At 55.5% G+C, this 55,558-nt stretch carries 55 protein-coding genes, 2 tRNA genes and 1 pseudogene (1 of these 58 cut by a window edge); 26 read left to right on the top strand and 32 right to left on the bottom strand.

The window, feature by feature from the left end:
- Both GOW09_RS20975 and GOW09_RS20970 read left to right on the top strand, forming a co-directional pair.
- A protein-coding gene (locus tag GOW09_RS20975) for a DUF2254 domain-containing protein (RefSeq protein WP_171120675.1) crosses the window boundary here: on the top strand, positions 1-1,093 show its 3' portion. It extends 173 nt beyond the left edge of the window; 1,093 of the gene's 1,266 nt are visible here — the last part of the coding sequence; the start codon falls outside the window, past its left edge; the stop codon is at positions 1,091-1,093.
- A 279-nt stretch (positions 1,094-1,372) separates the two neighbouring features.
- The gene (locus tag GOW09_RS20970; protein WP_171120673.1) at positions 1,373-2,101 is read left to right on the top strand and encodes an SDR family NAD(P)-dependent oxidoreductase; all 729 of its coding nucleotides are present in this window, start codon (positions 1,373-1,375) and stop codon (positions 2,099-2,101) included.
- A 49-nt stretch (positions 2,102-2,150) separates the two neighbouring features.
- Here GOW09_RS20970 and GOW09_RS20965 read toward each other — a convergent pair whose 3' ends face one another.
- Complete coding sequence (locus GOW09_RS20965; protein WP_171120671.1) at positions 2,151-2,906, bottom strand: N-acyl homoserine lactonase family protein; 756 nt, start codon at positions 2,904-2,906, stop codon at positions 2,151-2,153.
- Positions 2,907-2,947: 41 nt separating this feature from the next.
- On the opposite strand from GOW09_RS20965, the gene GOW09_RS20960 reads away from it, so the two are divergent.
- From GOW09_RS20960 to GOW09_RS20950, 3 genes are all read left to right on the top strand, one after another.
- Positions 2,948-4,072: a pyridoxal phosphate-dependent aminotransferase gene (locus GOW09_RS20960; protein ID WP_171120724.1), complete on the top strand. Its 1,125-nt coding sequence runs from the start codon at positions 2,948-2,950 to the stop codon at positions 4,070-4,072.
- A gap of 183 nt (positions 4,073-4,255) precedes the next feature.
- Positions 4,256-4,729 (top strand): DUF427 domain-containing protein, encoded by a 474-nt coding sequence (locus tag GOW09_RS20955; RefSeq protein WP_171120669.1) that lies wholly within the window; start codon positions 4,256-4,258, stop codon positions 4,727-4,729.
- 6 nt (positions 4,730-4,735) lie between these two features.
- Positions 4,736-6,055, top strand: coding sequence for an AarF/ABC1/UbiB kinase family protein (locus GOW09_RS20950; RefSeq protein ID WP_171120667.1), 1,320 nt, complete (start codon positions 4,736-4,738; stop codon positions 6,053-6,055).
- 174 nt (positions 6,056-6,229) lie between these two features.
- On the opposite strand, the gene GOW09_RS20945 is transcribed toward GOW09_RS20950, so the two are convergent.
- Positions 6,230-6,682: a thiol-disulfide oxidoreductase DCC family protein gene (locus GOW09_RS20945; protein ID WP_171120665.1), complete on the bottom strand. Its 453-nt coding sequence runs from the start codon at positions 6,680-6,682 to the stop codon at positions 6,230-6,232.
- 719 nt (positions 6,683-7,401) lie between these two features.
- Here GOW09_RS20945 and GOW09_RS22725 point away from each other — a divergent pair.
- The 5 genes and pseudogenes from GOW09_RS22725 to GOW09_RS20925 form a co-directional block, all read left to right on the top strand.
- A pseudogene (locus GOW09_RS22725) lies at positions 7,402-7,758 on the top strand (deoxyribodipyrimidine photo-lyase); the annotation flags it as partial.
- 372 nt (positions 7,759-8,130) lie between these two features.
- Positions 8,131-8,943 carry an FAD-binding domain-containing protein gene (locus GOW09_RS22720; RefSeq protein ID WP_253284316.1) on the top strand — a complete coding sequence of 271 codons (813 nt, stop codon included), beginning with the start codon at positions 8,131-8,133 and terminating at the stop codon, positions 8,941-8,943.
- Positions 8,943-9,080 (top strand): DUF2256 domain-containing protein, encoded by a 138-nt coding sequence (locus tag GOW09_RS20935; RefSeq protein ID WP_174829488.1) that lies wholly within the window; start codon positions 8,943-8,945, stop codon positions 9,078-9,080. Before GOW09_RS22720 ends, GOW09_RS20935 begins: the two co-directional genes overlap by 1 nt.
- On the top strand, positions 9,077-10,321 hold the full coding sequence (locus GOW09_RS20930; protein WP_171120663.1) for an FAD-binding domain-containing protein: 1,245 nt from the start codon (positions 9,077-9,079) through the stop codon (positions 10,319-10,321). The genes GOW09_RS20935 and GOW09_RS20930 overlap by 4 nt, the downstream gene beginning before the upstream one ends.
- A gap of 3 nt (positions 10,322-10,324) precedes the next feature.
- Complete coding sequence (locus tag GOW09_RS20925) at positions 10,325-11,818, top strand: cryptochrome/photolyase family protein (protein WP_171120661.1); 1,494 nt, start codon at positions 10,325-10,327, stop codon at positions 11,816-11,818.
- 166 nt (positions 11,819-11,984) lie between these two features.
- On the opposite strand, the gene GOW09_RS20920 is transcribed toward GOW09_RS20925, so the two are convergent.
- Entirely contained in the window at positions 11,985-12,917 is a 933-nt protein-coding gene (locus GOW09_RS20920) for an SdiA-regulated domain-containing protein (protein ID WP_171120659.1), read from the bottom strand.
- Positions 12,918-13,134: 217 nt separating this feature from the next.
- On the opposite strand from GOW09_RS20920, the gene GOW09_RS20915 reads away from it, so the two are divergent.
- Entirely contained in the window at positions 13,135-13,857 is a 723-nt protein-coding gene (locus GOW09_RS20915) for a hypothetical protein (protein WP_171120657.1), read from the top strand.
- On the opposite strand, the gene GOW09_RS20910 is transcribed toward GOW09_RS20915, so the two are convergent.
- From GOW09_RS20910 to GOW09_RS20880, 7 genes are all read right to left on the bottom strand, one after another.
- Positions 13,858-14,799 (bottom strand): metallophosphoesterase, encoded by a 942-nt coding sequence (locus tag GOW09_RS20910; protein WP_171120655.1) that lies wholly within the window; start codon positions 14,797-14,799, stop codon positions 13,858-13,860.
- Positions 14,789-16,222 (bottom strand): hypothetical protein, encoded by a 1,434-nt coding sequence (locus GOW09_RS20905; protein WP_171120654.1) that lies wholly within the window; start codon positions 16,220-16,222, stop codon positions 14,789-14,791. The genes GOW09_RS20910 and GOW09_RS20905 overlap by 11 nt, the downstream gene beginning before the upstream one ends.
- 781 nt (positions 16,223-17,003) lie before the next feature.
- The gene (locus GOW09_RS20900; protein WP_170755412.1) at positions 17,004-17,177 is read right to left on the bottom strand and encodes a hypothetical protein; all 174 of its coding nucleotides are present in this window, start codon (positions 17,175-17,177) and stop codon (positions 17,004-17,006) included.
- A gap of 41 nt (positions 17,178-17,218) precedes the next feature.
- Complete coding sequence (locus tag GOW09_RS20895) at positions 17,219-17,524, bottom strand: hypothetical protein (RefSeq protein WP_152456654.1); 306 nt, start codon at positions 17,522-17,524, stop codon at positions 17,219-17,221.
- A gap of 53 nt (positions 17,525-17,577) precedes the next feature.
- Positions 17,578-18,159 carry a hypothetical protein gene (locus GOW09_RS20890; protein ID WP_217360299.1) on the bottom strand — a complete coding sequence of 194 codons (582 nt, stop codon included), beginning with the start codon at positions 18,157-18,159 and terminating at the stop codon, positions 17,578-17,580.
- Positions 18,160-18,247: 88 nt separating this feature from the next.
- Positions 18,248-18,547, bottom strand: coding sequence for a hypothetical protein (locus tag GOW09_RS20885; RefSeq protein ID WP_171120650.1), 300 nt, complete (start codon positions 18,545-18,547; stop codon positions 18,248-18,250).
- Between the two features lie 364 nt (positions 18,548-18,911).
- A complete protein-coding gene (locus GOW09_RS20880) occupies positions 18,912-19,211 on the bottom strand; it encodes a hypothetical protein (RefSeq protein WP_171120648.1) in 300 nt (99 codons plus the stop codon).
- Positions 19,212-19,767: 556 nt separating this feature from the next.
- Between GOW09_RS20880 and GOW09_RS20875 the strand changes: the two genes are divergently transcribed.
- From GOW09_RS20875 to GOW09_RS20865, 3 genes are all read left to right on the top strand, one after another.
- Positions 19,768-20,283 carry a DUF805 domain-containing protein gene (locus tag GOW09_RS20875; protein ID WP_171120647.1) on the top strand — a complete coding sequence of 172 codons (516 nt, stop codon included), beginning with the start codon at positions 19,768-19,770 and terminating at the stop codon, positions 20,281-20,283.
- Positions 20,284-20,358: 75 nt separating this feature from the next.
- Positions 20,359-21,129 carry a hypothetical protein gene (locus GOW09_RS20870; protein ID WP_171120645.1) on the top strand — a complete coding sequence of 257 codons (771 nt, stop codon included), beginning with the start codon at positions 20,359-20,361 and terminating at the stop codon, positions 21,127-21,129.
- Positions 21,113-21,649 (top strand): hypothetical protein, encoded by a 537-nt coding sequence (locus GOW09_RS20865; protein ID WP_171120643.1) that lies wholly within the window; start codon positions 21,113-21,115, stop codon positions 21,647-21,649. The genes GOW09_RS20870 and GOW09_RS20865 overlap by 17 nt, the downstream gene beginning before the upstream one ends.
- Positions 21,650-22,452: 803 nt before the next feature.
- Here GOW09_RS20865 and GOW09_RS20860 read toward each other — a convergent pair.
- From GOW09_RS20860 to GOW09_RS20840, 5 genes are all read right to left on the bottom strand, one after another.
- Entirely contained in the window at positions 22,453-23,412 is a 960-nt protein-coding gene (locus GOW09_RS20860; RefSeq protein ID WP_171120642.1) for an ion transporter, read from the bottom strand.
- Entirely contained in the window at positions 23,405-24,595 is a 1,191-nt protein-coding gene (locus GOW09_RS20855) for a low temperature requirement protein A (protein ID WP_171120640.1), read from the bottom strand. The genes GOW09_RS20860 and GOW09_RS20855 overlap by 8 nt, the downstream gene beginning before the upstream one ends.
- A 198-nt stretch (positions 24,596-24,793) precedes the next feature.
- Positions 24,794-25,372, bottom strand: a complete 579-nt coding sequence (locus GOW09_RS20850; protein ID WP_174829487.1) for a DsbA family oxidoreductase — start codon at positions 25,370-25,372, stop codon at positions 24,794-24,796.
- Positions 25,373-25,619: 247 nt separating this feature from the next.
- Positions 25,620-25,994: a DUF6538 domain-containing protein gene (locus GOW09_RS22715; protein ID WP_253282595.1), complete on the bottom strand. Its 375-nt coding sequence runs from the start codon at positions 25,992-25,994 to the stop codon at positions 25,620-25,622.
- A gap of 61 nt (positions 25,995-26,055) precedes the next feature.
- Positions 26,056-26,131: transfer RNA gene (locus tag GOW09_RS20840), tRNA-Thr, on the bottom strand.
- Between the two features lie 146 nt (positions 26,132-26,277).
- On the opposite strand from GOW09_RS20840, the gene GOW09_RS20835 reads away from it, so the two are divergent.
- On the top strand, positions 26,278-27,183 hold the full coding sequence (locus tag GOW09_RS20835) for a hypothetical protein (RefSeq protein WP_171120638.1): 906 nt from the start codon (positions 26,278-26,280) through the stop codon (positions 27,181-27,183).
- A 268-nt stretch (positions 27,184-27,451) separates the two neighbouring features.
- Here the strand turns inward: GOW09_RS20835 and GOW09_RS20830 are convergent, their stop codons facing one another.
- The 4 genes from GOW09_RS20830 to GOW09_RS20815 all read right to left on the bottom strand — a co-directional run bounded on the left by GOW09_RS20830 (position 27,452) and on the right by GOW09_RS20815 (position 31,794).
- Positions 27,452-28,171, bottom strand: coding sequence for an alpha/beta fold hydrolase (locus GOW09_RS20830; protein WP_171120636.1), 720 nt, complete (start codon positions 28,169-28,171; stop codon positions 27,452-27,454).
- Positions 28,168-29,709: a proline/glycine betaine ABC transporter permease gene (locus tag GOW09_RS20825; RefSeq protein WP_171120634.1), complete on the bottom strand. Its 1,542-nt coding sequence runs from the start codon at positions 29,707-29,709 to the stop codon at positions 28,168-28,170. The genes GOW09_RS20830 and GOW09_RS20825 overlap by 4 nt, the downstream gene beginning before the upstream one ends.
- Positions 29,706-30,761: a glycine betaine/L-proline ABC transporter ATP-binding protein gene (locus GOW09_RS20820; protein ID WP_171120632.1), complete on the bottom strand. Its 1,056-nt coding sequence runs from the start codon at positions 30,759-30,761 to the stop codon at positions 29,706-29,708. The genes GOW09_RS20825 and GOW09_RS20820 overlap by 4 nt, the downstream gene beginning before the upstream one ends.
- Before the next feature lie 67 nt (positions 30,762-30,828).
- Positions 30,829-31,794, bottom strand: coding sequence for a glycine betaine ABC transporter substrate-binding protein (locus tag GOW09_RS20815; protein ID WP_152456675.1), 966 nt, complete (start codon positions 31,792-31,794; stop codon positions 30,829-30,831).
- Positions 31,795-32,035: 241 nt separating this feature from the next.
- Here GOW09_RS20815 and GOW09_RS20810 point away from each other — a divergent pair, with 241 nt between their 5' ends.
- Positions 32,036-32,947: a LysR family transcriptional regulator gene (locus GOW09_RS20810; RefSeq protein WP_254442769.1), complete on the top strand. Its 912-nt coding sequence runs from the start codon at positions 32,036-32,038 to the stop codon at positions 32,945-32,947.
- 53 nt (positions 32,948-33,000) lie between these two features.
- On the opposite strand, the gene GOW09_RS20805 is transcribed toward GOW09_RS20810, so the two are convergent.
- Complete coding sequence (locus GOW09_RS20805) at positions 33,001-33,708, bottom strand: aspartate/glutamate racemase family protein (RefSeq protein WP_171120627.1); 708 nt, start codon at positions 33,706-33,708, stop codon at positions 33,001-33,003.
- A gap of 3 nt (positions 33,709-33,711) precedes the next feature.
- Positions 33,712-34,725 (bottom strand): D-cysteine desulfhydrase, encoded by a 1,014-nt coding sequence (locus tag GOW09_RS20800; protein WP_171120625.1) that lies wholly within the window; start codon positions 34,723-34,725, stop codon positions 33,712-33,714.
- Positions 34,726-34,847: 122 nt separating this feature from the next.
- Here GOW09_RS20800 and GOW09_RS20795 point away from each other — a divergent pair, with 122 nt between their 5' ends.
- The 3 genes from GOW09_RS20795 to GOW09_RS20785 all read left to right on the top strand — a co-directional run bounded on the left by GOW09_RS20795 (position 34,848) and on the right by GOW09_RS20785 (position 40,211).
- Positions 34,848-35,771, top strand: coding sequence for a LysR family transcriptional regulator (locus GOW09_RS20795; protein WP_171120622.1), 924 nt, complete (start codon positions 34,848-34,850; stop codon positions 35,769-35,771).
- Positions 35,772-35,898: 127 nt separating this feature from the next.
- Entirely contained in the window at positions 35,899-37,236 is a 1,338-nt protein-coding gene (locus GOW09_RS20790; RefSeq protein WP_171120620.1) for a serine hydrolase, read from the top strand.
- Between the two features lie 182 nt (positions 37,237-37,418).
- On the top strand, positions 37,419-40,211 hold the full coding sequence (locus tag GOW09_RS20785) for a bifunctional aconitate hydratase 2/2-methylisocitrate dehydratase (protein ID WP_171120618.1): 2,793 nt from the start codon (positions 37,419-37,421) through the stop codon (positions 40,209-40,211).
- A 193-nt stretch (positions 40,212-40,404) separates the two neighbouring features.
- Here the strand turns inward: GOW09_RS20785 and GOW09_RS20780 are convergent, their stop codons facing one another.
- The 6 genes from GOW09_RS20780 to GOW09_RS20755 form a co-directional block, all read right to left on the bottom strand.
- Positions 40,405-40,926, bottom strand: a complete 522-nt coding sequence (locus tag GOW09_RS20780) for a GNAT family N-acetyltransferase (RefSeq protein WP_171120616.1) — start codon at positions 40,924-40,926, stop codon at positions 40,405-40,407.
- Positions 40,923-41,477 (bottom strand): helix-turn-helix domain-containing protein, encoded by a 555-nt coding sequence (locus GOW09_RS20775; RefSeq protein WP_171120615.1) that lies wholly within the window; start codon positions 41,475-41,477, stop codon positions 40,923-40,925. The genes GOW09_RS20780 and GOW09_RS20775 overlap by 4 nt, the downstream gene beginning before the upstream one ends.
- Positions 41,478-41,595: 118 nt before the next feature.
- A complete protein-coding gene (locus GOW09_RS20770; RefSeq protein WP_171120613.1) occupies positions 41,596-42,612 on the bottom strand; it encodes a Fe(3+) ABC transporter substrate-binding protein in 1,017 nt (338 codons plus the stop codon).
- Positions 42,613-42,808: 196 nt separating this feature from the next.
- A complete protein-coding gene (locus GOW09_RS20765) occupies positions 42,809-43,969 on the bottom strand; it encodes a sialidase family protein (protein WP_171120612.1) in 1,161 nt (386 codons plus the stop codon).
- A 114-nt stretch (positions 43,970-44,083) separates the two neighbouring features.
- The gene (gene ykgO / locus GOW09_RS20760) at positions 44,084-44,209 is read right to left on the bottom strand and encodes a type B 50S ribosomal protein L36 (RefSeq protein ID WP_008755722.1); all 126 of its coding nucleotides are present in this window, start codon (positions 44,207-44,209) and stop codon (positions 44,084-44,086) included.
- Between the two features lie 90 nt (positions 44,210-44,299).
- Positions 44,300-44,374: transfer RNA gene (locus GOW09_RS20755), tRNA-Val, on the bottom strand.
- 148 nt (positions 44,375-44,522) lie between these two features.
- Between GOW09_RS20755 and GOW09_RS20750 the strand changes: the two genes are divergently transcribed.
- Positions 44,523-45,383: an N-formylglutamate amidohydrolase gene (locus GOW09_RS20750; protein WP_171120611.1), complete on the top strand. Its 861-nt coding sequence runs from the start codon at positions 44,523-44,525 to the stop codon at positions 45,381-45,383.
- Between the two features lie 2 nt (positions 45,384-45,385).
- Here the strand turns inward: GOW09_RS20750 and GOW09_RS20745 are convergent, their stop codons facing one another.
- Together GOW09_RS20745 and pyrF are read right to left on the bottom strand one after the other, a co-directional pair.
- Positions 45,386-46,639: a DNA polymerase IV gene (locus GOW09_RS20745; RefSeq protein ID WP_171120609.1), complete on the bottom strand. Its 1,254-nt coding sequence runs from the start codon at positions 46,637-46,639 to the stop codon at positions 45,386-45,388.
- Between the two features lie 336 nt (positions 46,640-46,975).
- The gene (pyrF, locus tag GOW09_RS20740; protein ID WP_171120607.1) at positions 46,976-47,689 is read right to left on the bottom strand and encodes an orotidine-5'-phosphate decarboxylase; all 714 of its coding nucleotides are present in this window, start codon (positions 47,687-47,689) and stop codon (positions 46,976-46,978) included.
- A gap of 100 nt (positions 47,690-47,789) precedes the next feature.
- Between pyrF and GOW09_RS22900 the strand changes: the two genes are divergently transcribed.
- The 4 genes from GOW09_RS22900 (at position 47,790) to clpB (ending at position 51,931) form a co-directional block, all read left to right on the top strand.
- The gene (locus GOW09_RS22900; RefSeq protein WP_171120605.1) at positions 47,790-48,305 is read left to right on the top strand and encodes a tetratricopeptide repeat protein; all 516 of its coding nucleotides are present in this window, start codon (positions 47,790-47,792) and stop codon (positions 48,303-48,305) included.
- Positions 48,220-48,771: a tetratricopeptide repeat protein gene (locus GOW09_RS20730; protein ID WP_217360298.1), complete on the top strand. Its 552-nt coding sequence runs from the start codon at positions 48,220-48,222 to the stop codon at positions 48,769-48,771. The genes GOW09_RS22900 and GOW09_RS20730 overlap by 86 nt, the downstream gene beginning before the upstream one ends.
- 100 nt (positions 48,772-48,871) lie before the next feature.
- Positions 48,872-49,186, top strand: a complete 315-nt coding sequence (locus GOW09_RS20725; protein WP_171120601.1) for a hypothetical protein — start codon at positions 48,872-48,874, stop codon at positions 49,184-49,186.
- A 126-nt stretch (positions 49,187-49,312) separates the two neighbouring features.
- Complete coding sequence (clpB, locus tag GOW09_RS20720) at positions 49,313-51,931, top strand: ATP-dependent chaperone ClpB (protein WP_171120599.1); 2,619 nt, start codon at positions 49,313-49,315, stop codon at positions 51,929-51,931.
- A gap of 46 nt (positions 51,932-51,977) precedes the next feature.
- On the opposite strand, the gene GOW09_RS20715 is transcribed toward clpB, so the two are convergent.
- Both GOW09_RS20715 and GOW09_RS20710 read right to left on the bottom strand, forming a co-directional pair.
- Positions 51,978-52,463, bottom strand: coding sequence for a hypothetical protein (locus GOW09_RS20715; protein WP_171120596.1), 486 nt, complete (start codon positions 52,461-52,463; stop codon positions 51,978-51,980).
- Between the two features lie 170 nt (positions 52,464-52,633).
- Positions 52,634-53,449 carry a cyclase family protein gene (locus GOW09_RS20710; protein WP_171120595.1) on the bottom strand — a complete coding sequence of 272 codons (816 nt, stop codon included), beginning with the start codon at positions 53,447-53,449 and terminating at the stop codon, positions 52,634-52,636.
- Between the two features lie 331 nt (positions 53,450-53,780).
- Between GOW09_RS20710 and msrP the strand changes: the two genes are divergently transcribed.
- Both msrP and msrQ read left to right on the top strand, forming a co-directional pair.
- Positions 53,781-54,683 carry a protein-methionine-sulfoxide reductase catalytic subunit MsrP gene (gene msrP, locus GOW09_RS20705; protein WP_171120718.1) on the top strand — a complete coding sequence of 301 codons (903 nt, stop codon included), beginning with the start codon at positions 53,781-53,783 and terminating at the stop codon, positions 54,681-54,683.
- A 4-nt stretch (positions 54,684-54,687) separates the two neighbouring features.
- Positions 54,688-55,302 (top strand): protein-methionine-sulfoxide reductase heme-binding subunit MsrQ, encoded by a 615-nt coding sequence (msrQ, locus tag GOW09_RS20700; protein ID WP_171120593.1) that lies wholly within the window; start codon positions 54,688-54,690, stop codon positions 55,300-55,302.
- Between the two features lie 64 nt (positions 55,303-55,366).
- Here the strand turns inward: msrQ and GOW09_RS22435 are convergent.
- Positions 55,367-55,558 (bottom strand): hypothetical protein (locus GOW09_RS22435; RefSeq protein ID WP_216603871.1); only part of this gene is annotated, 192 nt, incomplete at its 5' end.

The raw sequence follows: 55,558 nt of genomic DNA, 5'->3' as shown, positions 1-55,558 counted from the left end.
CGATGTACTGAGCGCAATCTCGGCAGCATCCATGTCCGCATTGGTTATGGTCTATTCCATTGTTCTTCTGGTCTACACCTTGGCAGCTGGATCTATTGGCCCCAGGCTCTTGCAACGCTTTGGCGAAGACAGGGTAAATCAGATTGCAGTTGGTTCACTTGGAGCAACGTTTTTATACAGCTTGATGATCTTGTGGTTGGTGCGCGATGACACATCAGTGAACCTAGCCGTGGTGGTTGGCATAATCTATTCAATCGTCTCGGTTCTGTTGCTGCTGCTCTTCGTCCATACAGTATCGACGCGCGTAACCATTGATCAGGAGGCGGCGCGGATTTCTGAAGCTTTGGATGGTCAAGTGAGCACCGTAATCGAAAACAGTGCAGATATTCCATCTTCAGAGGCAATCCCCGAGGAGGGAGACAAGCGCCAAATCTCGGCTTCGGGCACCGGATATGTGAACTCGATCAACACCAAAGAACTGGTGCATGCGGCCAAACAAGCAGGAGCAGTCGTCGTTTTTGATGTGCAGCCTGGTGACTTTATGGTTCCATCGGACATTTTGGCCAATGTTTATGGTGATATTGATGAGAGCCTCAATGATCTGGTGCCGGCGGCAGCTCCGTTGATCCCCGCGCGAGACCCTAACGGAGATATCCGTTTTTCTGTCCATCTTCTCGTTGAAATCGCACTTCGGGCATTGTCGCCGGGTGTCAACGACACGTTCACCGCAATTGTCTGCATCGACCGTCTATCGGCCTCTCTGGCCCGTGCGTGGTCGTCCAAGCTCTGCACGGGTGTGTATCGAGATGACGACGGAGCCGTGCGGGTGGTTTACCCATCCATCACGGCAGAGTCATTGTTTCACGACTCGATGCCAGCTCTAAGACGCGCCGCTCGGGGCAATGGCCTCGTGACGGCCGCCCTTATTCGAGCTTTGGTGCGCATTGCTGAAGCGGCTCCAGAAAAGGAAGCGCGGGCTGTTGTAGATGAACTAACCGCAGTCAGAGATGAGACCCGAGAAAGCGACATGCTGGAGCGCGATATTGATAAGTTTTGTGGTCAAATCGAAACTGCAATGCGAGGGCTTAGTTAAACTTGCCTAACGCGCGTAGTCCCGTTCTGCGGGGGAGAAGTGCGTGGGCCATCCGCAGTGTTATCGAGAAGTACTTGAGTGCCGGGCTTGCCTTCAAGTTAAAAAAAGACGGCAAGCAGATGATGAAAGCAGACAGCAGGGAATGATCGCATAAAGCCCAAAACGGGCGGGCACTGAATTCAAGCAGAATTGACTTTCGCAGCTTTCAGATAAAAGGGTTGTGAGTTTCCTTCTTTAATTCGAAGTACCCCAATTCATGCCAAGGTGGGAGGAGTTGCTATGAAAACAGCGGTTGTGACTGGCGCCGCGGGAGGAATGGGTAAGGCCATCTGCCGCCAATTTCGGGCAGATGGGTTCCACGTCGTTGGACTGGACCTTAATGAAGAGGGTCTGGACGAACTGGCTACAGAATTAGGCCCAGATTTCACGCCGATCTCCGTCGACCTAACGGATTCCATGGCTATCGCTCAGACGTTTGATGGCATTAAGTCAGCGCACGGTGGTCTGGATGCTTTGGTAAACAACGCGGGCACCTGCTTCATGTCCGACTTCCCGCACATTCCGCCCGAGGAACTCGAAAAACAGATGGCAATCAACTTTAACTCTGCGTTCCATTGTTGCCAGCAGGCGGTTCAGTTGATGTTGGAACGCGAAGGCATCAAAAAGATTGTAAATATCTCTTCGAACGGAGCTTACAATTTCGATGTTTTCGACCCTCCGCACTACCGGGCGTCAAAGGCTGCTATGGATACCCTTACGAAAGACCTTGCCCGTCGATACGCAAACGAAAAAATCTGTGTGAATTCGCTGGCACCTGCCATGACCGAGACACCCTTGTTCAATGTCTTGACCGAGGAAGTCTTGGAGAAAGCCGTTAGTGCCATGCCGCATGGTCGCGCGATGCTACCCGAGCAAATCGCCTCTTGGGTCAGTTTTCTCATTTCGCCGGCCGGCGATGTTTCCAGCGGGAACGTGATTATTCTGAATCAAGGGCGCGACGTCAGATAACTGGCAGGCGCGACATCACTTTTCGGGAAAAGTGAGCCACAGGTTGGGATCAACGGTAGACTTCTGGTGCTTTCTTCAGAACGGGCCACTGCTTTGGGCAATGCCCATAGATTACAAAGGCATCTCGCTCGGATGCTAGACGCATCAACCTGTCTGCGCTGGCTATTGCGGCATCTTCGTCCCACGAACCTGCAAACTTCTCGTCGATTTCTGCCGGCCGGGATATTGCATCACTCGTTAATAAAATTGCACCCGAAGGAAGATCTACCATCACGGCGATCTGACCTGGCGCATGACCGGGTGAAGCCAAAACGAAGATGCCCGGTCCAATCTCTGCGTCGCCATCAACCAAGAGATAATCCTGATCGGGCCATTCCAAAGGCCGTATATCGCCCCAATACAATGGGCGAGGCAAGGCTCTCTCCGCGGAAGAGATAAGAATTGGACTGCTTTGAAAGTCGCCCAATGCGCCGATATGGTCGATATGAGTGTGCGTACAAATCTGCAATGTGATGTCTGACGGAGTCAGTCCGAGTTTTGCCAGTTGTGCGCGTGGCAGATTGTCTGGTTCACACTTCAGGACCTCGCCGAACTCGTCCAATCGATCTTCTTTGACTGCGGCGTCGGTATCGGTCGCGTATTTTTCAGGAAACCCAGTGTCGATGAGTATTGCTTCTCCTAAGTCCGTACGGATCAGAAACCCGCAGATCCCAATAATGCGGCCGGTGGAATGGACCTTGAACAGCCCGTAGTCCAAAACTGCCAAGTCACTCGGTCGCCCTTTGACAAATCCTTCTGCTTGCACAGACTCTCTCCCTGATTGACTACAAGGATTTTGAGTTGAGCATGAAAGTCAAGATACACACACTCTTTCAGTACCTGCTGGATACCACCGAAGCGGATCCAGAAGCTTTCGTTGGGTTTTCCTTGTCTGCGTCGCCGTGTTTGGGTGAGTTTATGGATGCGCTGGACCTAGCTCTGCCATTGGATTGGAACCAAAAAAGCTTTCGGGGCCTGCCTGCTTTACGACGACATGTCTTGGACCGCGCAGGCTTGTCTGATGTTTGCAAACCAGACGATGTTCTGATCACCGCAGGCGCTGCGGAAGCCAATTATCTTGCATTCATGCAATTGGTCCAACCGGGCGACGAAGTCGTAACAGAACGCCCAGGCTGGCCGCAAGTGGGCGTCTTGGCAGAGGCTGTTGGCGCGACTCTCAAAGTTGTCGACCGAGAAGAGAGCGCTGGTTGGTTATTGCCGCTGGACGAAGTTGAAGCCGCAGTAACAGCGCGCACGCGGCTCATCTTTGTCACCAACCCCAATAACCCAACGGGCAGCCTGATGACCCGGGCAGAGCTGGAAAGGCTTGTACAAATTGCAGACCGTGTCGGCGCATGGCTGGTTGTTGATGAAGTTTACGCGGGATTGGAATGGGACGGGTCCCGTGCCCCTTCGATTGCCGGTTTGTATCCGAGGGGTATCACGACGGGCAGCGTTTCCAAAGCATTGGGGCTCCAGGGGCTGCGCACCGGCTGGATGATTTGCCGTGATCCCGATCTGATTTGGGATGCCATAATTCTGCGAGAAAACTCTAGCGAGATTATGAATATACTCGGCGAAGTCATTGCCGAAATCGCTTTAAGGCCTGACCGATACAATCAGTCAATGAAAACTGCGCGCGCAGATGGGATGAAAACACTGGAGCGCCTTGATCGGTTTGTTGCCGAACAACCCCGCCTCGATTGGGTCAAACCTCAGGCTGGGTTGATTGGTTTGGCACGGCTTGACGGGATTGATGGCGATGTTTTCGCCAAACGCTTGCTCGCCGATCCGTACCGAACATTTCTTTTACCGGGCTCGTCTTACGGGATGCAGAACCACGTCCGACTAGGCGTCGGAGGAGGTGCTGCTGCCAATCTCAACCTTGGCCTAGAGCGCATGGGCGAACTGTTGGCGAACTGGCAGACTTAAGACACTTATTTTGACGGTTCTGGCTGCAAAGTCGGTCTAACAGTGCAGCCCGATCAAAGCTGATACTAAGCCCAATTGTGGTTCAAGTTCGCCTACCTTGTGTTGAAAGTTCTTTCGCTAGAATAACGCTGTCGGCGCGCTATCTCGCAGAAGGAACAGCCGAATACACAATCCAGTCCGACAATGACAGCTTTGACAATTGAAGACGTGCAAGACTATCCACGGCCACCTGCGCTGCGAGAGGTGCCCCATAACGTACGGATAGAGTTTGGCGGCCGAACAATCGTAGAAACCGATCAGGCGTTTCAGGTTCTCGAAACCCACCACGCCCCAACTTACTACATCCCACCGCATAACATTGATGCCGTTCTGACAAAAACCTCGGTCAGGTCATACTGCGAATGGAAGGGCGTTGCGAGTTACTGGGACGTTCAGAGCGGGGCGGCCAAGGCCACAAAAGCCGCATGGAGTTACGAGGAACCAACCACCAGGTTTGAACAGATAAAGGGCTATGTCGCCTTTTTCGCCGGGCTTATGGGCGGTTGTTTCGTTGGCAAGCATCGCGTGATCCCGCAACCCGGGGACTTTTATGGAGGTTGGGTCACCGAGAATTTGAAAGGTCGCATCAAAGGCTCTCCGGGCACGGAATTTTGGTGAGGATGTATGACTGACCCTAAATCCTCACCAACCTCTTTGGCAGTTCCTACAAGCCGTTTGGTCCGTGTTGCCGGTTTAAGCAGCATGACGGCAGGCATTGCAGGAAACGTGGCAGTACGCGCCCTTCGAGAGATCGGTCGCGGTGCGCGACCCGATATGCGTGGTTTGTTGATGTCCCCAGGTAACGTGACACGGATCGCGGATCAGCTTTCGCGCATGCGAGGGGCAGCGATGAAGGTGGGTCAGCTGATTTCGATGGATGCAGGCGAGGTCTTGCCACCTGAGCTGGCTGACATCATGGCAAGTTTGCGGGATCAGGCGCATTTCATGCCACCGAAGCAATTGCGTGAAGTCCTGAACCGAACCTGGGGTACAGATTGGCGCAAATCCTTCAAAACTTTCAATGTAAGGCCCATTGCGGCGGCGAGTATCGGGCAAGTACATCGTGCAACTTTGAAAGACGGGCGCGATGTGGCGATCAAAGTGCAATATCCCGGTATCGCTCGCAGTATTGACAGCGATATTGCCAATGTGGCCGCGTTGGTTCGAACGTCCGGTCTACTTCCCAAAAGCTTTGATCTGGGGCCGTATATCCAAGAGGCGCGCAGTCAATTACGTGAAGAAACGGATTATGAACGCGAGGGGCGGCACATGCGCCACTTTGCTGACCTCTTGCAGGGTGATGAAGCCTTCGAAATTCCGGAGTTCTTTCCGGATTGGAGCACTCCCGAAGTTCTAACGATGTCCTTTCTGGAAGGTCGCCCTATCGAGACCGTGAGTGATGCGACCAGAGAGGAACGCAATCGAGTCTCAGAAGCCTTGGTCGATCTCACGCTGCGCGAGGTTTTCGAGTTCGGTATCATGCAAAGTGATCCAAATTTTGCCAATTACCGATACAACCCGGCAAATGAGAAGATCAGCCTCTTGGATTTTGGTGCGGCCCGAGCACTGCAACCATCGGCAATTGATGGGTATATGCATCTGCTGCGTGCAGGCCTGCGGGAAGATGACGAACAGCTTCGTAACGCTGCCATCCAATTGAAGCTTGTTGAAGGTGATGGCCCGTTCGACGACCGGATCCTCGGAATGATCCGCATTGTTTTCGACGCAATCCTATCCGCGAATGAATTTGATTTTTCTGACCGAACGCTCTCTAACCACCTGAACAAGGAAGTCATGGCCTTGGCCCGGGCCGGGTATGTCCCGACCCCAATGCCAATGGATATTCTTTACCTTCAGCGAAAGATTGGGGGGATATTCTTGTTGGTCACGCGATTGAGTGCCTCGCTGCCTGTAAAGGCGCTTCTTGCAAAGTATGTCATCTGAACGACCTCCATCCTTCCTAACCCAGCAAACCGAGCAATAGCAGAACCCGCGGCACCGATATGCGTGACCAACCCAAAACAAAGCGCGAGTATAATGCGAGTGTTGCCAAGTGCGGGTTCGAGCCCCCGTTTTACGAGCCAAACCAGCCATTGAAATGACCATCGTCCAGATTGATCATGTCGACGAACCTGTCTCGTTAGCCGACTTCGCTCCGACCCAAGACGCGATCCTCGAAAGCATCGGTCTTAGTGGCAGGAAGCACCGATATGCAAGCTCTAGCAAAGGCGTTATCCCCGGCAAGCTTGCCACCCGTGCCAGCCAACGCCATTTAGGTAAAGTGCCCCACAGTTCCGTAAACGCGCGTGCACCGGATACTAGTTCTCCATCTGGTCGACGCACAGTGAAACGATCCATAGCTTCTTGCCGCGTTAGATCTTCATCAATTCGAACATTGGGTTTTGAAACGTCGACAAACCTCAAGCGTTCAGCGCCCTCGCAGGAGGCATAGTGCTCGATCTCAACGGAGCAAAGCGGGCAAGATCCGTCGTAATAAACCGTAGCAAACGAATGATGGGGTGCGGCGTCATCAGATGTGAGCGCTACCTCAGCTTTGTCCGTTTTGTCCATTTTGTTTGACCTCGTCTTGCGGGCTTCATCCGCCCCGTTGCAAGACTTAGCGCAGATACCGAAGAAACGAGGGTTCAGCCGTGACATACAGATGCGTTATGAGGCCGCAACTTGTGATGATGCTAGCAAAATTTTAGCGATTGCGTCGCCCGAATTGCAGGCGTGCGGGCAATTTTATCTAATAGGGTGAGGGGTTTGTAGGTACCTCGCTGTTTTCCGAAAGGCACTGAAAAGTTGCCCTACCAGAAGATGACTACGGCAATCTCACAAGCTCAGCGGTTGGCGCAGCTCATGATCCACGGGGTTTTATACCGCATAAGTCAAGCTTACTGTCTTCGATGCGCAAACAAGATGGTCCCGTTTGATTACCTCTCTCTCCCGTTTACAGAGCTTTCGGGGTGGATGCTCTGAGGTCCGTTGCAAACCGTGCCTTGTAGCGTTCAAATCGACGGGCTGGTCTCTTTATCCTTTACTCAGAAATCAGAAATTCAAGTAAGACAGAGATGGGCTAACCCGCTCCTTTTTTGGTGGTTTAGGGCCCAGAGCGATCACTTACCAATGTCACCTTTGTCGGGGTCTTTTTCTTCTGGCCACGTGCTTTCGGTGGGTTCGCGAACGCTTCCGACATTCATGTACCGAAGGCCAACGGCTTCTCTGCAAAAAACCAAGTCCTAGCGGAATGTGAGGAAGGCTGGAACATAGATCCATTTCTAGTGGCCATGCGTACAATCCTTGAAAACGGAGGTATCGTGCAGGTCGTCTGGTTCAAACGGGATTTACGGGTAAATGATCATCCGGCACTGGCGCAAGCGTCTGAGGTCGGGCCAGTTCTGCCACTCTATGTGGTTGAACCTGAGCTTTGGCAGCAACCTGACGCGTCAACACGGCAGTGGAACTTTGTTGCTGAGACAATCGCTGAGTTGCGTGATGACCTTGGGAAACTGGGACAACCACTCATTTTGCGCAAGGGACAAATTGTGGCGGTCCTTTCCGAGTTAAAAGATCGTGGTCTGATAGACGTACTTTGGTCACATGAAGAAACAGGAAACAATTGGACGTATCAGCGGGACCGTCAGGTTGCTGCATGGTGCAGGGACCACGGCGTGCGGTGGCACGAAGTACAAAACCATGGCGTTCTTCGCAGGCTCAGGTCTCGCGATGGCTGGGCGGAACGTTGGGATCGGTTTATGGCTTTGCCCGTTGCTTCACCAGTTGCGCTTAAGCATATCGACGTAGAACCAGGCTATATTCCCACGGGGCGCGACCTTGGCTTGCGGGATGATACATGTGTTGGTCGTCAAGCCGGTGGACGAGCTGCGGGTTTGGAACGTCTGAGCAGTTTTCTGACCCACCGTGGCAAAAGGTACCAACGCGAAATGTCCAGCCCCTTGGAGGGGGCCGTTGCGTGTTCGCGGCTGTCGCCCTATCTGGCTTGGGGTGCGCTTTCGATGCGCGAGGTGTCCCAAGCTACTGAAAATCAGAGACGCCGGTTGCCGCCGCAGGCAAAAGATTGGCGTAAGTCGCTTCGCTCGTTTTCGGGCCGTTTGCATTGGCATTGCCATTTTATTCAGAAACTTGAGGATGAACCCCGGATTGAATTTGAAAATCTGCATCGGCTCTACGATGGTCTTCGGCCGAAAGCGCCTGATGCCCAGCTCTTGACCGCATGGTCCAACGGCGAAACGGGATATCCATTTCTGGACGCATGCATGCGGTCATTGCGGGCAACGGGCTGGCTTAACTTTCGGATGCGCGCAATGGTGATGGCCACTGCGAGTTATCATCTTTGGCTGGATTGGCGGGCCCCGGGTGAGCATTTGGCGCGCATGTTTACCGACTATGAGCCGGGCATTCACTGGAGTCAGGTGCAGATGCAATCAGGCACCACTGGCATCAATACCGTGCGCATCTATAATCCGGTTAAGCAGGGCTATGATCAGGATCCAGAAGGGTTGTTCATTCGGACATGGTTGCCGGAATTGTCCCAAATTGCGGATCAGCATATCCATGAACCCTGGAAAGCTCACAACGCGAAAGACATCCTTGGAACGCTTTATCCAGAGCGTGTTTTTGACCATCTAGCGGCAGCCAAGGCCGCGCGCGAGCGGGTTTGGGGAGTCCGCCGAAGTGCGGAGTTTCGTTCCGAAGCACACGCCATCGTGACAAAACACGCCAGCCGAAAGAATCGGCGGAATCCTCGCAAAGTCGCGCGGGCGTCTCAAAATCAAAAGCAACTCAGCCTGCCTCTGGAGGATCAGTGATGAAGATGCGCAAGAAAGCCGACTTACCCCAGAAGGTTTGCCCGGTCTGCCAGCGCCCGTTCACGTGGCGGAAGAAATGGGGAAACGTTTGGGATGAGGTGAAATACTGCTCAAAAAAATGCAGATCGGCTGCATGATCGAGATGTTTTCAGAACTTGATGAAGCGAAAGAGACGTTCGATTTCAAACCCACACGGACTAGCGGTCTTATAAGGCTGAAGCAGTTCGCGGGACGCACCGGGCGCCATTACGCAAGTACGCGAAACTACGATTTTGGGACTGAGCGTCGCAGCAATGTATCGGGTTTGTCACCTTGGCTGCGCCACCGTTTGATAACAGAGAAAGAAGTACTGGCAACGGTTTTAGCGTCGCATAATTTCAACGCGGCGGAGAAATTCGTGCAAGAAGTGTTTTGGCGCACGTACTTCAAGGGTTGGCTGGAACAAAGGCCCAGCGTCTGGTCACTGTATCAGCGGGATTTGCTGAGCGCTTGTGAGCGATTAAGGGATGATGAGGGCCTAAAGACCCGTTTCAATGATGCAGTGAACGGCAATACCGGCATCGACTGTTTCGACCATTGGGCGCGGGAACTGGTGGCGACAGGCTACCTTCATAACCATGCGCGCATGTGGTTTGCATCAATCTGGATTTTTACACTTCGCTTACCCTGGCAGCTTGGTGCAGATTTCTTTTTGCGACATTTGCTGGATGGCGATCCCGCATCGAACACGCTGAGCTGGCGCTGGGTTGGCGGATTGCACACGAAAGGCAAGACTTACCTCGCGCGCCCTGACAACATCGCCAAATACACTGAAGGACGGTTTCAACCTAAAGGCCTGGCCAAATTTGCAGAACCGCTGACCGAGCCGGTAGAACACCCGCTCGTTCCCCTTTCAAGTCCGCACATGCCCTCAGGCACCTCTTATCTGTTGCTGTTGACAGAGGATGATCTGTCAGCTCATCAATTGATGCCGACACCGCCCGTTGCCGCGATTGGACTTTTGGCGACACGTGGTCGGTCTCCAAACCCGTTGGGAGACGTTGTACAGGATTTTGCCAAGGGCGCGATGAGCAACGCTTTGGAACCCCACGGAAAACTCGGGCAATCGACCGAGGACTGGTGTGGTACGTTGATCGAGGCAGCACGGAATGCAGGTGTTGCGACCATTGCAACAGCCTATGCGCCTGTCGGTCCCACTCAGTCACGGCTGGATCGTGCGGAACCTGTATTGAGAGACGCAGGCCTTTCTTTGAACAGGATAATGCGGCCGTACGACGCTATAACATGGCCTCATGCGAAGGCCGGGTTCTTCGGCCTTCGAAAGAAGATCCCGTCGCTCTTAGGCCAATTGAACTTGGCCACCCAACAAAGACCATAGCCCATGTCCACTGCCGCCCTTTTACTTCCCAACCAATTGTTTGCCCAACACCCGGGCCTGGCCGCCCGGCCCGATACTGTTGTACTTTTCGAAGACCCGCTGTTCTTTGGCGACGCGTATTATTCCGCCACGATGCACAAGCAAAAGCTTTGGCTGCACCGCGCCTCAATGGCGCGCTATCGCGATGGCTTGGTCGCCAAGGGCTTTGATGCTGCGATCTGGCCCTTTGAGCGGCAGCCGGGTGCATGTCTGCGGCTTTTTCAGAACCTGCGTGATCGTGGTGTCAGCCGAGTGATCATGGCTGATCCAGTAGACTTCATTGCAGAAAGACGTTTTCGGGCAGCGGCTGGCAATACCGACATCACGCTCGATATCCAGCCATCGCCCGGCTTTTTGAATACGCGGGCCGACAATCTGGAATGGTCTGCCGGTCGAAAACGCTGGTTCATGGCAGAGTTCTACAAGGGCCAACGCCGCCGTTTGAACGTGTTGATGGACAGCGGCCAACCGGCCGGGGGACAATGGAGTTTTGACGAGGAAAACCGCAAAAAAGTGCCCAAGGCGCTGTTGGGCAGCCTGCCTTGGATCGACTGGCCTGCCCATGACGCAGTTGACGAACCGGCAAAAGCGAGCGTTATCGCTGATTTTCCAGATGCATTGGGCAGCCTGGAAAAGTTGTTTTATCCGACGTCACACAAAGCTGCATCCGACTGGCTGGCGCAGTTTCTGGAACGGCGGTTCGAACATTTTGGCGACTATGAAGATGCCATTGTCGAGGGGGAAAACTGGCTGTGGCATGCCGTTCTTACGCCTACTTTGAACATTGGCTTGTTGACGCCGAAGCAAGTTTTGGACGCTGCCCTGGCGCATGCTGATCGCAAGGGAATTCCCCTGAACTCGGTAGAAGGATTCATCCGCCAGATCATTGGCTGGCGCGAGTTTATGCGTGCTACCTATGAGAACCTTGGTGTGCAGATGCGCACTACAAACCATTGGGGCCATCATCGCCCTATGCATCGCTCTTTCTACAACGGAACCACTGGTATTGATCCGCTGGACGACACGATCAAAAGGGTGCTCGAAACCGGGTATTGCCACCACATTGAACGCCTTATGGTACTGGGAGGATTTATGTTTCTGTGTGAGATTGATCCAGACCATGTCTATCGCTGGTTCATGGAAATGTTCGTCGACAGCTATGATTGGGTGATGGTGCCCAATGCCTACGCGATGAGCCAGCATGCCGATGGCGGGTTGATCACCACCAAACCGTATTTTTCCGGCTCAAACTACATTCGAAAAATGAGCCATTGGGGCAAAGGGCCCTGGGCAGATATCTGGGACGGGCTTTATTGGCGCTTTATCCTGAAACACACCGATAGACTTGCTGGCAATCCCCGTTGGGCGATGATGTGCCGTACGGCTGGGCGCATGTCGCCAGAGGTCAAAAACAAGCATGTCACGACGGCTGAAGCCTTTTTGCGACGTATGACGTGAGCATGAAATTTACCCGCGCAATGTCCTGCGCTGGATTAAGGTCGCCTAGTCCCAGCCACACTACAACGGAGGTTCTGATTGAGGCGGACAAAGGTAGATGCGTACAAAGCAAGCTGCAACAACTTGCGGAAGCCATTATGGCGGTGTGAGCTTCGTTTTCTAGCTATCAAAATTCGGGAATATCAAAAACATACAGTCGCGATTTCTCGGCATCATCTGTCAGGATGTAGAGTAGTCCATTGGGCTCATCCAGGGCGATCCCTTCTGGATGCTTTACAACCTTACGGTCGCCGTCTTTCATATAAGTTAGTTCTATTGTCTCTGCCGTTCTCGTCTCGGGATTGTACAAAAAGATCTGGCGCCCTTTGTCGCTCAGAATCCACAGTACACCTGAGGACGCAGACCAAGCCAATCCGCTTACATCCAGCTCATCGTCATTTACGCGATCAGACTTAAAACCAGATTCGCGATCCAAGGGGGTGATTTCCTCAATCTCCGTCAGCTCTGGTGACAATACCAGCAACAACCGCGGTTTCCCTTCGATGACCACGAATACTCGCCCAGTGTCCGGATCGACTGTGATGCCCTCAGGCCCTTTGTTCAATGGATTGCCGACGAGCATTTTAGCTGCATCCGAATAACCCTTGAGAGTAGCAAGTGGAACCGTTGTCAGTTGAATGGGGTCGGTTGGGTGAACGACTAGAATTGACCGGTCAGTTTCCTGAAGCACCAAAACAGATCCATCTTTTCGCGAAGCGACACCCTCAAGGTCTGATCCCTTCAGTGATGGCAACTTGAAAGAGTTTCCCAATGCCCCGTCGATTCCAAGGAGATGCAGTTTAGGTTCGGCATCGCTGACAGACCACAAGAAGCCTTCAGCGCTGGAAAGCGACAGACCTGAAGGCTCTGAAAACCCTTCTGATTTGTCTGCGACCTTGAACCTATCGACCAGAACCAGATCAGCACTTTCGGCGCAGGCAAGACCAGCCCATGGCAGGAACGCCGCCGCCAATAGTCCGGGCGCAAAAGCGAGCCGTCTAAGTATAAAGAAGCTCCGTGAAATTTCAGGTTTTGACGGAAACACTTTGTTTTCTGCCATTCAGTTTTCTCGCCCGTGGAACACATCCCTTTATCGCGTTCTTATCACAACTCAGATGCGATGTCGGAAGAATGCTCATTGAACTCTTTACCTGATCCCGCTTGTTGCGATTGAATTGAATGGGGCACGATGTGCCTGTGGTGAAGCCTAAGCCCTTGGCCTGAGCAGGAAGGAAGAAAAGCTGAATACGACATTCCCGTTAAAAACCGTGTTGTTGATGCTGCTGTTGCCAGGCGCTGCGGTGTCGCAAATCGATCCTGCAACGATGCTGGCCGGATCTTCGGAGTCAGAAATTCTGATCGAACGCCAATGGACTCAGTTTCGCGGCAAACAGGAACTGTATTTCTTTACTCTCGATGTGGTGGTCACGATCATTCTGGCTGGCTTGATCGTCTATCATCCGGTGAGACGCAAAGCCCGTAGAAGCATCGGCGACTTGGTCATGCCGAGGCTGTTCTTCCTTTATGCTCTTATTGGCATGGCTGTTGGATTCCTGGTGGTTCAGCACGGATCAATGATTGGTTTTGTCATATTTGGCATCGGAGCTTTGCTCAGGTTTCGCTCCAATCTGGATGATCCGGTAGACACCGTCGAAATGATAGTCGTAACTGTTCTTGGTCTTGCGGTCGGTTTGGGCTTGCCGCTGATGGCCACGCTGGTGGCAGTTGTTTGTTGGTGTTTCATTTGGCTTGGAGGGCGAAACAAGGGTGTTGAGATTTCTCTCAAAGCTTCAGACGAAGAGCACTCATTGAACGTCAGCGGCGCCATTGAAGCCATGGCCGCAGACGCCGGCTGGAAGCTGGTCAGAAAACACCACGTCCCCGGCAAGTCTCGCGTTTCATTGCTTTTCATTACTTCGGGTGGACTTTCAGAAGCCCGGATCGAAGAGATGATAAACGATCTGGTCCCCGAAAAAGTTGAGTTGAAACTCAACCTCTAGTTATTTCACAAGGTCCAATCGTTTCAACACCGCATTCGGGGATCTGATCTCTTTCGGGAGCGACTTGAAGTTTACCGACCTTTCGAAATCGGGCCCTCGATATACTGCTATCCCAAACTCTCCGTTCGGCTGGAACGTAACATGAGTGAAGCTGTGAGGTGATCTGGCATTATCACCAATCAGCCGTCGTGGACCACCGCCCAAACAAGCTTGGGAAACATAAGCCACACCGTCTTTCCAGCCTGGGTAGAAGGCATGATGGTGGCCGGACAGATGCAGAACGACCCCGCTTTGCAGGTAGATTTTCTCAAGTGCCGGGTCACCGATGATTTCGCGTTCGCGCTGGATCGCGAAGGGCCAAAGCGGCAGGTGACTGAAAGTGACAATCGGGTTTCCATTCGCCCCCAGTTCCTCAAGTTGGTCCTGCTGATCGCCGGATAGCGGCCCAAGGGTCGTGGCATCCAAAGACGCAAACGTGACGCCTTGCATCTCAAACGCGTAGAAGAACGGATAGTCCTTCGAAACCAGGAAAGCGACGTCTGGTTTTCTCGGTGCCCATTCCTCGGCGTATATTTTTCTTTCACGTTCGAACCCGCGATAGGCAGAGGCATCATGGTTTCCCGGCGTGACCGCAAATGGAATTCCGGCAGCCTCCAGCGGGTCTGACACTGCCTTGTGAAACGCCTTCCACATCTCTCTGACCTGTTTGTCTGACAAGTTGGGAATGCGCTGACCCGCAACCATATCTCCGGTCGAAACCACCAGATCGGGATCAATCTCGATTATCCGTTCAATTGCTTTGTCGACACGGGCATCGTATTTTATCGAGCCATAGCTTCCGTTCAGATCCGATATGACGATTACATCCAAAGCCGCCGCTTTGCAGGCAAGCAGAGCGGACCAAATCAACACCGCCGCGGTGACGGAGCGCTTACGGGTCATTACAGTCCACAGCCTTTACCTCGGTGTCGTTTTTCAGAAAGAATGCGACGGGGTCCAAGTCGAACATCAAAACACCTTTTGAACAATTGCTCTGGAGAATGGACGTTGCCAGCGCTGTATTTTTAACGGCTTGCGCAATCTGCCTATCTGACAGGCCAAAGCTTTGCGACAACCAGTCATAAATCGGGCCTTGCGTTTGAAGGTCGTTATTCAAAGCAAACAAGCGCTGGTAAGTGCTTGGAGAAAAGTGTCGCATTTTCTCCAGCATCTGAGTGGATTTCGCAAAGTTGGCATATTCGACACGCCCACCAGCATCGTTGTCGTTTAGATTGCTGCGACGGATCAATAATGCGTCGGCTGGAACATCTCCATCGTTTGGCTTATGGTGCTTGGCCTTCTTGTGCTTCAGGTCTCCGTCTTCGACCCAATACCAATAGGGTGTGAAGTCTATGTTTCCTACGCGGTCCTGCTGGCTAAAGATGAAGTCGAGCAGAACAATCTCGGTAAGTTCTTGCATCCAAAATGCCATCTGTTGGTCGCTGACATCGGGGCCGAGATCCTTGTTGATCTGCCGATCCTTTCGACCTTCCCTGACACCCTCTACAATGGCCTCGGGCAAGGGTTTTGAAGACCGCAAGGCCAAGAAGGCGGGTGTTTCCTGAAAATCGCGGTTTTGGCCTTTGCCCCAACCGGATTTACGGGTGCCGTTGATTTCCGAGCCGTAGCGATGACCGGGGCTGTCAAGCAGGACACCGTATATCTGCGTTCGATCCGCGGTGAACAGATCATCGGTTGGCTGGTACGAGTTCGGACCGGCATCCGCAGCCAAGAATACCCGCCAGCCTTCATGGTTCATGCGCCCGCCATGAGAGCCACCAGAAATCGCAAGGCCGGGCTCTGCGACCTCGGTGAGATGCGCCTGAGCGTCCATGCTACGCCAGACCGCCACCGGAACGTTCACCGTCGCGTCGAAATACCTGGAGAAATGGTAGTAGAGCAGCGAAGAGGTTGAAAACGTTCCGCTTGTACCCTTCTGGTTCATGGTGGATTTGAATTTAGCCACCCTGTCCCTTGCCAGATCTTTTGCCGCCTTCCCCTCTTTGCAAGCGTTTCTCTCAAATTCAGAACGGTTCCCGGCGTAGGGTCCTTCGGAAATGTCGTAGATCGCCATTCCTGGGCTGGTGCTCCAGGTTTTTGGGCAAACAGCAATTTCGGAGGCATAGAAATCAATCTCGCAATAGGTTGTTTCTTCCTCAAGATCGCTTTTCTTATACGCGCCCGTTGGTATTTTCTCGATCCGAATACAGCGCTCAGTAAATCCGTTAGGGCTATCAAAAGTCGTGGCTTCACCCAGAACATCGTCGCTCGCCCACAAGATGGTGGGTGCAATGAAAGCAAGAGACCCCAGAAGATGGAACTTCATTTGAATAGTCCTCCGGATATCATCTAGGGCAAATCGCAGCCCGTTTTTCGGCGGAAATCTTCAGATTGGGGTCGACACTGAACTTGGAGAATTTTGAGTCAATCCACTGGTCACACCCGCCTGAACAAGGCGCCCCGTTTCGGGCATCATTCCAATAATCCTTGGCCCTTTCTTCCGTCCAACCGCAAAACTGAACAAGCGCCATTGCCGACAGTGCGCCAGAGGAATGAACGCCCCACATGCAGTGCACCAGAACAGGACCCTTACCCGGGTTTTCAATTACTTCGTGTATGGATGCCATGACGACACCGGGACGGGAGGATCTGGCGCTCTGATAGTCAAAGGATCCGTTCCCACAACTGGTGCGGCCGTACTGAGTGTTTTTGCCGAAGTCGGCATAAAACCCGGTTGAAAACCCTTTTTCGCACAAGGTTTCGCGTTGAACGTCACTCAGACCCGTTCGATCTTTGTCGCCGCCCTTGAAACCGGATCGATACAACACACCGCTTAAGACTGGGCGGAAGAAAGCGACGCCATCGACCCCTCCGTCGCCACTTTTTGAAAGCATTTGGCTGTTGCTAGGGCCACCGTTTCGGCTGGTGACGTCAGAAGTCGCAGCGGTTGCCAGAACACCAATGAATATGAGTGACGTCAAAAACCGCATGCGTGTTCCTTTCTGTGTTCAGCCCGTGATGCTCACACTTTTCCAGCCGGTAATCTCTCGGAGAGACACATTCACCGTAAACATCTTTGGTGGCGGTTAGCGTCCCGCCGCGAAGCTTCAAATTGGCCACACCAGATTGATGATAACGACGACCACGAAGTAGGCCAGAACAACTTTCCAATTCCACTGGTGTTTGTTTTCTTCGTTGATCACGCCGGCCGATTTCAATGCCAGGTTTGTGATAATCAAAGCGACAACGATGACCGCCGCATGTGCCAGATCGAAATGCAAACTAGAGCTCCTTTTTTCAGATTTGGGATTGTTGAAAATTGTCAGCAGTCGCCTGATGGCAGCATAGTTACATCTGAATACCTTCCTTCAGATGTCGTGATCCGCGCACATGCGCCGGTATCTTTGTTAAACCAGTAAGAGGTCAGCCCTTCGCTTCGGATAAGTTCAAACCCAAGACTTTGGATGCCCATTTCAGCCTGACCCGCTCTGGCCCCTTCAAATGACGAAAGATCGCTAGAGCTGCCCACAGTTGGTGCACTCGCATCCACTGACCCGCCACTCTCGTCGCATGCTGAGAGTACAGAAATACACACTGTACCGATCACCAAAAAGACTTTGGATTTCATCTGTTTTTTCCTAGCTGATTTGAGTTGCCGTTCCAGGGTTTTCCGTCGATCACCTATTCAATTCCGAAAATTACGTTGTAGCCGACGGAAGAGTTGCCGCGGTTGATGACCTCGACAACATGATCACCGGATTGCCACAGCTGCCCTCGATACTCCTTGTCCGCCGACATCAATCCCAACAGTTCAGAACCATCGGGGTTTCGAATAACGTAGTCCAAGGTGCCATTTCGCGGAGCAACGCGAACGTAAAGGAACTGTTCGTTTTTGGCGCCAAGGACGTATTGCTGGGACGCTCCGGGCGCGAGTTGGCCAACGAGTTCGGCGCCAGTTGAACCAGCATCAAATTTGACGCGTCGGCTTTCAGTAGATCCTTCGGCACCGGCCATAGCTCCACCACCATCATCCATCGCCTCGACAACCGACATCTCTCCGATGCTTCCATCCTTGTACGCGATGCATCGCCAAAGTGTCCCACCTACGTCACGTAGCATGACCAGCGTGCCAGCTTCGGAAAACTCTGAGCTTTCAATCGTACCGGATTGACCGTCTGGCCCACCAACTTGCCGTAAATGATCGATACACGCGTCATCGGCTTCCGACATTGCAAGAGCAGCTGTGCCCGAAATTGCAAACATGGGTGTGAGGAGATTCAGTAAACGGAGTTTCATCAGATTGCCCCCTGTTGGCTAATCCTTACAGTGTTCTTCTGTACAAAGCGGAACTTCATTTCGCTTCCCGCAACTTGGACAGAAACTCATCGCATGCCTGTGCGCTGCCGACGATCTCGTCCGTCGTTTCAATTCCTTGCAGTGATGCCATCTCGGAATTCACGCGATTGAGGATCTGATCCGCTTGCTCGGCGGTGATCAGATTCTCGGCTTGTGCGGCTTTCAATGTAGAGCAGACACCGGCGGACAAGCCTGTCGCAACGCCGACACCCACCGCGGCACCTCCACCCAAGGTCATCGCCCCAACCACGCCGAGGACGAGCCCGATCACGATACCCAAGATCACTTTTCCCATGTTTTCCTCCCTTTTGGTGAGAATGCGTTCGGCGTTCACTGCTGCCGCAAACTGCGTGTCCATCTGCAAATCAAGACCAGCGCTAGAAGATTGAAAACCGGTGCGAGCGCCGCGAACCACGGTTTGGTCGACTCCGAGAGCAAGTCCGCTAGAAGTATCCAGGGCAACCCCAACGGCAAAAGGAACACCCCGGACAAAGGGTCTTTTTCTTGCCCCAACCAGCCAAATGTACCCGTCAAGAACGCAACCAACGCCAACAGGTAAAGGATCGCGAATATGATAGTGGCTATTCTACAAACCAAGTCGAGCATTCCGATGAGCGAGCCAGTGCTGCGCGGCCGTGTTCAGCCACGCACCAAACAGGTCACAATGCGCCTTCGTCGCCCAGGAACTCGATACCGGCTGTGGCGCCATCACTGTAAGCAATACAGTTCCATGGGGCACGATCCTCGCCAACGCCGACGGTGACCTGGGTTCCCGCCTCGCTGAACGCAGACGACAGAACAACGACTTGCGAATTGTTCGTTGTGTTGGCCACGTCTCGCAAACACGCTTGCTGAGCGGGCGTGAGCTCGGCAGACGCGCTTGATGTACCCGCATCGTCGCAGGCCGCAAGCAGTGCGACACATGTCGTGCCTGCAACCATCACCATCTTGTTGGTCATTTTCTTCTCCCTCTGGGTTCTTTGATCTCAATTGAATTGGTGGCGACGTTTTGAAGCTCCAGCGTCTATGCGGCCAATAGTACAGACCTCGAACTGGTGACTGCCGTTCTCAAAAGACTCGCCATTCAAGGTTTGGCCGGCAGAACAATATTGCGTTGATCGCATGCACTGCCAACAACGCGTGACCGCACTGGAAAAAACTGGAGCGAATGTTGGAAGAAGAGCTAGTATTTTGAGTCTTGGCATCGCGTTCTCCCAACGCTCGATCATTGAAAACGCCTTCCGACTGCCAGCACTCACTCCGACAGTCGGAAGGGCCCGGTAAAACGGGCGACAGCGACAACAACGGAGGTAAAATAAAGTTGCGTCGAATTCTCATATTTGAATCTAATTTTTCATAAATCAATATTTTTTCCGCGCGTAAATTTCTCTAGGCTTTCGTGCGAAAGGCTTTTGCTTTCAAACAAAAAGAATGTGGGGATTTTCAGAAAAGCGAGTGTTCCCTACCCGGCCAAGCGTTTTTGACGCCGCCAAGAAACGACGAAGGGACAAAAACATGGGATTCGTTGAAGCAGTAAAAACGTGTTTTTCGAAATACTTCCAGTTCTCGGGTCGGGCTTTACGATCAGAATACTGGTGGTTCTTCTTGTTTGTGGTTCTCGTGAGTGCCGTATTAGCTGTGCTGGATACGATCATATTCGGGACCAATCCCGAAACAGGGCAGGGTTCTCGGGTTCTGTCCTCTGTTTTCCAACTGGCTGTTCTCATACCCATGCTGGCCGCCGGTTGGCGGAGGCTGCATGATACAGGACGACCTGGCTGGTATTTGCTGCTGCCGATGGCGCTTAGCATTACAACGCTTTTTGTTATGCTGGGCGGGGTGGCGTTCTTTTCGGTATTGGAGCAAGGAACGGAAAACCCCGATACATTACGTGGACCCGCGGCAGTTTTGGGCGCAACCGGCATTGTTGTTTTCTCAATTCTTCAATTGGTTCTGTCCATCCTGATGATCTGGTGGCTGACACGACCTTCCCAAGAAGGCGCAAACGAATACGGCGAACCTGTTTCCTGATCTGGCTGTCCGGGCGGTGGGCCCGACGCTCTGCTGCAAGAAAGAGCCAAATGCAACGCCGTGGAGAGAGAAAGAATGAATTTCAAGCCGATTTCCGTTGGAGCGCTGATGATGGCAATGGCAACCACAGCATCGGCGGAGTGGTCGTTCAGTTCCGGGCCTAGTCCCAATGCATTTATTCAGACCGGAAACATGACGCTGGAACTTCAGTGTAACCGTATCCGCTTTGCTCCGGCTGGATATGAGGACAGCCAGGACATTGTGCAGAAGCAGGGGCTTTCCATTCGATTTTTGAAGAACGGCACCACCGAAGTTGGGGCATTTCAGGTTGGCGCAGAAAACGCTGCCGTGCAGATCGTCGACAACTATCCCGTCGAAGTCAGTTTCAATAGTCAAGAGGACTATGGTTTTGTACTGGACCAGCTTGCGGCCAATGCATCGGTTAATCTGTCCATGATTGATCAAGATATCAGCTATGGAATCTTTGACTTGAAAGGTTCCAGCGCGGCAATTCAGTCCCTTCGTTCCGCCTGCGATTCAGGTGCTCGCCAGGGGGCCTCCGACGAAGCGCCCGAAGGCATCGCCTATTGTGGTGGCGGAGCGGTAGAGCGCGTGATCGAACCGGTAATTTTCGACACTCCGGACGGGGAGTGGGACGCGCGAGTATCGGTCAATGGCGAGTTGATCAGAGCCATGACCGCCTATAGTTATTTTGGAAACTCTAAGCCGCCGGCCGGATTTGTCGTCGCCCTGCTTGGGGAAGACAGGTCCGAGTTTCTGATTTTTAACGAAGGTGCGGAAAACTGGCTGGAATACGGGGACTTCAGATATGATCAATGCAATTGACGCCGCCTTCCAATCAGTTTCCCCAATAGAGCACCAGCTGAAGTATTTGGTTTCCGGGATCGTACTTGTTTCGGGACTAGTTTGGACCTCACCAGCTGTCGCGGCTGATGTATCGCAACTTCCGCCCGGTTTGCAGGCGAAGGTTGATCTGGCGGCACGAGCCTGCGCGGAGTTCAACGACGGTCAGTTTGACATAGCCTGGGGCGCGGTTGAAAGGGTCGATCTCGACGGAGATCTACGACGCGACTGGGTTCTGAATGAGTCTGGTTTTGCGTGTTCGAGCGCCGCATCCCTTTACTGTGGTACCGGCGGATGCATGTCGCACTTTTGGATTAGCGAAGAGGTGCACTCCTTGCTCAACCAAGGCTGGACGGTCGTTGATTTTGGGAGCCAACGCATTGTCATCGCGGACGTGCATGGATCCGATTGCGAGGGAATCAATCCGACGCCATGCGTCAGCGCCAGTATTTGGGATGCCGAAGCCAAGACTTGGCGCTCGACTTCTGGAAGCTGGGAGTAAACTGTTTTTTGTGTTTAGCAACTGTGCCAGAGGACCCTGTTTGTTCCTGGGGTTCTCTGTGGCATGCAAATCTGTGGGATAGCTGTACAAAACTGTGACCGAATACCGCGCAGATTTATGGGTAAGGTTCTGCGGTTTTTTTAAGTCACGGCGCGGCCTATACCCTTCAACCGCAGGTAAATCCCCACGACCTCAGACAAAAGAACAGATGACGAGGAGGCAACAGCGGCAGATCAGAGTGGTCGGCTCCTGCTGCATTTTGAAGCCTCGGCATGTGCTTCACCGCAAGTTCTTCGTCACGACACCTCAGGTGGTACCAGTATTAATCGAGCTGATCGGCAGCTCTTCTGGCTTTCATTTCAGCGATCATGGGCGACTTTGTGCGAAGGGAAGGCACGCGAGCAGCAACCAGACCACAGCCATTGGCACATTGCCGATTTTTGGGAAGGACGGGAATGGATGTAGGCTCCACAATGTTCAAAAACCAAGTTCCCGTTTTCGCAACACGTTGCGCCCCTGGAACAAGGGACGGCTTTTGGTAAAGAAGCGGCCGTTGCAGCCAAAGCAGGCTAGGGCCATTCACCCCCGGCTTGAACTCGCAAGAACCTGAGAAAGCTTGCTATGTTCCATCGTGCAATCGACAGCAAGTTGTGTGGATGCTGTCGACAACACAGATCGCGTAGGACAGCGGCGAAACACCCAAGCACGCGAAATACTCTATTCGAAATCCCACATTTTCACAGATCTGCTGTGATCCAGTTGGGAGCTCGGCACCTGATCAGTGGCAGGCCAATTACGCACGCTTAGGGCTTGGCCTTTTGCACAGTTTGCCCGCAGGTAGGGCAGTGATCGGCCTGTGACATGGTCTCAGCGTGTACGCGGTTTCGGATATGATCGGCAGCGCGACGCGAGAGACCCAATTGCTTGCGAACGGCTTCTATAACGGCTTCGTCCGCGTCGCAGATATCGCCGTCTTCCAAGGCCTTTCGAAATTCACGTTCCAGGCTGGCCCGTCGGCGGTGCAACTGGTCGTTCAGGCCGCTGGCAATGATCCCTGCGGGCAATGCGGCCATCCCAATGCCAATCACCGTAATCGCAGCGCCGAAGATCTTACCGGCAACTGTCACGGGCGTTACGTCGCCATAACCAACGGTCGTAAGCGTTGCCATCGCCCACCACATCGCCGCTGGGATCGATCCGAATGCCTCCGGTTGCGCCTCGTGCTCTGCCAGCCATGCACCGCTGGCAGCAAAGATCAGCATCACCATCAGGATAAAAAAACCTGCAAAAAAGGCGCCGGCCTCTTCCTCAAACACAGCGAGCAGCATTCCGAGTGCGGGCGAGTACCGAGTGAGTTTGAGGAGCCGCAACATACGGAAGGTCCGCAACAGACGCAGATCAACCGGGAAGATCAAATAGAGCAGCGCAGGTAAAATCGCTAGTAAATCGATGATGGCGATCGGGGAGACGGCCCAGGCAGCCCGCGTTTTGTAACTTGGATTTTCGGTGGCGACCCACAGCCTTGCCGCGTATTCGACTACGAATACGAACAGAGAAAAACCCTCAAAGAGGTTCAGCGCCAGGCCCCAACGGGTATATATGGAGTCGACCGTCTCCAGGATAACGGCGGCCACGTTCAGTGTGATGAGGACAATTAGAGCTATTTCAAGCAACCATGGACCGGTGGCCGCCCGGTCCGGGCGCTCGAGCCACCAATAGACTTTCCTTTTTAGATAGCCCGAATTTGTAACTGCCTCACTCATGTCGAAACTGCGTCCAGGCGCGCGTCAGGGGGATCGCGATTTGCGATAGCAAGGCTGTGCCCCAGATCAGATTGCCAACCAAAGAGGGAACATGGGGGACGATAAAGAAACAGGCAATAGCCAGAACGATCCCAAATACCCGCACATCCCAGCGCCCAAAGTCCGATGCAAGACGGTGTTCAATAACGTTCTGGAGCACCCAAAGCATGGCGATATATCCTGCAAGGCCGAAACAGCCAATGGCGGCATATTCGGTCGGGTATGGCTCCCAAAAACCGACTTTGACCTCGGCAGCTAAGGCCACGCCTACCATGACGCCGCATAACATCAAGATCAGATGCGCAAGCCACCAGATGACCAATGTCGACACCTTCTTGTCGTTGGGCTTGGCGTTGCCGACAAAGTCAAAATAAATCCAGCACATGACGAACATCGAAACGCCACCGATGACGAAATTAACAAGCACATCAAGTGAGACTTTGTAGATGCCTTTCTCGGACAAAGTTACGACGAGTTTGAAGAACCCTTCGCCCAGAACGATCAGTGTAAGCAGAGCAAACCGTTCCGCCATATGGCCAAGGCGCGGGACGAAACGTTCGAAGCGCAATACAGTGAGGCCTGGGATCATGTACATCGCCTGCGTGGCCACCATTGCGGCAGCAAACACCCAATAGGCCAAGGGTGTTGGCAGAAATGCCGTGATGGCAAAGATCACCGCAAAAACCGAAAAATTCCGGATCTGGGCCGTCGACATTGACTCGCCAGATGAATTGGCCCGCCGGGCGCGATAGTACAACGCCGCGAGCATGGCCCTGTTCGCTGCAAATCCTAACGCGAAGAAAACCCAACCCTTGCCGTCAATAGCCGGGATCGCCGCTGCCATGAACATCACCGTGCAGATCATCACGGCCATAATCAGCCGGTGCCAGAAATCGGTGCTGACGAAGATCGAGTTGAATATGCTGAGTTCGCCCCACGCGTACCAGAGCGTGATGAAGACCCCGGCGAACACAAGAAACCCATGCAGATCGAGATGATGCGACAAGTAATTGCCCAGCAGAAAGATCGTCACGACATGGATCAGGTCGTAGAACAGCTCGGCCCAGTGGACATGATCATGTGCATGGTCAAGGTCCTGGTGATGTTGGGGCTTTCGCCACATGGGGTGGTCATGCAATGCCATAAATTGGGAACTCTTCAAGGTTGGAAGGCTGTTGTGGCCGACAAGCGGCCACCCAGATTGAGTTTCACTATAAGATGAAGGTTGTCGCGGAGACTTTCGTCATGCAACCCCCACAATTGTTGTTAAGCGAGGGCATGCCGGGCAACACCCGCCCGATCGTGGGTTTATTGCGCTGGCAGTGCCCGGTATTCACGGATGTCACGCGGCCCTGTCGTCTCGTAGATGCAGAAGGATACGGGCGTAGTTTTCCTCGCCCTGCGCGCCGGTCACAAGGTGACGTTTGTCGAACGCCATTGCGGGCACACCCTGAATTCCTCGGCTGATCCAGAATTGCTCTTTCTGTCGCACGTGATTGGCCCGATCTTGGCTTTGCAACATGTCCAACGCATCCGCGCGGTTCAGCCCGATGCCAGCAGCCGCATTTGCCAGAACCTGTATGTCCGAGACGTTTTCGCGGCGTGTAAAGAACGCCGAAAAAAGGGCCTGCTTCATTTCATGGCCCTTGCCTTGTTCGGCGGTCCAGTCAATCAATTGATGCGCACGGAAGGTGTTATACATCCGCATGTCATCGGCGTAATTGAACGTGAACCCCAGTGCCGCGCCCATCTCGGTCAGGCGGGCTCGTGCCTTGATCGACCCTTCCAGCGTCGTCCCGTATTTCGATGCCAAGTTGTCGCGCAGGTTCTCACCACCCTCGGCCATCTGCGGATTCAACTCGAATGGATGCCAATGGATATCCAGTTCGGTCTGAGTGTCGCGCGCGGCTTCCCGTACCAAACAGATGAAAAAGCACTCACATCCTCACGTGTGAAGACCGCCCATTCCAACAGACGGTGCTGCAACTCGTTGAGCCTCTGTGGGTCTGCGTTATCCCCGACCGGTGTGTCCTCATAGTAGGGCTTGAACGCGTTGAAGATGTCTTCCTCTTCATTGGCGAAATCGAGGACAAAGGTTCGTGACTTACCCGGTGCCATGCGGTTTAGCCTGGAGAGGGTCTGAACAGCCTGAACTCCTGCCAACCGTTTCACGACATACATGGTTTGCAGCAGGGGCTGGTCGAAACCTGTCTGATACTCTCAGCGGCTAGCAAGACCCGGAACTGATCGCCATCAAAAGTCTCGGGTAACTCGGCTTCCGGTAGACCATTGTTCATCCCCACTTCGGTAAATGAGCTTTCTGGTAGCTTTGCATCACGACAACGCAGGTGATACCAGTACTCGTCCAGCTGATCGGCTGCTCTTCTGGCTCTTGCTTCAGCGATCTTGGGCGATTTTGTCCGTAGCGAATACGTGATCCGAGGCAACGTGTAGTGGTTTCTCAACTCTTTCGGGATACGGCGGCTGAAGTAGAAAACACCATCTTTGATGAAGGTGAATGGGCGCGAAATGGTCTCCGACATGGTCTACGGCTCCTAGCAGTGGCTAAAAGCTGAAGCGATACCAATGTGTTAGCTGAGGAGATGGTGCCCCCACACGGACTCGAACCGCGGACCTACTGATTACAAATCAGTTGCTCTACCAGCTGAGCTATAGGGGCACTGGCTGTCGATTACTTCCTCTGGCAGTAGACTGCAAGCCTGAATTTTAGCCCAAACTTAGACATTGCCCGATTTCCTGAGAACGTGCAAAAAAACGCTGAATTCATCCGTTGCAAATATCTCGCGAGTGGTAACAGACGCGGTTATGCAGAAAAGCCAAGGGGTAAAGGAAAAAATGCAGGTTGCCATCCACGCCGGTGTTGCCTTTTCGGATGAAGGGCTGGTGATGTCCTCGCTTGGCGCGAACAGGAGCGTACTTGCCAAATACCGAACTGCGGTTCTGGGGCCGCGTCGGTCCCGGCTATTCGTCAAAGTGATGTCTGACTCGATTCTGCAGGGTGTATCTGATGCAGACGCACGGAACAGATTGTCCGAGCTTGTTGCCGGAAACCAGAATCTGGACCGCGTGGTTGTGTCGAGTGACAAGTTCTTTGGCCCCAGGCGCACCGCGCTGCAAGACGGCCAGATCTATCCGTTTGCGGGGAATAGAACAGCCCATACGGACACTCTGCTGGACGGCGTGCAGGTTCAAGTGTTTGCAGGGCTGGTGAACCCCGGGGTTTTTATCCCAAAGATTCTGGCCTCGATCCATGAAGACCATCGGCGGGACATTCTGGCCAGCACCGATTTAAGCTGCCTCAGCTGGCTTGGCATGATCGAAGACCTGCGGGATCTTGCGCCTCAGGTTCAGCTCACCTTGTGGGAACACGAGAATTCCCCGCTTATCTGGGGCGATATCATCCGCGCCATAGCGGGACTGCCTGACGAGGCCGTGCTTCATGAAGAGTTTGCATTCCTGTCCTCCCTTTTGACAGAAGCCGGACAACGTCATGTATTGGACATCGTGAGAAAAGGGGACGCCATCGATCACGGCCGCCGACGTGAAGAGATGGCGAATATTCTGGACGAATACGCCCGGCCGGAGCAAATCGAAGAAGAGCTCGATTTACCGGGCTGGAATTCCGACATAGTTGAAGCGTTCACAGAGCTTTACGAGCAGGATCTGGCCACGATCCGGTCCATGCCGGACGTTCATGTTCTGCAAATCTGATTGGTTTGCGCAGTGCCGTTGGATTGGGTGCACAGATGGTGCGAAGGTAGCTTTTTTCGCGAATCCAGCGTGATGGCAGGAACGCATGGGTATTTGGGGCCCTGCTGAACATCAGGCCACGAACTGGTGGTCTTGCGGCGACGTGTTGACACGGAAACCCTGCCGATCAACGGATTAATATGACGGACCATGGCGTTCGACCAAATTGATCATCCGGTTTTCCGCAGAATGGCTTCAACTGACCGGTTCATTTGTTTGGCACAATTCATCAGGCAACTAAGTAATCTCGCAATATCCCGTTGAACAGTTCAGCTTTTTCCAGATGCGTCGCATGTGCAGAGTTTGGTATCACCGCTAGGTTTGCATTCGGGATGGATTGCCACAGCTGTTCCGTCTGACTCCATGGGTAGGTGCGATCACGATCCCCCCAGACAATCAGCGTCTTCGTCCTGATTGCCGGCAGGTTTTCAGCGCCGCTCCAGGAATGCATCGCATCCAAACCAGACAGCATGGCCTTCAGGTTGCTTTTCTGGGCTATCGTAGCGCAAAGTTCATATTCCAAAGCATTTTCGCGTTCGAGAAACCAGGTTGCCGCAATCCGCCGCGCCGTCACTTTCGGCCCGTCTGCACAAGCACGGGTTTTCGAGGTGTCGATGGTCTCAAACCGCCCGGGCAGCACACCTACGGACCCGGTGCCATAAAGAACCAAACGGTCAACACGCTCGGGCGCACGGGCAACCATTTCCTGCACGACCATTCCACCCATCGAGTGACCAACCAGGTGGAATGTCTCGATGTCGCGCGCCTTCAGCTCATTCAGCGCCCAGTCCGCAAATCCCGAGATGCTGCAAAACGCGTCACGTTGCGCATTTTCGCCAAAACCAGGCAGATCCAGCGTGATGACATCGTAACCTTTCAGGGCCTCGACCTGCCGCTGCCATTGCCGACTGCCGCCCAGGAACCCGTGAACAAACACGATGGGTGTCATTTCCGGCCGCCCTGCACAATCCGATCGAGGATCATGGCACAGAACAGGATTGAGAACCCTGCAAGAATACCCTGGCCCACATTCGCGTATTGCAACGCTTCAAGAACATCCTCGCCCAGCCCCTTGGCACCGATCAGAGACGCAACAACAACCATTGCCAGTGACAACATGATTGTCTGATTGATCCCCGCCCGGATCGACGGGCTTGCCAGCGGCAAGTCGACTTTGGTGAGCAGGTACCATTTGTTGGCGCCGAAACTGATCGCCGCCTCGCGCACGCTTTCGGGCACGCCACGCAAGCCGAGAACGGTCAGGCGCACCACGGGCGTACCACCGAAAATCATCGTGACCACGACTGCCGCCGGCTTGCCGACACCAAAAAACGCGATCACGGGGACCATGAAAACAAAGGCGGGCATGGTTTGCATGAAATCCATGATCGGCTGGATGAAAGCGTAGAACCGAGGGCGACGCGCCGCGAACATGCCCAGTGGAATTCCGATGACAATCGACAGGCACGCCGCTGTCCCCAACAAGGCCAGCGTGGTCATTGCGCCCTCCCAAAAGCCCAACAGCCCCATATAGGCCAGAAACGCGCCCGAATAGATTGCCGTGCTGACGCCCGCAGTCAGCCATGTCAGCAGAATGATGAGACTGGCGATCACGATCCATGGCGTCTGCACCAAGATGACCTCAAGCGCGTCCAGCAGGGTGCGGATACCGAATGTCAGCCCGTCAAAGAACGCTTCGCTGTTGCGCACGCACCAGGCGATGAAGTCTTCCACCCAGGTGATGCTGGTCAGGCGGATATTGGGGTCTGTCGGGAAATGGCTGAGCAACGAGAAACGCCCCGGAAAGCTGTAATGCATCATCGCCGCAGCAACGATCAGCACCATGAAGATCGCGCTGAACACGATCTGCGATACCGGCATTGCAGATCGGATTGAACGATCTGACAGCCATTCCGAGAAACGCGCCTCGAGCGCCCAGTTTGCCACCTGTGACTGAACAAGCTTGACGATGATCAGAATGATCAGGCCGGTCAGAACGATGTATGGCCCTTCAGCGGCCATTGCTTCGGCTTCGGCGCGGATGCCGCCTATGTTTTCCTCGAGCGAGTCCACCGTCCGCTGATAGACGTCGATCTTGTCCGAGTTGTTTTCGATGGCAGCGGCCAACTGCTGTCGGCGCAGCTCAAGCGTCCCTTCAATTGACGCGATGCGTTCCATTGCCTCAGCCGCCAAGTCGCCGAACATCCCGCGCGCGATCTGCACATAGGCTATTGTTTCGAGGATCAAAAATGGCAGCGCCCATGACCACAACCCCCGTGCACCGAACCAGACCGGGCCAAACAACCCGGCCATCAGATTGAAAGTCGGCGTAAATCGGGACGAAGCGCCGATCTTGTCGAAGTTGCGGATGTAATAGTCGGGGCTGGTGCGAACGAAGGCACGGATGTTTTCGCGCCGCTCTTCGGCATATGCCAAAGCGGCCTCGTTCTCGGTATCTTCCAGCGGGTTCACATCTGAAGAACTCATGACACTTCGGTTCCTTCGATCACGGTGCGCAACAGATCGGCACGGGTTATGACGCCAACATCCACGCCGCCGTCCTCCACAAGGATCGCGCTGTCGGTGTCGATTGCCAGATTGATCAGCGTGCTCAGGTTTTCGCCTTCATTCACACGCGGGGCGTCCGAGGGCAGAGGACCATGGGTAGCGACATGTTCCGGTATGGGCCGCATGACCGCGTGGGCACGCACCACCTTGAGCCTTGAGATACCCGCCACGAAATCGGCGACATAGTCATCGGCGGGGTTCATGACGATGTCTTCGGCCGTCCCGATCTGCACCACCTTGCCGTCGCGCATGATTGCGATCCGGTTCCCGATACGGACGGCTTCATCCAAATCATGGGTGATGAAGATCGTCGTCTTTTTCAGGATTTTGCTCAGTCGAATGAACTCATCCTGCAATTGCCGCCGGATCAACGGGTCCAACGCCGAGAACGGTTCGTCCATCAACAACACATCCGGGTTCGCTGCCAGTGCCCGGGCAAGGCCCACACGTTGCTGCATACCCCCGGACAGCTCGTGTGCGAATTTCGATCCCCAGGCTCCGAGTTCGACGATATCCAGAATAGCAGCGGCCTGACGCATGCGTTCATTCTTGCTGACCTGCCGGATCTCCAGCGGCATTGCGACATTGTCCAGCACAGACCGATGCGGCATCAGCGCAAAGTTCTGAAAGACCATGCCAATCTTGTTGTTGCGAAACTGCTGAAGCTCTTTCGGGCCCAGGGCCATCACGTCCGTGCCCTCGATTTCGATCTTGCCTGCGGTGGGTTCCAACAGCCGGTTGAAATGGCGGACCAGAGTGGACTTCCCGCTGCCTGACAGGCCCATGATGCAGAATATCTCGCCCCGGTTGACCGAAAGACTGACATCCGCGACGCCGACAACACAGTTGTATTCCGCCAGCACCTGGGCCTTGTCCAATCCACGGTCGCGGATTGCCTGCAGCGCTACATCGGGCCTGCCCCCGAAAATCTTCCAGACATTCGAGATTTCAATAACGGTATCGTCGCTCATAAGTCCCCCAGAGGTCTGCTTTTGGGTGGCGCCAACAGATGCCGCCACCCTGTTTCTGGAAGCTCGATCAGAGGCCCAGCCAAGCGTCGACACGATCCGGGTTCGCCTCGACCCACTCGCGTGCAACCTCTGCCGGATCACGGCCCTTGCCGCTGATCTCATAGGCGAACCCGCTGACATCATCCGCCGTCAATGCGAAATTCGCCAAGAAATCGGCAATCGCCGGAGAACGCTCTGGCAGCGTGTTGGACCACGCAATCTGCACGTTCTTGAGGGCGTCCTTGGTCGCGACATTGGATTTGTTGTACCAGTCCGGGTCATCAGACGGTTGGACCATCACGTATTTTGCCGGGTCGAATTGTGGCTCGGTCAACATCTGGACGTCGAACATGTACCAGACGGCATGCGGCTTGTAGCAATAAAAGGCGTAGCCTTCGCCCTTGGCGATGCTGTCCTTGATCCGCGCGGTTTTCACGCTTTCCTCGGCACGTATCGGCTCAATGAAATCAAGTAAACCATAGTCGCGGGTTTTGACTTCGTTCACGTTGGCCGAAGCCCAACCCGGCGCGCCAATCCACATTTCACCTTTGCCATTGCCGTCACTGTCCATCAATGCGGCCACATCCGGGCGGCCCAGATCGGCGATGTCGGTGATGTTGTTGGCTTCACCAAAGTCTTTGCTGACGCAGAAACCCTGATTGCCCTCGTAGGGGTTCGATGACAGGGTGACGGTGCCCGCTTCGTCCACATATTTCTTGGTGAAGCTTTCCTGGTTGGGCAGCCAAACGTCGGGATGAACGTCGATGTCGCCCTTGCCCTGATCCATCGCCTGAAAGATCGTGGCGTTGTTGCCGGGCACATATTCCACTTTGCCCCCGATGCGCATTTCCACGACCGCGCCCAGAACATGGGCAATCGCTTGTGCTCCGGTCCAGGATGGCACGCCGATTTTCACTTCTTCGGCTGCGAATGCCGGCACAGCGCAGACGCTGAGCGCAGCAGCCATCCCCAGCTTTTTCAGGTTGGTTCTCATGGTCTTCTCCTCTGTTGAAATGCGCCGTGGTTCGGCGTCGTTCTTTCCGTCGTTCGATTTTCCCGTCGCGCAATAGGGGCGCGCCAACTTGCCTTTGGCGACACATTCGGACGGAAGGCTGAAACAAGACCAACCGCCAGACCCTGCCCGGAAGTCTAGAACAGGAGCTTTTCCGAGAGCCAATTCGAACATTTCATCAAACTATTCTGTTTCTGCATAGTTTTCTGTATCGTTGCTGAAGATGCTCTTTCACAAGCGGGGATACGCATTGGATCTGAATTGGCTACGCGATTTTGAATGCCTCGCTCGGACCTTGAACTTCACCCGTGCGTCTGATGAACGCAACATCACGCAATCCGCATTCAGCCGCAGAATCAAAGCCTTGGAAAGCTGGGTGGGGTTGCCTTTGGTCAATCGGGCAACCTATCCGGTTCAATTGACCGAGGCCGGCAAACAATTCCTGCCTGTTGCGCAGGCGGCAATTTCACAGCTGTCTGAATCCCGCCAATCCCTGCGGGACGCCGACCGGGGCGACAGTCGGTTCATCCGGTTTTCGGTTCTGCACACCATTGCGGTCAATTTTTTGGCAACCCGCATAGAAGAGTTGCAAAAGCAGATCCCAGATTTGCGCACACGTGTCCTGTCCGATTCTCTGAGCACCTGTTGTGATCTTTTGGTCGAAGGCGCGGTGGATATCCTGCTGTGCTACTATCACCATTCTGTCTCGCCCATGATCGACGAAACCGCGTTCGAGCGTAAGGATCTGTTGAAGGATCGGCTGATACCGGTGGCTGCCGCACAGCCGGTGCGGACACTGGGTTGGGATTTGTCCCGGCAGGATGGCCCGCCGATCCCCTATCTGGCCTATGACCGATCGTCCTTCTTGGGCATGGTCGTTGAAAACACCGTTGACCGGAAACCCCAGAATACCGAAACGATATATGTCGATAGCCTGGTCGAAACGATCAAGCGAAGATTGATGACCGGCAGCGGATTTGCCTGGATGCCCGAAACGTCGATCTCGGCGGAGTTGGATCAGGGGTTGCTGGTGCCGATCGGTGACGATGCATGGTGTGCAACGTTGACGATTTCAGCCTTTTCCAATCCGGCCAGTTTGGATCAGATCGCGCACCAGCTTTGGCAGCGTTTGTGACCGGACGGAATCGTTTTGGCGCACCGACCGGCGATTGAACGGAAAATGCGCCTTTACCTCCTATGCCGGCCCGTCTGAGAAAAATTGACGATCGCGCGGACCAGCAGATCGATCGTATCCACTGCATTGGCGTCATCCGCGACGCTGTCGGCAATGAGGGAGAATTCAGAGCAAGCGACAAACTGCAAGTCCGCCCCCGCCTTGACCAAGGCCCTTGAGGACGCTCGCAGCGTTTCGCGCGCCTTGTCGCTTTGACCGTTGACTTTGATCGCGCGGATCGCCGCCAGCATCGCGTCGTCATCCGTTGGCCAAACGGTCGACAGCCCGCGCGCGTGCAGGGCTGTTTCGAAAAGACAAATACGGCGCACCGCCGGAGAAGCGAGCACACCAACGCACCCACCCTTCCCGAGTGTCCCGACGGCGTGATCCGCAGCCAGCTCAACCATGTTCAACAGCGGAACGGTCACGGCTTCGGTGATCGCCTTGGCATAGTGATGCGCCGTGTTGCAGGGCATTGCCAGCGCCACGGCGCCGGCATCCTGAAGACGTCGTGCCATCGCCGCCAGTGTCGGCCCCGGATCTTCACCCGCCCCGTCGATCAGATGCGCGATCCGTGACGGGACCTGAGTGTTCATGTCGATCAAAAGCGGAATGTGGTCCCGGTCGTCGCTCACCGGCACAGCCTCGACCAGCTTGCGCTGGAGGAGGATCGTTGCCTCGGGGCCCATGCCGCCAATAATGCCGATGGGGTGCTGCGTCATTGCTCAGATATTCACCCAGCGGTCTTTGTGATCGAAGGCAAAGTCATACCCCGCCAAAGCCGCCGCGCCGCCCGTATGAAGGAAAACGACCCGCTGGTCTTTGAATTCGCCTTTGCGCGCCAGATCGATCAGGCCCGCCGCACCCTTGGCCGAGTAGCAGGGATCCAGAAGGATACCTTCCAATTCGGCAAACATCTGGATCGCTTCGATGCCGCTTTCATTGGGCAGGCCATAGCCTTCGCCGACATAGTCGGTATTGGCCACGACATCTTCGCGCTTTACCACGCCCGCGCACCCCAGCTTTTCGGCCGTCTTACAGGCGAGGTCGTACACCATCTGTTCCTGCTTTGGCCGAGGTGCCCTTGTCCCGATGCCAAGCACCGGCACCTGCGTATTCATGGCGCACATTCCCGTCACCAAACCTGCCTGCGTACCGGACGACCCGGTTGCATGTACCAGCCGGTCAATCCGCAATCCGCTGTCATTGGCCTGACCCAACAGTTCAAAGGCCGCGTTTACATAGCCCAGCGCCCCGGTCGGGTTCGAGCCGCCGCCGGGAATGACATAGACAGAGCGGCCTTCTGCCCGTTTCTTCGCGGCCGCCTTTTCCATTTCGCCCGGCATATCGTGACCCCCGGGAAACTTCTGGGTGGTCGCGCCGTGCAAATGATCCAGCAGGACATTGCCGTTTGTATTGTAGTTGCCATCTTGATAGCCGGTGCGATCTTCCAGAAGAATATGGCAATCAAGGCCCAGCTTGGCGGCAAACGCTGCGGTTTGTCGACCGTGGTTGGTTTGGGTGGCACCTTGCGTCATCACCATGTCGGCGCCCTGCGCTTCTGCTTCGGCCATCAGGAATTCCAGCTTGCGGGTCTTGTTGCCGCCAGTTGACATGCCGGTGCAATCGTCGCGCTTGATCCAGATTTCCACCCCCAGTTCTTTGGAAAGCCGCTTCATCGGTTCAAGCGGTGTCGGAAGATGGGCGAGGTGAAGGCGGGGAAAGCGCGCAAGATGCATGTCACAATTCCTAATATTGATTTTCGTCAATTTACGCTGTATGTTGCCGCTCTGCTAATTCGAAATTCAGTGAGTATGTTGCAAAAATTGCATATTAGTAAGGTCTGGGCTATCTGGTTCACATGCGTTTGGAATGGATCGACGACATATTGGCCGTGCTGGACAGCGGATCGCTGACGCGCGCCGCGGAAAAACGGCTGCTGACCCAATCTGCCTTTACCCGTCGGGTGCGGCTCATCGAAGGCAGTATCGGTGCGACCCTGTTTGATCGTCGTCGCAAACCCGTATCCCTGATGCCGGGCGTTCAGGCGTTGGAACCTGAACTGCGCGAGCTGAGCGCGCGTCTGCACAAACTGCGTCACAGTTTGAAAACAGAAAGCGATCAGGCCAGCCAGTCTTTGTCGCTCGTGTGCCAGCATGCGTTGACGACAACCGTCTCGCCGAAGGTGGTCCGGATGTTGACCGAAAACAGCGATATCTCGGTTCAGGTGCGATCGGGGAACCAGGACGAATGCCTGTTGCAACTGATCTCGAAAGAAGTCGATTTCGCGATCATGTACGCGGCATCGGACGGCGGGGTGCAGAACCTCGAAAGTGCGTTTGAGGCAAAGACGCTTGGTGCCGACACATTGATCCCGGTATGCGCACCTGCAATGCGCGGGGAATTGGATGGCAAGACCATTCCTGCGATTGTCTACCCGCCTGATGTTTTTCTTGGGCAAGTGTTTTCCCAATTGATTGCACTGCGGTTGCCCGACGAAACCAGACTCGTGGCCAAGGCCGAGACGGCCCTGACGCTGGCGATGCTGCATTATGCCGTGAAGGAAATCGGTGTTGCCTGGTTGCCCTATTCTTTGGTCGCCACGCCGCTTGCTCAGGGACAGCTTGTAAGCGTTGAAGACGCCCTGCCTGCGCAGGCGCTGACAATAAGAATGGTCCGTTTGGCCGAAGCGAAGCCAGAGTTCAGTGAATTGATTTGGCAACGTCTTGCCGGGCAATCGCAAAGCTTTTGGTTGTCGCAGGATCAAAACGACGAGGCGACCTGAGCCGTTCACCGAGAAAGGTGCCGGGTCTGCCGATCAGCGTCGGAAGAATACGCAACGGAATAGTGGCAAAACCGAGCAGGATGTATCTAACCTGTGCTGAAATGACAGCAACAGGGCAGGTCAGCGGATGTTCGGGAAGGTATTGAAAACGGGTATAGGTGTCGCGGTTCTGGGCATCGTGGGGCTGCTTGGTTATCTGCTGATCGCCCCGCCCGATTTGTTGAAAGTGGGCACGAACTACTCGGCCAAGATTGTCTGTTCAAACGTTTTCATTGCCGGACGTGATCCGGAAGAGGTCCTTGCGGTGGATGTGCAGGCCCCGGGGCATCCGCTGCTCAAACATGTTTCGATTGAGGTCGATCGAGAGGCGCAGACTGTTCATGCGCAACTCTTTCGGTTCTTCGCGCCCGCCACGTCGCAGTTCCGGCAGGGGCTTGGCTGCACCAACGTGCATGCTACATCCCTGAGTGCGCAGCGACTTGAGGCCGCCAAGCCCGCGCCGACAGGTCTTTGGCCAACAGGAAACGACGTTGCGCAGTCTCAAGATCCCAAAATTCAGGCCGTCTTGTCGGATGATACGCTGCTTGGCGAAGGGTACCGCGCCGTAGTGGTGGTTCAAGGCGGGCGCATCGTGGCCGAACGCTATGCGGAAGGGTTCGACGCCGACACACCGTTGCTGGGCTGGTCCATGACCAAGACGGTCACGGCCGGGCTGATCGGAACGTTGATCAACGCGGGTCAGATGAATGTATCGGACACCCTTGTCGACAGCTTTCCCGAATGGGCAGAAGACGCAAGGCGAGACATTACTGTTGCGGACATGCTGGCGATGACAAGCGGTCTGCAATGGAATGAAGAATACGGAGACGTGTCAGACGTGACCAGGATGCTGTATCTCAGCAATGACATGGCCGTTTTCGCTGCCGACCGTGCACTGGAAGCCGGCATTGGAACCGACTTCAACTATTCCTCCGGCACGTCCACCGTGTTGTCCCGGGTGTGGCAGGACAAGCTGGCCGATGGAGGTTTGAGCTATCCTCGGGATGCGCTTTTTGAACCGCTTGGCATGGCTTCGGCGATCATCGAGACAGATGTCGCCGATACATTCATCGGATCCAGCTATATGTACGCCACGGCCCGAGACTGGGCGAAGTATGGCCAGTTTCTGCTGCAAAAAGGGGTTTGGGACGGCGCACAGATTTTGCCCACAGGTTTTGTGGACTGGATGTTCGAACCCGTTGCGGCGTCTGGCGGGGAATATGCCAAAGGTCATCTTTGGTTGAAATCGCCGGGCGACCTGCCACCGTTTGAAGACGCGGTTTGGTTGCAAGGGCATGACGGTCAGTCCATCGGAATTTTCCCGTCGCGTGACATGGTCGTCGTGCGGATGGGGCTTACACCTTCACGGGTGGGCTATTCTTCTTTGCCCTTGGCGAAAGCGTTTATTGCGGCTTTCGGGGGGTAGGGGATCGAACATTCCCGTCGACCCACCGCCCGACATTGCGGCGGGCATCGCCCGTAGGGCAGGACACTGGGTCGCAGATCGGTATCTTGCACGCCGGCACAGTTTGGTATACCGCCGCATACAAATTCAAGGTGCCGGGCTTTCACATGGCCCGGTGCATCAGCTAAATGGTCGGAACCGTCATGAGCCTTTACACAGAATACCTGAACGAAATTGAGACGCGCAAAGAACAGGGTCTGCACCCCAAACCCATCGAAGACGGTGCTCTTTTGCAGGAAATCATCGGGCAGATCAAAGATACGGGTCACGCTCATCGTGCCGGTTCACTGAACTACTTCATCTACAACACGCTTCCGGGCACAACCAGCGCCGCAGGTGAAAAGGCGCGCTTTCTGAAAGAGATCATCCTGGGTGAAACGACGGTCGAAGAAATCTCGCAGGATTTCGCGTTTGAATTGCTGTCGCATATGAAGGGCGGCCCATCGGTAGAGGTTCTGCTTGATCTGGCGCTGGGCGATGACGCAGAGATTGCGCAGAAAGCGGCGGCAGTTCTGAAAACCCAGGTGTTCCTGTACGACGCAGATACCAACCGTCTGAAAAAAGCCTTTGAGGCCGGGAACGCCGTTGCCAGGGACATTCTGGAAAGCTATGCCAAGGCCGAGTTCTTTACCCGGCTTCCCGACATCGAAGAAGAAATCAAGGTTGTGACCTATGTGGCGGCCGAAGGGGATATTTCGACCGATCTTCTGTCGCCCGGCAATCAGGCGCATTCGCGGTCGGACCGCGAATTGCACGGAAAGTGCATGATCTCACCCGAAGCACAGGCCGAGATTCAGGACTTGCAAAAACAGCACCCGGACAAGCGCGTCATGCTGGTTGCTGAAAAAGGGACGATGGGCGTTGGATCGTCGCGCATGTCCGGTGTCAACAACGTTGCATTGTGGACCGGAAAGCAAGCTAGCCCCTATGTTCCATTCGTGAACATCGCGCCGGTTGTTGCCGGTACAAACGGGATTTCACCGATCTTTCTGACCACCGTCGGCGTCACCGGCGGGATCGGCATCGATCTCAAGAACTGGGTCAAGAAAGTGGATGCCGACGGCAATCCGATCCTGAACAATGACGGCAATCCTATCCTCGAGCAGAAATATTCCGTCGAGACCGGAACGGTACTGACCATCAACACCAAGGACAAAAAGCTGTACAATGACGCAGGCGACAAAGAGCTGGTCGATCTGTCATCATCCTTCACGCCGCAAAAGACCGAGTTCATAAAGGCCGGAGGATCTTATGCCATTGTCTTTGGCAAAAAGCTTCAGACATTCGCGGCCGAGACGCTCGGTCTCGAGGTGAAATCCGCTTTCGCGCCGTCCAAGGAGATTTCGCATGAAGGGCAGGGCCTGACGGCGGTTGAAAAGATATTCAACAAAAACGCGGTTGGCGTGGCCGAAAGCAAAGTTCTGCATGCGGGCTCGGACGTTCGGGTGAAGGTCAACATCGTCGGTTCGCAGGACACCACCGGCCTGATGACGGCGCAGGAACTGGAAGCCATGGCGGCGACAGTGATATCGCCCACCGTTGACGGTGCCTATCAGTCTGGCTGTCATACTGCTTCGGTTTGGGATTCCAAGGCGCAGGCAAATATCCCAAAACTGATGAAATTCATGAACAACTTTGGCCTGATCACCGCGCGTGACCCCAAAGGTGTTTATCACTCGATGACAGACGTCATCCACAAGGTTCTGAACGACATCACCGTGGATGACTGGGCGATCATCATCGGTGGCGACTCGCATACACGTATGTCCAAAGGCGTCGCGTTTGGTGCAGACTCGGGTACTGTTGCACTGGCGCTGGCCACTGGCGAAGCTACCATGCCGATCCCGGAATCCGTCAAGGTGACGTTCAAGGGCCAGATGGCGGATCACATGGATTTCCGCGATGTGGTTCACGCCACCCAGGCGCAGATGCTGAAGAAATTCGGCGACAACGTGTTCCAGGGGCGGATCATCGAAGTTCACATCGGCACATTGCTGGCGGATCAGGCATTCACCTTTACTGACTGGACGGCCGAGATGAAGGCCAAGGCGTCGATCTGCATCTCAGCGGATGACACGTTGATCGAATCTCTGGAAATCGCGAAAAGCCGTATTCAGATCATGATCGACAAGGGAATGGATAACGAAGCCCGGACACTGCAAGGTCTGATCGACAAGGCCAACGCTCGGATCGCGGAAATCAAGTCGGGTGAAAAGCCGGCCCTGAAACCGGATGAAAACGCCAAGTATTTTGCCGAGTTGGTGGTTGACCTGGGTGAAATCAGCGAACCCATGATCGCCGACCCGGATGTCAATAACGCCGATGTATCAAAACGTTACACCCACGATACGATCCGGCCGGTTTCCCACTACAAAGGGGAAAAGAAGGTCGATCTGGGATTTGTTGGATCGTGCATGGTGCACAAGGGCGATCTGGTCATCGTCTCGCAGATGCTGAAAAACATCGAGCAGGAGAAGGGCACAGTAGAATTCAAGGCCCCGCTGGTCGTTGCTGCGCCCACCTACAACATCATCGATGAGCTGAAAGAAGAAGGCGAGTGGAGCATTCTTCAGAAGTATTCAGGCTTTGAATTCGACGATCTGTTCCCAAAAAGCAAAGCACGGACGGAATACGAGAACATCCTGTATCTGGAGCGTCCGGGATGTAACCTCTGCATGGGCAACCAGGAGAAAGCGGCAAAGGGTGACACTGTGCTGGCCACGTCCACACGACTGTTCCAAGGCCGTGTTGTTGAGGACGCGGCGGACAAGAAAGGCGAATCCCTGCTGGCATCGACCCCGGTGGTCGTGCTGTCGGCTGTTTTGGGCCGAATGCCGACCGCCGAGGAATACAAATCGGCCGTGAAAGGTATCGACCTGACCAAATTTGCGCCTCCGATGGGAAAGCCCGCAGGCACGAAGTCAGCGCATTTCTAAACGCAAGGCACAAAGTTGATTGCCCGGGCATCCCTTCAGGTGGCCGGGCGATTGAGTTCCGCTGTGTTCAGGCCTGGTTGCAGCGCACGCCGCGAAAAAGCGCGGCATGGGAATGCCCCGGACCTTTCGCACGACTTCGCGTGGACTACTGGGGAAAATCCATGATCCACGGTCATGCGGTCGCTGTTTGGCGTCAGGCTGACAGCTCTTTATACATGTAAGTCGTGGGTTCCAGTCTGGTTTCGAACGGGTTCCGGCAATAGTTCGGAATTTCCCCGGCGATCTGAAACCCCAGGTCCAGATAAAGCAATCGAGAAGGATCGGTGCTGCGGGTATCAAGAACCAGCATCGTGCGCTCCAACTCTGTCGCTCGTTGAAAGAGGGCTTCCATCAAGGCGCGGCCAAAACCGCGCCGTCTGGCGTTCGGGTGCACCAGAAGTTTCGCAACATCAGCGCGGTGCGGTTGATTGGGCATGGTCGCGGGGATCAGTTGCACCGTGCCCTGAATGCGCCCGTTGTCGTGGAGGGCAAACAGCTCCAACGCACCGGATTTCAGCTCAGGCGGAACATTTTGCAGCCAGTAATTTCGTGCGTCACTCTCGGTAAACGGAAGGACAAAGCCGATGCTGGCCCCGTCATGCACACAGGCGTGGAGGATTTCCGCCAGATCATCCACTGCCGCGCTGAAATCGAGATCGGTCAGACGCGAGATCATATCAGCACCAAGAGATAACGCGCACCGCGAGATTCCCCGGTTTCGAACCGGGTTGGGCCCGACAGGTGATAGCGCAGGCAATCTCCGGCGCTCAGCGCATGGGGGGTTCCGTCAACTGTCAGTGTCAGGGCGCCGTCGATCAGGATCAGATGGTGTTCCTGCCCGGACTTGGGCGGCGCCTCGTAAGTGATGACCGTATCGCGCGGCAGGTGACATTCCACGACCTCGGCGTTCAGGCCGTTTGCAGGCGGTGAAACTGCACGGCGGGTAAAGCCGGTTTCGGGATCACGCCATTCGGTCTGGCGTTCAAACGCCACCTTGGGGTCAAAGCTGTCTTCGACCATCATCAAAAGCCGGGACATCGGAAGGTCATAAGCGGCACAGAGGCGGCCAAGATTCTCAGCGGTGGGGCTGACCTCTCCTTTCTCCATGCGGGACAGCGTGGCGCGGCTGATTCCGCTGTGGGCGGCCAGTTGATCCAGGGACCACCCGCGCCCGTGGCGGAGTTCGTTCAAACGGACGGCAAGGCGGCTTGAGAGGTTGTCGAGCATGGACCACAAACGAGAGGAGTTTTCATTTATGGGAAAATTACATAAAAATTATGTGTGTGTAAATGAAAAAAGGCGCAGAAACTCTGCGCCTTTCGCAAGCTTTTGACGAGGTGGTGGATTATTTCCAACCAACTTCGTTAAAGATTTTCTGTGCTTCCGGGATGTTCTTTGCGACTTCCGACAGGTTCACATCGTCAGCTTTGAACTCACCCAGTGCCTTTACCGATTCCGCCAGCTCGACACTCTGTACTGCCGGGAATTCGTCATTGCCCGCCGAGAAGTACTTCTGCGCCTGATCGCTTGCCAGATACTCGAGGAACAGGATTGCGTTTTCCTTGTTCGGCGCGTGTGCCGCGACGCCACCGCCCGACAGGTTCATATGCGCACCATAGCTGTCCTGATTGGGGAAGACCCAGCCGATCTTGTCGAGGTCAGAGGACAGGCCTTTGACGTCTTTGCGGATAGCCCGTGCATAGTAATAGGTGTTCGATACAGCGATGTCGCATTCACCCGAAACGATGCCACGCAGCTGGTCGGTGTCACCTCCCTGCGGGTCTCGGGCCATGTTGGCGACAACGCCTTCCGCCCAGGATTTTGCAGCTTCGGTACCTTCATGTGTGATGATCGAGGCGAGCAGGGTCTGGTTGTAGGTGTTGGTCGAGGACCGGATGCAGATCAGGCCCTTGTATTCCGGCTTGGCGAGGTCTGCGTAAGTGGCCGGCGGATTGGCAACGTTTTCTTTGTTGTAAAAGATGATCCGACCGCGCTGTGAGAAGCCGAACCACTGGTTGTCTTCGTCCTGAAGGTTGGCGGGGATGCGCTCCTCCAGGGTTTCGCTGTCGATGGCTTGCAGAATGCCCGCATCTTTGGCACGCGCCAGGCGAGACGTGTCGACCGTCAGCATGATATCCGCCGGAGAGTTCGCGCCTTCGGCTTCCATGCGCGCGATCAATTCATCCGCCTTGCCTTCGATCCGGTTGATCTTGATGCCGGTCGCTTCTTCGAAGTCCGTGTAAAGACGTTCGTCAGTGTCATAGTGGCGCGACGAATAAAGGTTCAGCTCGCCTTCAGCTGCGGCTGATGTTGCGATCAATGCCGACAGAGCGGCGGCCAGGCAGGTTGTGGATTTCAGCATAGTTTGCCCCAACAATTGAATTTCGCGTCGGTTGATAACCCGACTGATTTGCTCAATTATACGATTCTCAGCGAGATGCAAGAAAATCCGACAGATTTACTTGGTCAAATGAGCGCAGGCACCCTTGCGAGCCTTGTTGGGGGCGGGCGCGAGTTGTGTTGAACGGAAAGATCCGCGTCACACGGCAGTGTCTGGATCACTCACGATCAAGCACCTCAACTGCAAGGATCGTGGGCAAATGGCGCGCGACTTCCGTCCAGGTGTCCCCTTCATCAACACTGGCAAAAACCGAGCCGCTGTTGGTCCCGAAATAGATACCGGCGGGGTCTCGGTGGTCTCCGGCCATGGCCTGTCGCAGAACAGTGAAAAAACAGCATTCTTGCGGCAACCCACGCCGCTGGTCTTGCCATGTTGCGCCTCCATTTGTGGATTTCCAAACTGCCGCGGCGGCATCCGGTGGATAGCGCCCGATGCTGTCTCCGTTCAAAGGTAATGTCCAGATCGTGTCCGGATCACGTGGGTGCACATGAATCGGAAATCCAAAGGTGGATGGCAGGCCTTTGGTGATGTCATCCCAACTGCGCCCTCCGTCGGCCGAGCGCCAAACACCGTGATGGTTTTGCTGGTACAGCAAATCCGCGGTTCCCGGAGCTTGAACCATGTTGTGGACGCAATGACCCGTTTCACCATCCCTGGGGGCAGCGGGATGATCATGATGCGTGCAAGATTCGGCGTTGGACAATCTGTTGCGCCGCTCCCAGATTGCGCCGCCATCCTCGGTTGCAAACACACCCGCAGCGGAAATGCCGACCCAGAGCTTTTTCGAATCATTTGGGTCAGTCACGATTGTATGCAGGACCAGCCCCGCACCGCCGGGATTCCAATCGGGTGCTGAGGGGTGGTTTGTCAGGCCCTCAAGCGTGTCCCATGTCCGACCATTATCGTGGCTGGCAAGCAGGCGGGCCGGTTTTGTGCCAGCGTACAACGTTCCATGTTGATAACGCAAAGACCAGACCTGCGAAAACTCATCGGCGAATGGTGCGGGTTCTCCGGTCCAGCCGATCATCTGGGCAAAATCCTGATCGTTGGCGGCCCACTCGTCCATTTGGCCCTTGGTGAGTTTTGCGACCTGCCAAGTCACACCGCCGTCTTCGGAACACCAGACACCGGCGCCATGCCAGTCACCACCGCCCCCGGCCCAAAGCGTGCCCGTTTCCTTGTCGCCGATGACGTGGTTGATCGGCCATCCTTCGCAATGCGGGCCCGTCACTTTCCAGCCTGACCTGTTCTGATCGCCAGAGACAATGAACGTTCCCTTGGTCGTCCCCACCAGTACGTCGATGCCGTGTTCGCGCATGGGTTTTACACTCCGCAATATCGAAGCAAGGGTAGCACGTCGGGCGCACAGGTGCAGAAAACAAAAAAAACCGCGCTCAAGAGCGCGGTTTTCTAAAACGGTGTTTCGCTGTTCTCAGCCCTGACGAGCTTTGAACTTGCGCTGCGTCTTGTTGATAACGTAGACGCGGCCTTTGCGACGCACAATACGGCAGTCGCGGTGCCGATTCTTGAGCGAGCGGAGCGAGTTCTTGACCTTCATGGTCTGTCTCCAATCTGCGGCGCCTTCATCAAGGACGTGGCCAGCGCCTGGGTTGCTCGGGTGTCCCGGATCTCCGGAACAGTGAAATCATGGTGGGCGGTACAAGGATCGAACTTGTGACCCCTTCGATGTCAACGAAGTGCTCTACCGCTGAGCTAACCGCCCACTTTCCCTTTGCGTGCCCAGCCCCATAACGAAATGGGGCGCGGAACCCCGCGCCGGTAGCGGGGTCTATAAAAGGAGTCGCAAAGGGGTTCAAGGGGTTTGGTAGAACTATTTTCCGGTCTATGTTGATTGCGAACATGGAGGGATCATGCAGAACGCAGCCTTTGTATTGGATATGCCAGAAAACCGCAGTTCATGCGTGGTTTTTTCATCCCCGCATAGCGGGCGGAATTATCCAGAAGCGTTTTTGAAGCGGTCCGTTCTGAATCAAAGCGTGATTCGATCCTCGGAAGACGCCTTCGTGGATCAATTGTTTGCTGCTGCGGCCGAAAATGGCGCGCCTTTGATCAAAGCGACCATGCCGCGCGCCTATCTGGACCTGAATCGCAGTCTGGACGAACTGGACCCGGCGCTGATCAGCGGTGCCCGCAGGCATGGGCACAACCCCAGGGTCGCATCAGGGTTGGGTGTGATACCCCGCGTTGTGGCCAATGGACGGGCAATCTACAGCGGCAAGCTGACCATGGACGAGGCGCGGCTGCGTATCGACACCTATTGGCGCCCCTATCATGCACGTTTGAAATCCCTGCTGGCCGAATCACACGAGAAATTCGGCCAGGCCATACTGGTGGATTGCCACTCCATGCCGCATGAGGCGGTGGCCATGGCTGGTACGACCCGAAACAAACGGCCCGAGATCGTGCTGGGTGATCGGTTCGGTGCTTCGGCCTCGTCTGAAATCGTGGACCTCGTCGAATCGGCGTTTGCTGCGGCAGGTCTGAATGTTGTGCGCAATGCCCCGTTTGCGGGGGCCTATGTGACTCAGACTTATGGCCGCCCCACCCGCCAGCAACACGCGATCCAGATTGAAATCGACCGGGCCTTGTATATGGACGAAGAAAAGATTGCGCCGAACGCCAATTTCATGACGTTTTCCAAACTACTCCGGCAGGTGGTGCGCGACATATCCAGAATCGGTTCAAAATCTCTCCGCCTGGCGGCGGAATGAAACTAGCGCAAAGCACGGCCCTTCACGATTGCTTCCGGGCCGAACCTCTGGCGGATCTGGTCGGTGGCCCGCTCGGCCTGTGATCTGCGGTCGGCGCCGGGATCAAGCAGGTCGCCGGAGATGTCGGCCTGATCCGCCGGGCACAGGTCAGACAGGCCACATCCCAACAGGCGGTACGGCCCCTGATCCCCCACCTGATCGAAAAGCCCTTTTGCGGTGCGATAAATCCTGTCCGCGATCTGCGTTGCGTCCCGCAATGACACGCGCCGTGTCAGAACCTTGTGATTGGCCTTCTTCAGCTTCAGCGTAACGACCCGGCCAGCCAGATCCTTGGCCTTGGCCCGGTCCGAGACCTTCAGGGCCATGCGCCACAAATGTCCGTCCAGCACATCAATATTGGCGGTGTCCTCGAAAAACGTGGTCTCATTGCTGATGGATTTCATCGGTTCATGGGCTGAAACGCGCCGTTTGTCCTGACCCCGTGCCAGATGCCACAGGCGATACCCCATCGAGCCGAAACGCGCAGTCAAAGCCTCCTGATCCCAACGCAGCAGGTCGTTGAAGGTTCGAATCCCTGCCCGATCCAGTGATTCCTGCGCGGCGGGGCCAATGCCCCAGATCAACCTTACGGGTTTGTCATTCAGAAACTCTGCCGTCTCTGCCTTGCCGATCACCGAAAACCCGCGGGGTTTGTCGAGGTCCGAGGCAACCTTGGCCAGAAACTTGTTGTGACTCAGCCCGATGGATCCTGTCACGCCCAGTTCATCCTTCATGCGTTTGACCAGGCGCGCGAGCATGACGGCTGGGGGGGCTCCGTGCAGGCGTTCGGTGCCGGACAGGTCCATGAAAGCTTCGTCCAGCGACAGGGGTTCGACCACTGGTGTCAGTTCGTCCATCATGGCGCGGATGTCCCGTGACACCTGGGCATACACGGACATGCGTGGTTTGATCACGACGGCATCGGGGCACAGTTGCAACGCTTTGAACATGGGCATGGCGGATCGCACACCGCGAATTCGGGCCACGTAGCATGCCGTGGACACAACACCGCGTTTGCCGCCGCCGATGATGACAGGCTTGTCTGCCAATTCCGGATTGTCCCGCTTTTCCACCGAAGCATAGAAGGCATCGCAATCCATATGCGCGATGGACAAATCAAACAGTTCGGGATGAGACTTTACCCTGGGGCTGCCGCAGGCCGTGCAGCGCCGTTCGTTCGTCAAAGGGGTCAGGCAATCTCGGCAAAGACCGGGCATCTGCGTCCTCGTGTGTTCCGCAGTTGTCTTGGGGGTTCTTTATATCATCCAGTGATATCGATCAAAGATCATTCAGAGAAAAGAAACCCCCCGCGCTTCGCGGGGGGAAGTAACGAACCTCAGGAAGAATAGGTTCGTTGGGGAGTAAATCCCCTTAAGAATCGCTAAGATTTTCGGGCTGAGATAGGGTTAAGCGCGCTTTTCAAAAACTCGCTTTTTGAATGTGTGTTTTCTGGCACAGGGACGATTTGGCGCGGATTCGCGAAAAATTGACGTAAGGTCAACCTGTTGCGGCGGTTTTTTCAGCGTGAATCCCTGTTGAAACGATGATCCTGCTCATCTCGTTTTCAGAGAATTTAACTCGGTCAAAACGGCCGCGGCCGCGGATTTCGGATCTTCGGCCTGATAAATGGGGCGGCCAACTACGATATGATCCGCCCCGCCCTGGATGGCGCTGGCAGGTGTGGCCACACGTTTTTGATCGCCCAGTGCCGCGCCTGCCGGACGCACGCCGGGGGTTACGATCAGCCGGCCCGTCGCCTGGGGTAGGGCGCGGATCAGGGCGGCCTCCTGCGGGCTGGCGATCACGCCATCGGCCCCGGCCTCGAAGGCGTGGGCGGCGCGTTCCACCACCATGTCCTGAACGTCACCGGCCTTCATCATGCCGGCATCCAGGTCGTCGCGGTTCAGCGAGGTCAGGATGGTCACCGCCAGGATTTTCAGATCCTTGCCCGCCGCGCCTTCCTTGGCGGCGCGCACCACATGCGGGTCGCCATGCACGGTCAGGAAATCCAGATCGAACTGCGCCAACCCCCGCACCGCGTTTTCCACTGTGTTGCCGATGTCGAACAGCTTCATGTCCAGGAAGATGCGCTTGCCGTGTTCCTGCTTGAGCTCATTGGCCAGTGCCAGCCCGCCGCCTGTCAGCATGCCCAGGCCGATCTTGTAGAACGACACGGCGTCGCCCAGCGTCTCGGCCAGCTTCAGCCCTTCCAGCGCGTTGGGGACGTCGAGGGCGACGATCAGGCGGTCATCGGCGGTTTGGGACATTGTTTCGGCCTTTCAAACTTGACGGGATCGGCGCTTCTGTAGAGCGTGTGACGCATTGAGACAAGAAAAGACGCAGGAAAATACGGGATGATACGGTTGGGTGTGTTGGCCGCGGCCGGAACCCGACCCTGACGATCCACCGCAGGACCCCGACTATTCGGATGGAGAGTATGATTGCCTGATGGCCGCTGCCGCTCCGGGGCAGTCGCCCTATTTCGACGGGGTCAAGTGGGCCGACATGGACGCCGAGAATGCGATGGCGATCTGTGTCGATCTGCTGCTGAAAGACCAGGATGTCGATGCCGAGGTCGTGGCCGCCTTTGGCCGGGCGCTCACGAAAGGTGGCAAGCTGGAAATGGCGCTCGAGTTTTCGGAACTGGCCGCGATGGAGGGCAGCGGGCTGGCGATGAACACGCTCGCTTCGCTCTATAATGATGGCGAGATCGTTCCCGCGGACCACGAGACCGCGTTTGCCTGGTACATGGCCGCTGCCGAAACCGGTCTGCCGAAGGGGATGCACAACGTCGCCTATGGCTACGAGAACGGGAAAGGTGTTGCGCCGGACATCGACAAGGCGCTGTACTATTACGAAAAGGGCCGCGTTCTTCGGATATGAGCCGTCTCTGCTGCACCTCGGCGCAATCTATCGCGAAGGCACGCATGTCGCACGCGATATGCAGCGCGCGGTCGATTATCTGAAGATGGCGGCCCGAAACGGCAGCGCCGATGCCGCGGCGCGTCTGGGATACATCTACGAGATCGGCGAGAACGGCTACTCCAAGGACATCGAACAGGCGCTGGATTATTATTTTCAGGCCGCCAGGCAGAACAATGTCGTGGCGCTGCACAATCTTGGGTCTTTGACCTATCACGGGCGGGACGGTATGCCCCAGGACACGGAAGCAGCCCTGTTGTTCTGGGGCAGGGCCGCAAAGCTTGGCGATGTGAAATCGCAGCGCAAATTCGGCCGGTTGCTCTATGAAACCGGCGATGTCGAAGAGGCGCTGAGGTTTCTTCGCCTCGCGGCCGAGCAGGGCGATGACGAGGCGCAAAAGCTGATCCGGCAGATCGAAGGCGATTGACCCCCAAGGCTGACAAACGAGCCAGCGGTGTCCCCGCATTGTCCCAACTGTGCTATGGTGCTGCCATTCTGAAACGAAAACTGCATCAAAGGGACAGACCATGAAGCACCTTGTTCCGCTGGCCGTCGTGGCCACGCTGGCCGCCTGTACCGACACGCCGCCACAGACCGAAACAGGCGCCGCGCCGCCCCCGACCAATGATGATTTGTATCTTGTCCGCGGCTATCGGTCCGAAGATGACTGGTGCCAGTTGACCGGCGAAACCGCCTTTACCGGCAATTTCCTCGACCACACCGCCGACCTTGTATCCTGCCCCACGGGCAGCGCCGCCGCGCAGTCGCTGGTCGAGACGAGCGATGCCCAGCAGGTGGCCGAAACCGGGGGCTACACCGTCTATACGATTCCGCGTGGTTGAGGCTTTTTTTCACTCTCTAGCCTCTTGAAGCGGCGGAGAAGTTTCCCAGATTGAGGTCAAGGCCCGGACCACTGCGTGCTGCCAAGCGGGCGCAAATTCTCCGGGCGCTTGGAAAAGGAGAATACCATGGACTTGAACAAGTTCACCGAACGTGCACGGGGGTTCGTGCAGGCGGCGCAGACCATTGCGCTGCGCGAGGGGCACCAGAGGCTGGAGCCCACACATATACTCAAAGCATTGATGGATGACGATCAGGGGCTGGCAAGCAATCTGATCACACGCGCGGGCGGCGCGCCGAACCGCGTGGTCGAGGCGCTTGACGCAGCTATGGGCAAGATCCCGAAAGTCAGCGGTGATGCCGGTCAGATTTACATGGACGGCCAGACGGCCAAGGTTCTGGACGAGGCTGAAAAGATCGCAACCAAGGCGGGCGACAGCTTTGTTCCGGTCGAGCGCGTGTTGATGGCGCTGTGCATGGTCAAATCCAAGGCCAAAGAGGCGCTGGAGGCGGGTGCCGTATCTGCGCAAAAGCTCAACGAAGCCATCAACGACATCCGCAAGGGGCGTACTGCTGACACCGCAACGGCGGAAGAGGGCTATGACGCGCTCAAGAAATATGCCCGCGACCTGACCGAGGCCGCGCGCGAAGGCAAGATCGACCCGATCATCGGCCGCGACGAGGAAATTCGCCGCGCGATGCAGGTTCTGTCGCGCCGCACCAAGAACAACCCGGTTCTGATCGGTGAACCCGGCGTCGGTAAAACCGCGATCGCCGAGGGCATGGCCCTGCGCATCGTCAACGGCGACGTGCCGGAATCGCTGAAGGACAAGAAGCTGCTTGCGCTTGACATGGGGGCGCTGATCGCTGGTGCGAAATACCGTGGTGAATTCGAAGAACGCCTCAAGGCTGTTCTGACCGAGGTGACCGAGGCCGCCGGTGAGATCATCCTGTTCATCGACGAGATGCACACGCTGGTTGGCGCGGGCAAATCGGATGGTGCGATGGATGCCGCCAACCTGATCAAGCCTGCGCTTGCACGGGGTGAGCTGCACTGCATCGGTGCGACCACACTGGACGAGTATCGCAAATACGTCGAAAAAGACGCGGCCCTTGCGCGCCGCTTCCAGCCGGTGATGGTTCAGGAACCGACGGTCGAGGACACGATCAGCATTCTGCGCGGTATCAAAGAGAAGTACGAGCTGCACCACGGCGTGCGCATCTCGGATTCGGCGCTGGTGTCGGCGGCGACCCTGTCGCATCGCTATATCACCGACCGGTTCCTGCCCGACAAGGCCATCGACCTTGTCGACGAGGCGGCGTCGCGTCTGCGGATGGAGGTGGACTCCAAGCCCGAAGAGCTTGATCAGCTGGATCGTCAGATCCTTCAGATGCAGATCGAGGAAGAGGCGCTGAAGCTGGAAGACGATGCGGCATCGAAGGATCGCCTGGAAACCTTGCAGAAGGATCTTGCCGAACTTCAGGAAAAATCCGCCGAGATGACCGCGCAGTGGCAGGCCGAACGCGACAAGCTGGCTGGCGCGCGGGATTTGAAGGAACAGCTCGACAAGGCGCGGGCCGATCTGGAAATCGCCAAGCGCGAAGGCAACCTCGCCAAGGCGGGTGAGCTGTCCTATGGCATCATCCCCGAGCTTGAGAAAAAGCTGTCCGAGGCCGAGAATGCCGAAAGCAACGCCATGATGGCCGAGGAAACGGTGCGTCCCGAACAGATCGCCAGTGTTGTCGAACGCTGGACGGGCATCCCGACCGCCAAAATGCTGGAAGGCGAACGCGAGAAACTGCTGCGGATGGAAGAAGAACTGCATTCCCGCGTTATCGGTCAGGATGCGGCTGTCACCGCTGTTGCCAATGCAGTACGTCGTGCGCGAGCCGGTCTGAATGACGAAGGTCGTCCACTTGGCTCGTTCCTGTTCCTTGGGCCGACTGGCGTGGGTAAGACCGAGCTGACCAAGGCCGTGGCGAATTTCCTGTTCGATGACGACAACGCGATGGTGCGCATCGACATGTCCGAGTTCATGGAGAAACACGCGGTCGCCCGTCTGATCGGTGCCCCTCCGGGCTATGTCGGTTATGACGAAGGTGGTGTGCTGACCGAAGCCGTGAGGCGCAGACCCTATCAGGTCGTGCTGTTCGACGAGGTCGAAAAGGCGCACCCGGATGTCTTCAACGTGCTGTTGCAGGTTCTGGACGATGGCGTTCTGACCGATGGTCAGGGCCGCACCGTGGACTTCAAACAGACGCTGATCATCCTGACGTCGAACCTTGGGTCGCAGGCGCTCAGCCAGTTGCCCGAAGGTGCGGACAGTTCACAGGCCAAGCGCGACGTGATGGATGCGGTCCGGGCACATTTCCGGCCCGAATTCCTGAACCGTCTGGACGAAACGATCATCTTTGACCGCCTCAAGCGGGCCGATATGGATGGCATCGTCGATATTCAGATGGCACGTCTGCAAAAACGTCTGGCCGCCCGCAAGATCGAGCTGGCCCTGGATGACAGCGCCAAGGAATGGCTGGCCAATGAAGGCTATGACCCGGTCTTCGGTGCCCGCCCGCTGAAACGCGTCATCCAGCGCGCCTTGCAGAACCCGTTGGCCGAAGCTCTGCTGGCTGGGGAAATCAAGGATGGTGACGTCGTTCCGGTCACCGCCGGGCCCGATGGTTTGATCATCGGCGATCGTTTGGGAACTTCCGAGCGACCCCGCCCGGACGATGCCGTGGTGCATTGATCTGACACCGTGAACTGAAAGGCCCGCTTTTTTTGGCGGGCCTTTTTCATGTCGGCTTTCCATAGCCTTTGTTCAGATAATCACTGAGGACCTTCATCCAAACCTGCGCTTTCTCCATTGGAAACTGGGCCGTGAACCTCAGCTTCACAATACAATTGTCCACGACGCCGACTGCCAGAAGTTCGGACAGGCCATCTGATGCTTTGGCCTCGGCCCGATACGGCAACACCTGCGACGGATCACGCAACTGATAGGCGTTGATTTCGCCAAGCTCGGCACCGCGCCGCGCAGCTATTGCAGCGATATCGCATGCAGCTTGTTTAAAGCTTTCAAGGGCCATTTCGGATGAGACGTCCCTTTGTTGATGGTCATAGAAGAAAACCGTGATCTTGGAAGATGGGTCTGCAAAAGTGGCGGAATAGCCGAGGCCCGGATGGCTGTCTTCATAAACTTCCGACCCGATCTGGTTCAGATCGCTCAGGACCTGCGGCGCGCGCTCAAACAGCTTTTTGCACGATTGCACATCAGCCAATGCCGATCCGCACAGCAAAGACAAAAAACAACAAGGGGTTTGAGCAACATGGAGGCAGGGTGTCCCAAACAGATCAAGAATGCACGAAGTCTTGGTCTGCAACTTTGGCAGAAGTTTGGCTCTGCCGGAAAGATGGCCGGGCGGGCGTTGGTCAGCCGCCCGGGAATTCGTCAGACCAATGCAAAGATCCGGGCCGGCCCGCCGGTGCCGCCTTGGTGCTTGGGTGCGCCGATCACCAGCGTTGCACCCGACGCAGGCACGCGATCCAGCCCTGCCAGACATTCGATCCCGAACCGGCCTGACGGCAACCACGCGTAATGTGTCGCGAAATCTGCGGACATGCCGTGATCGAGGGACAGGGTATCAACGGCAATTGATCGTGCTCCTGTCTCCTCCATCAGCATCTGCGCGGCTTCAACGTGGAATCCCGGGTAATGCTGCGCTTCGCCGTCGAAATTGCGGAACTCATCCGTGGCGGTTTTGCCTGCCCATCCGGAATGCATCGCCACGCAGGCACCATCAGGGATATCACCATTGGCCGCAATCCAGGCTTTCAGATCGTCCGGGGTGACGCGCGTGTCAGCGTCTTCGGCCGCTCGGGCGGCGATGTCCACGACGCATAAGGGGGCGACCAGATCCGTGACGGGGATTTCATCAACCGACGTCCCATCCGCCGAAAAGTGAAGCGGCGCATCGATATGCGTGCCCGTGTGTTCGTTGATTGAAAGGTTGAACAGATTGAAGCCGTGATCAGCAAAGTTGAATGCTTGCTCGGCGGAAATGCCGGGTTCGCCGCCCCATGTCGGGAAATCCGGGCTCAGCGTATGGGTCATATCTTCGACACCGCCATGCCCGGCTGCCAGTGCTGCCGGCGCGACGGCCCCGGTTGCGGCTGCTGCAACACCCGAAGCGGCGGCAGCTTTGAAGAACCCGCGACGAGACAGCATCTTGTCTTTGACGGCATTCATTACGCAGATATCACACATTTTTCTTCCTCCCATTGCGGCCAAAAGGCTGCAATCGCAGCCTTGCCTCGCGTTCGGCTTGGCGTGGCGCCCGTCTGACAGAGTGCAGCCTTGCGCCCGCAGTTGTAAAGTTTTGTACCCGTGTTCTGACGGTAATTCACTAAAACCGCGGTTTTCCGCCGGGCTCCAAAAGCTCTCTAGTCTATGGTTTTCGGTGCTGAAAACGATACTCGAATGCCCGATCACATTGGAACGTTACAATCACTTCGCTCAATCGTTACGCCTGTTTCCGTGGCTCTGTGCTATCAGCACACTACGTCAATAGCGACCACTGAAGATGACGGAGACCCATATGGCGCATCGCTGGACCAATACTTTGACACATGCCGACGTCACGCCCCGGGCGGCGTTCCTCAACCGGCGGCAGGTTATGGCCGGGCTGGCAGGTGTCGGCCTGACTGCGATGGCCAAACCGGCGGCAGCACAGGATGGGTTGGAGCCGAACACGTGGGAAGAGATCACCACCTACAACAACTACTATGAGTTCGGGACCGGAAAAGATGACCCGGCGAAATATGCTCATACGCTGGTGACCGAACCCTGGAGCGTCACGATTGATGGTCTGGTCGACCGCCCCGGCGACTATGATTTTCAGGCCATCCTGTCCGAGATGACGATAGAGGAGCGGATCTACCGCTTCCGCTGTGTGGAAGCCTGGTCGATGGTAATTCCGTGGAACGGGTTTGAACTGGCCGACCTTCTCAATATGGCGGGCGTGCAAGACGGCGCGAAATATGTGGCTTTTGAGACGGCCTATCGCCCGGACGAGATGCCGGGAACGCGGTTTCCCGTTCTCGATTGGCCGTACCGAGAGGGCTTGCGCCTGGACGAGGCGATGCACCCTCTGACAATCATGGCAACCGGAATTTACGACCGCCCAATTCCCAACCAGAACGGTGCCCCCTTGCGTCTGGTCGTCCCTTGGAAATACGGCTTCAAATCGATCAAGTCGATTGTTCGGATCACGCTTACAAAGGATGAACCGCCCACCAGCTGGAACATGTCCAATCCACGCGAATACGGGTTCTACAGCAATGTGAACCCCAATGTGGACCATCCACGCTGGTCTCAGGCTTCAGAGCGCGAGATCGGGGGCGGGCTTTTCGCGTCACGCAAGCCGACCCTGATGTTCAACGGCTATGAACAAGAGGTCGCCAGCCTTTATGAAGGCATGGATCTGGCCAAGAACTATTAGGACCATGTTGGCGATTAACCAGACACTCCGCCGTATTCCGGTATGGGTCATATATCTGCTGGGGGCGTTGCCCGCGCCCTGGCTGTTTTATCTTGGCCTGACCGGTGGTCTGGGGGTCGAACCGATTGAGGCGTTGGAGCACAGATATGGGGAACTGGCCCTTCAGTTGCTGATTGCCGGTCTGGCGGTCACACCCCTGCGCCGGTATGTCGGCCTCAACCTGATGAAGTTTCGCCGCGCGATCGGGGTGCTCACGTTTGTGTACGTCGCGTTGCATCTTCTTGTGTGGCTGGTTCTGGATGTGCAGCTTCCCAGCCAGATCTGGGCGGATATCCTCAAACGCCCGTACATAACGGTCGGCATGGCGGCGTTCCTTCTTCTGCTTCCGCTGGCGTTGACCTCCAACAACTGGTCGGTGCGCCGACTGGGACCGCGCTGGCGCAAGCTGCACCGCCTTGTATACGCGGCCGCATTGTTGGGGGCGATGCATTACCTCTTGCTGGCAAAAGGTTTTCAGATCGAGCCGCTTGCTTACCTGGCTGCCATCATCGCCCTGCTTGCCCTGCGCCTGCCGATTCCCAACCTGTCTTTCCGGTCCAACAGGGCCGATTCCGCCTGACTCGGACATGAGTCTGTGGGTAATCATGTGCATAACGCGCTGAACCGGGAATTCTGACCTGCTTTTACATAGTTATCGGCGGTAGCGCGCTTGGTTGTCCTGAATTAAGCATCTGTAATTGTTGGATAAATGAGCTTTTCAAGAATTTCTTCTGTTTTTGTGTATTTTCTGCTTGCGGGATTTGTTTGTTATACTTAGAACCCCCTTCACCGGCGCTGCTGAGGCGGTGCTGACGGGTCGGAGAGACGGCCTGACG

This window comes from Ruegeria sp. HKCCA5463, assembly GCF_013034175.1.
Classification (GTDB): domain Bacteria; phylum Pseudomonadota; class Alphaproteobacteria; order Rhodobacterales; family Rhodobacteraceae; genus Ruegeria.
The sequence above is the reverse complement of the archived record's forward strand: the minus strand, read 5'-3'. Positions and strand labels throughout refer to the sequence as shown.

Excerpts from the sequence above, each read along its gene's own strand:
- GOW09_RS20970 (WP_171120673.1), top strand. The coding sequence starts at position 1,373 with ATGAAAACAGCGGTTGTGACTGGCGCCGCGGGAGGAATGGGTAAGGCC.
- GOW09_RS20960 (WP_171120724.1), top strand. The coding sequence starts at position 2,948 with ATGAAAGTCAAGATACACACACTCTTTCAGTACCTGCTGGATACCACC.
- GOW09_RS20955 (WP_171120669.1), top strand. The coding sequence starts at position 4,256 with ATGACAGCTTTGACAATTGAAGACGTGCAAGACTATCCACGGCCACCT.
- GOW09_RS20950 (WP_171120667.1), top strand. The coding sequence starts at position 4,736 with ATGACTGACCCTAAATCCTCACCAACCTCTTTGGCAGTTCCTACAAGC.
- GOW09_RS20945 (WP_171120665.1), bottom strand. The coding sequence starts at position 6,682 with ATGGACAAAACGGACAAAGCTGAGGTAGCGCTCACATCTGATGACGCC.
- GOW09_RS22720 (WP_253284316.1), top strand. The coding sequence starts at position 8,131 with ATGCGCGAGGTGTCCCAAGCTACTGAAAATCAGAGACGCCGGTTGCCG.
- GOW09_RS20935 (WP_174829488.1), top strand. The coding sequence starts at position 8,943 with ATGAAGATGCGCAAGAAAGCCGACTTACCCCAGAAGGTTTGCCCGGTC.
- GOW09_RS20930 (WP_171120663.1), top strand. The coding sequence starts at position 9,077 with ATGATCGAGATGTTTTCAGAACTTGATGAAGCGAAAGAGACGTTCGAT.
- GOW09_RS20925 (WP_171120661.1), top strand. The coding sequence starts at position 10,325 with ATGTCCACTGCCGCCCTTTTACTTCCCAACCAATTGTTTGCCCAACAC.
- GOW09_RS20920 (WP_171120659.1), bottom strand. The coding sequence starts at position 12,917 with ATGGCAGAAAACAAAGTGTTTCCGTCAAAACCTGAAATTTCACGGAGC.
- GOW09_RS20915 (WP_171120657.1), top strand. The coding sequence starts at position 13,135 with ATGCTGCTGTTGCCAGGCGCTGCGGTGTCGCAAATCGATCCTGCAACG.
- GOW09_RS20910 (WP_171120655.1), bottom strand. The coding sequence starts at position 14,799 with ATGACCCGTAAGCGCTCCGTCACCGCGGCGGTGTTGATTTGGTCCGCT.
- GOW09_RS20905 (WP_171120654.1), bottom strand. The coding sequence starts at position 16,222 with ATGAAGTTCCATCTTCTGGGGTCTCTTGCTTTCATTGCACCCACCATC.
- GOW09_RS20895 (WP_152456654.1), bottom strand. The coding sequence starts at position 17,524 with ATGAAATCCAAAGTCTTTTTGGTGATCGGTACAGTGTGTATTTCTGTA.
- GOW09_RS20890 (WP_217360299.1), bottom strand. The coding sequence starts at position 18,159 with ATGTTTGCAATTTCGGGCACAGCTGCTCTTGCAATGTCGGAAGCCGAT.
- GOW09_RS20885 (WP_171120650.1), bottom strand. The coding sequence starts at position 18,547 with ATGGGAAAAGTGATCTTGGGTATCGTGATCGGGCTCGTCCTCGGCGTG.
- GOW09_RS20880 (WP_171120648.1), bottom strand. The coding sequence starts at position 19,211 with ATGACCAACAAGATGGTGATGGTTGCAGGCACGACATGTGTCGCACTG.
- GOW09_RS20875 (WP_171120647.1), top strand. The coding sequence starts at position 19,768 with ATGGGATTCGTTGAAGCAGTAAAAACGTGTTTTTCGAAATACTTCCAG.
- GOW09_RS20870 (WP_171120645.1), top strand. The coding sequence starts at position 20,359 with ATGAATTTCAAGCCGATTTCCGTTGGAGCGCTGATGATGGCAATGGCA.
- GOW09_RS20865 (WP_171120643.1), top strand. The coding sequence starts at position 21,113 with ATGATCAATGCAATTGACGCCGCCTTCCAATCAGTTTCCCCAATAGAG.
- GOW09_RS20860 (WP_171120642.1), bottom strand. The coding sequence starts at position 23,412 with ATGAGTGAGGCAGTTACAAATTCGGGCTATCTAAAAAGGAAAGTCTAT.
- GOW09_RS20855 (WP_171120640.1), bottom strand. The coding sequence starts at position 24,595 with ATGGCATTGCATGACCACCCCATGTGGCGAAAGCCCCAACATCACCAG.
- GOW09_RS22715 (WP_253282595.1), bottom strand. The coding sequence starts at position 25,994 with ATGTCGGAGACCATTTCGCGCCCATTCACCTTCATCAAAGATGGTGTT.
- GOW09_RS20835 (WP_171120638.1), top strand. The coding sequence starts at position 26,278 with ATGCAGAAAAGCCAAGGGGTAAAGGAAAAAATGCAGGTTGCCATCCAC.
- GOW09_RS20830 (WP_171120636.1), bottom strand. The coding sequence starts at position 28,171 with ATGACACCCATCGTGTTTGTTCACGGGTTCCTGGGCGGCAGTCGGCAA.
- GOW09_RS20825 (WP_171120634.1), bottom strand. The coding sequence starts at position 29,709 with ATGAGTTCTTCAGATGTGAACCCGCTGGAAGATACCGAGAACGAGGCC.
- GOW09_RS20820 (WP_171120632.1), bottom strand. The coding sequence starts at position 30,761 with ATGAGCGACGATACCGTTATTGAAATCTCGAATGTCTGGAAGATTTTC.
- GOW09_RS20815 (WP_152456675.1), bottom strand. The coding sequence starts at position 31,794 with ATGAGAACCAACCTGAAAAAGCTGGGGATGGCTGCTGCGCTCAGCGTC.
- GOW09_RS20810 (WP_254442769.1), top strand. The coding sequence starts at position 32,036 with ATGCTCTTTCACAAGCGGGGATACGCATTGGATCTGAATTGGCTACGC.
- GOW09_RS20805 (WP_171120627.1), bottom strand. The coding sequence starts at position 33,708 with ATGACGCAGCACCCCATCGGCATTATTGGCGGCATGGGCCCCGAGGCA.
- GOW09_RS20800 (WP_171120625.1), bottom strand. The coding sequence starts at position 34,725 with ATGCATCTTGCGCGCTTTCCCCGCCTTCACCTCGCCCATCTTCCGACA.
- GOW09_RS20795 (WP_171120622.1), top strand. The coding sequence starts at position 34,848 with ATGCGTTTGGAATGGATCGACGACATATTGGCCGTGCTGGACAGCGGA.
- GOW09_RS20790 (WP_171120620.1), top strand. The coding sequence starts at position 35,899 with ATGTTCGGGAAGGTATTGAAAACGGGTATAGGTGTCGCGGTTCTGGGC.
- GOW09_RS20785 (WP_171120618.1), top strand. The coding sequence starts at position 37,419 with ATGAGCCTTTACACAGAATACCTGAACGAAATTGAGACGCGCAAAGAA.
- GOW09_RS20780 (WP_171120616.1), bottom strand. The coding sequence starts at position 40,926 with ATGATCTCGCGTCTGACCGATCTCGATTTCAGCGCGGCAGTGGATGAT.
- GOW09_RS20775 (WP_171120615.1), bottom strand. The coding sequence starts at position 41,477 with ATGCTCGACAACCTCTCAAGCCGCCTTGCCGTCCGTTTGAACGAACTC.
- GOW09_RS20770 (WP_171120613.1), bottom strand. The coding sequence starts at position 42,612 with ATGCTGAAATCCACAACCTGCCTGGCCGCCGCTCTGTCGGCATTGATC.
- GOW09_RS20765 (WP_171120612.1), bottom strand. The coding sequence starts at position 43,969 with ATGCGCGAACACGGCATCGACGTACTGGTGGGGACGACCAAGGGAACG.
- ykgO (WP_008755722.1), bottom strand. The coding sequence starts at position 44,209 with ATGAAGGTCAAGAACTCGCTCCGCTCGCTCAAGAATCGGCACCGCGAC.
- GOW09_RS20750 (WP_171120611.1), top strand. The coding sequence starts at position 44,523 with ATGCAGAACGCAGCCTTTGTATTGGATATGCCAGAAAACCGCAGTTCA.
- GOW09_RS20745 (WP_171120609.1), bottom strand. The coding sequence starts at position 46,639 with ATGCCCGGTCTTTGCCGAGATTGCCTGACCCCTTTGACGAACGAACGG.
- pyrF (WP_171120607.1), bottom strand. The coding sequence starts at position 47,689 with ATGTCCCAAACCGCCGATGACCGCCTGATCGTCGCCCTCGACGTCCCC.
- GOW09_RS20730 (WP_217360298.1), top strand. The coding sequence starts at position 48,220 with ATGGCTACGAGAACGGGAAAGGTGTTGCGCCGGACATCGACAAGGCGC.
- GOW09_RS20725 (WP_171120601.1), top strand. The coding sequence starts at position 48,872 with ATGAAGCACCTTGTTCCGCTGGCCGTCGTGGCCACGCTGGCCGCCTGT.
- clpB (WP_171120599.1), top strand. The coding sequence starts at position 49,313 with ATGGACTTGAACAAGTTCACCGAACGTGCACGGGGGTTCGTGCAGGCG.
- GOW09_RS20710 (WP_171120595.1), bottom strand. The coding sequence starts at position 53,449 with ATGTGTGATATCTGCGTAATGAATGCCGTCAAAGACAAGATGCTGTCT.
- msrP (WP_171120718.1), top strand. The coding sequence starts at position 53,781 with ATGGCGCATCGCTGGACCAATACTTTGACACATGCCGACGTCACGCCC.
- msrQ (WP_171120593.1), top strand. The coding sequence starts at position 54,688 with ATGTTGGCGATTAACCAGACACTCCGCCGTATTCCGGTATGGGTCATA.